The organism is Pseudomonas sp. FW507-12TSA, assembly GCF_058781435.1.
The window spans coordinates 57,672-108,075 of sequence record NZ_JBYSWT010000028.1 but is presented as its reverse complement, the minus strand read 5'-3'; the positions used below and the strand labels follow the sequence as shown (position 1 = coordinate 108,075).

Below are 50,404 nucleotides of genomic sequence, written 5' to 3'. Positions count from 1 at the left end.
CCCCTGACCAAACCCCTGGCCCCGTCCTGGGTCAACCGCTTCAAGGAACAAGCCTTGGAGCGCGGCCGACGTTATGCCCTGGAAAAACGCGTGCGTATCGTCAGCGCCGGAGACAGCGCTATCACTGCCAGCTGCGAAGGCTCCGGCGGCAATGTCTACCGCCAGACCATCACCCTGCGCGAGTCGAGCAAGGGCAACCTGCTGCTGATCGACAGCCACTGCACGTGCCCGGTACACAGCAACTGCAAGCACATCGCCGCCGTCCTCCTGCAAGTGGAGGAAACCCTGGCCTACCCGGCGGCGGCCAAGGACGCCGAGCTCCTGGAGAAACTCTCCGCCGTGCTCGACAGCCGCCGTCCACCGGCTCCACCCCAGCAACTGCTGGACGACGTGCGACCGGTGCCCCGGCTATGGCTGGCGAGCATCGAGTTCAGTGCCTTCGAGCCGCGCAACGGCAAGATGCAGCGCTACATCCAGCACCGCGCCGCGCTGTCCTTCAACTACCTGGGCGAATATGCCAGCGGCCAGAAGCACGCCGACCTGATCATCCACCAGGAACAGCAGACCCTGCGCATCAAGCGCCAGCCGGAGCTGGAGCAGGCCTGCCGCGAGCAGTTGCGCGCCCTGGGCTTCAAGATCGCCACCCGGCAAAGCAAGGCGCTTGCGGAAAGCGCCGGTGAGCTGTACGAGATGGTCAACGACAGCGCCTGGCTGACCTTCACCCTCAACGAGTTGCCCAAGCTGCGCGAACAACAGTGGGAGCTGCAGATCGACGAGGGCTTCGGCTTCGACCTGACGGCGGTGGACGACTGGTACGCCAGCGTCGATGAAGCCCCCGGGCGGGACTGGTTCGACCTGGAACTGGGGATCATCGTCAATGGCGAACGCCTGAGCCTGCTACCGATCCTGCTCAACCTGATGCGCTCGCACACCGAGATCCTCAACCCGGAGCGCCTGGCCAAGCGCCGCGACGACGAGCTGATCCTGGTGAACATCCCCAACCGCCCCAACTCCCTGCACGGCCCGCTGCAGGTGGCGCTGCCCTATGGCCGCTTGAAACCGGTACTGGCGACCCTGGGCGAGTTCTACTTGCAGGAGAACAGCGATCTGGCCCTGCGCTTGAGCAACGCCGACGCCATCCGCCTCAACCCGCTGGAGGAACTGCCGCTGCTTTGGGAGGGTGGCGAGCACATTCGCAGCTTCGCCCAGCGCTTGCGGGACATCCGCGACTATTCAGCGTCAGTCCCCGAGGGGCTCAACGCGACCCTGCGCCCCTATCAACTCGAAGGCCTGAGCTGGATGCAGTCGCTGCGCCAACTGGAAGTGGGCGGCATCCTGGCCGACGACATGGGCCTGGGCAAGACCCTGCAGACCCTGGCTCACATCCTCAGCGAGAAAAACGCCGGGCGCCTGGACCGCCCGTGCATGGTGGTGATGCCTACCAGCCTGATCCCCAACTGGCTGGACGAGGCCGCGCATTTCACGCCGCAGCTCAAGGTCCTGGCGCTGTACGGCGCCGGGCGCAAGAAGCATTTCCCCCAGTTGGCCGACTACGACCTGTTGCTGACCACCTACGCCCTGCTCCCCAAGGACATCGAGCAGTTGGCCGCGCAGCCGCTGCACGTGCTGATCCTGGATGAAGCCCAGTACATCAAGAACCCATCGAGCAAGGCCGCCCAGGCCACTCGCCAGCTCAATGCCCGGCAGCGCCTGTGCCTGTCCGGCACGCCTTTGGAGAACCACCTGGGCGAGCTCTGGTCACTGTTCCACTTCCTGCTGCCTGGCTGGCTGGGGGACGCCAAGAGCTTCAATCGCGACTACCGCGTGCCTATCGAGAAGCAAGCCAGCGAGGCGCGCCTGCAGCACCTCAACGGCCGGATCAAGCCGTTCCTCTTGCGCCGCACCAAGGAACAAGTGGCCACCGAACTGCCACCCAAGACCGAGATCATCCACTGGGTCGAGCTCAACGAAGCGCAACGCGACGTCTACGAAACCATGCGCCTGGCCATGGACAAGAAGGTTCGCGACGAGATCACCCGCAAGGGCGTGGCGCGCAGCCAGATCATCATCCTCGAGGCGCTGCTCAAGCTGCGCCAGGTGTGCTGCGACCTGCGCCTGGTCAATGACTCGCCGCCAGCCCGCGGCAGTTCGTCCGGCAAGCTCGACAGCCTGATGACCATGCTCGAGGAACTGTTCGATGAGGGCCGTCGCATCCTGCTGTTCTCGCAGTTCACCTCGATGCTGGGCCTGATCGAGATCGAGCTCAAGCGACGCAACATCACCTACGGCCTGCTCACCGGCCAGACCCGGGACCGGCGCACCCCAGTGCGGGATTTCCTGAGCGGCAAGCTGCAGATCTTCCTCATCAGCCTCAAGGCCGGCGGGGTCGGCCTGAACCTGACCGAGGCCGACACGGTGATCCACTACGACCCCTGGTGGAACCCGGCCACCGAAACCCAGGCTACCGATCGGGCCTATCGCATCGGCCAGGAAAAACCGGTGTTCGTCTACAAGCTGATCGCCCGGGGTACCGTAGAAGAGAAGATCCAGCACCTGCAGCAGGAAAAATCCGGATTGGCGGCAGGCGTACTGGATGGACGCCAGGCTGGCGACTGGAAACTGCAGGGCGAGGACATCGAGGCATTGTTCGCCCCGTTGCCGGATAACAAGACAGGCCGCTGAAGCGGCCTGTCGAGGGGTCGAGGTCAGTCGATCAACTGCGCCTCGCGCAGCGCGGCCAGTGCGATCAACCAACGAGGGTCCTGCTTGTACTCCAGGTCGGCGAAGGCCTGGCCACGCATCCGCGCGATCCGTGGCGACGGGCTGACCTTGAGGCGCTGGGCAGCGCTCAGGGCCAGCTCGGCGGCAGCACGGTCGTTGCACACCAGGCCCATGTCGCATCCGGAGCTCAGGGCCGCCTCGATCCGGCTCGCGGCGTCGCCCACCACATGGGCTCCAGCCATGGACAGGTCATCACTGAAGATCACCCCGTCGAATTGCAACTCGCCACGCAGGATGTCCTGCAGCCAGCGCCGCGAGAAGCCGGCCGGCTGGCCGTCGACCTGCGGATAGATCACATGGGCCGGCATCACCGCCGCCAACTGCTTGCTCAGGCGGGCGAATGGCAGCAAGTCCTTGGCACGGATCTCTTCCAGGCTGCGCTCGTCATTGGGGATTGCCACGTGGGAGTCCGCCTCGGCCCAGCCATGGCCGGGGAAGTGCTTGCCGGTGGCCGCCATGCCGGCGCTGTTCATGCCCCGGATGAAGGCTCCGGCCAGCAGCGCGGCGCGCTCAGGATCGCCTTCGAAGGCCCGGGTGCCCACCACAGCGCTACGCTGGTGATCGAGATCCAGCACCGGCGCGAAACTCAGATCCAGGCCAACCGCCAGGACTTCGGTGGCCATGACCCAGCCGCACTGCTCGGCCAGGTACTCGGCATTCGGGTTGTCGGCCAGGGCACGCATCGCCGGCAGGCGGACGAAGCCCTGGCGCAAGCGCTGCACCCGGCCACCTTCCTGGTCCACCGCCAGCAGGAGGTCGGGACGGATCGCCCGGATCGCCGCGCACAGCTCGCGCACCTGGCGTGGATGCTCGATATTGCGGGCAAAGATGATCAACCCACCCACCTCAGGCTGACGCAGGAGGTGGCGATCTTCGGCCGTCAGCCAGGTACCGGCGACGTCCACCATCAAGGAGCCTTGCAGGCCAGCGGTCATAGAGTTTCCTTAAACACGAATGCGCACACCATCGACGCCGGCAGCCGCGAAACACGGGCGCCCACGGCGATCGATGTCGCGAAGGGGAAGGTACGGAAGTGGAAAACGAGAATCGGCATGGGCGGCTAGCTTAGCGGATGTAAGCTGTCGCGCCCAGCCGGAGGGTCAGGCCTTGGCGGCTGCCGGGGCCGGCTTGCTGCGCGGCCTGAGCTGGGCACTGGCCATGGCTTCGTCGGTGACGCCGGTCTCGGCACGCATGCCGGCAGCCAGGAACGGCACCATCAGGCGCATCACTTGCTCGATGGAAGTGTTGACCCCGAAGTCGGTCTCGGCGATGGCCCGCAGGGCCTTGATCCCGGACATGCTGAACGCCGCCGCGCCCAGCATGAAGTGCACTCGCCAGAACAGCTCGATGGGTGGAATACGTGGTGCCGCTTCATTGACCAACAACATGTAGCGGCGGAACACCTTGCCGTACATGTCTTCCAGGTAACGCCGCAGGTGGCCCTGGCTCTGGCTGAAGGCCAAGCCCAGCAAGCGCATGAAGATCGACAGGTCGTTGCCACTGCGCGGCTGTACCACCAGGGCCTGTTCCACCAGGATTTCCAGCAGCTCTTCCAGGCTCGGCTTGCTGTCGGGCTTGGACTGGCGCCGCTCCAGCTCACGATCGAGGCTGATGCAGAACGGCCCGAGGAAGCGCGAGAACACCGCCTGGATCAGGGCCTTCTTGGAACCGAAATGGTAATTCACCGCCGCCAGGTTGACCCCGGCCTTGCTGGTGATCAGGCGCAACGAGGTTTCGGCAAAACCTTTTTCCGCGAACAACTGCTCGGCAGCATCGAGAATGCGTTCAACGGTTTCCGACTGGGCCATGGCTACTCCGCCTGACAAACACTTGTTTGAAACATACGTTTCAGGCTCTGCAATGTCAAGCCTGCCTGCCCTTGCGAAGGCCTTCCGGCGCGCTATTTAATCATACCTGCCGGCCCCTGTAGCCTGCCCGGGCCGGCAGATTCCGACACCAGGACGACAACCGTCGGGCCGGGCATGGCAAAAGGAGGATTGCCAAGCCATGCCTACTGTATATAATCCCAGCAACTGTATAAAAAGACAGAGCGATCGACATGCTAAAACTGACGCCACGCCAAGCTGAGATTCTGGCTTTTATCAAACGTTGCCTAGAAGACAACGGCTACCCGCCGACCCGCGCCGAAATCGCGCAGGAACTGGGTTTCAAATCCCCCAATGCCGCCGAGGAACACCTCAAGGCCCTGGCACGCAAGGGCGCCATCGAGATGACCCCGGGCGCCTCCCGCGGCATCCGTATCCCGGGCTTCGAAGCCAAGAGCGACGACACCCTGCCGATCATCGGCCGAGTCGCCGCTGGTGCCCCGATCCTCGCCCAGCAGCACATCGAAGAGTCCTGCAACATCAACCCGACTTTCTTCCATCCGCGCGCCGACTACCTGCTACGGGTCAACGGCATGAGCATGAAGGACATCGGCATCTTCGACGGCGACCTGCTGGCCGTGCACACCACCCGCGAAGCCCGCAACGGCCAGGTGGTCGTGGCACGCATCGGCGACGAAGTCACGGTCAAGCGTTTCAAGCGCGAAGGCAGCAAGGTCTGGCTGATCGCCGAGAACCCCGAATTCGCCCCCATCGAAGTCAACCTGAAAGATCAGGAACTGGTGATCGAAGGCTTGAGTGTCGGCGTCATTCGCCGCTGAAGGAGGCTCCATGCAGTTCCCCCATGTCCCCCAGCAAGCACAGCTTCCGCTATTCGAAGCATTCCTGGCCCAACCCCTGGCGCCGGCTCTCAAGGAAGCAGCCGAATCGCCCTGGAACAACGCACCAGAAGCTTTCAGCGAACTGTCATTACGTGGCGCCGCCGGGAACTGCCTGAACCTGTTGGCCCCCATTCTCAGGGAACTGAGCCAGGAACAGGATGCCCGCTGGCTCACCCTGATCGCCCCGCCATCCAGCGTGACCCAGGCCTGGCTGCGGGATGCCGGCCTGAATCGCGAACGCATCCTGCTACTGCACCCCCGGGGCAACCAGAGCTCGCAACAATTGGCATGCGAAGCCCTGCGCCTGGGCCGTAGCCATACAGTGGTCAGTTGGCTTAATCCACTGAGCAGCAGCGCCAGGCAACAACTGGTCAGCGCTGCACGCACCGGCGAGGCGCAAAGCCTGAATATCCGCTTGGGGTAAACAACGGAAAATAGCTGGGAACACGCTTGAATGATTCAAGGCTTCTCCAGGACGGAGAAGCCCAAACAACGCGACGAGTGGCCTGAAGAAACCGATGGACGGGCCTTAATGAAGAACCCGCGGCCCCTCTTCCTTCTCGATTTCGCCCTCGACCAAGCGACCGGCCATTTGTACGCCGACGCTCAGCATGGCCTTGGCCACTTCCACATGCTGGCCTTGCAGAAAGGCCTTGGCATCCTCGGAGAAATCCAAAGTCACCAGAGAACCCTCGTCTTCAGCCCTGCGCAGCTCGATACGGCCGTCTGGCAACTCGACAATTTCTAGAAAGGACGTTGGCATATAGATCTGTTCTCCACGAAAGGCGAGGGATTATACCAGTCATCGCCCGAACCTCGCGCGGGAATCGCTTGCGTCCGGCTGGTCGCCCCCCTCGAAGAACTCGGTACCAGCCAGTAGCGCAAGAACCTCTGGGCCCCTTCAAAAATTTGGCTTGTACTCAAAACCCGACGCGGCCTGACTGTCCGAGAATGGTGTGATCAGAGACTTGTTCAAACTCAAGCGATTGATCAGCGAACCGGGAAATAACTGAATGCTGTTGTTGAAATGCTCGACGTTCAGGTTGAACAGGGTAATGGCGGCACCAATATCGCTCTCTTGCTCGGCAACCTCACGCATCAGATTACTCAATAGCTCTACTGACTTGAGATCGGGATAAGCCTCGAAGGCGAGATTCAAGCCCCCCGACAAGGCTTTAGCGCTCTGACTCACCGACTTCAATGCGTCGCCATCGGCTGCCGATGGCAAACCGGCAATAGCAGTACGCAATTCCACTATCCGCTCCAGCAACTGGCTTTCGTATGCCTGGAAACCAGCCACTTGCGGCTCCAGCATATCCAGGACCTTGATCCGCTGCCGCTCGTATACCAATACATCCGACCAAGCTCGCTGCGCCTTGTTGTGAGCACCGACTATCTTGTTGTAATGCGTATAGGCAATAACACCCAAGACAATCGCAACGACCAATAGCAACTCCATAAACCTACTGCTCCATTTCTTCAGTGACTTTCAACGGGCGATCAAAATTATCGTCTTGCAACTCCGCCAATTCATGCACCAAGGCCAGTACCGGGAACAGGTTCGGCAACGCCAATCCCCGCTCGATGTTGTCATAGAAGCCTTGCAGGTCCTCGAACGTGCCCGGGTCGTCATAAGCCATGACCTCGGCATCATCGAAACTCAGGCACAAACGCCCTCGACTGGAAAACTCCAGGTTCACATTCTTCAATCGCCGATGAAGCCCCAGAAGAAAAACCTGCGTGGCGGGTTTCGCGAATTTCGCGCAGACCAACTCACTCTCACCATTGAGTATGAAAGCGCGGTTGAAGTCAGCGAAAGTCGTCTCGAAAGCCCCTCGCCTGGCTTTCTTCTGATCTAGCGCGTTACTGAGCACCACAACGTCTTTGATCCAAGGAAAATCGATTACCAGGCTGTATCGATCGAAGCTCTCGTAAACCCTTTCACTTTCGTTATTGGGCTGGTTCTTGATATGCGAATTCACATAGCGAAGGTGGTGGAAAACAAACGACAACTGATGGCGTGGGCCCTGATAGAGCCCCTTGGCCGAGGCCTCTATACGACGGCTGTCATTACCACGGTCATAATCAGCGAACTCTTCACTCAACTGGTTGAAACGCTCATCCGCAGAACCACCCGGGTCCTGCAGGCCATTGCTGAGTAACGAACACTTGCGGGCTATTTTCTTCGGTAGCTCATCAACGGCCGCCTTCCGGCTCATCCAGATGTACAGGCTGGCGAAGCCCAGGCATGCCGTGGCAAACCACATCAGCAGCACGCCTGCCAGGGCGGGAATCGCCGCCATGATGGCCAGCAGCAACAACACCCAGGACTGGGCATGATCGAAACGCAGCCCTCCCTTGAAGGACTTGAGCCTGTCGATAATCACCAATAAATCCGCGTTGGATCGAGCCCGCGCAACTGCCGAATCGCAATCGCCCAGCAAGCGCACCAACTCGGCATCGTGCTTTAGCAACTGCATCATTCCTCCCTGACCAGATCACCAGGACTCTTATGCCGGACATCGTCCTGCAAGGACTGATCGACCGAACCATCTTGCAGCAGCGCCAACTGGTGCACCCATTCCAGTACCGGAAACAGCCCAGGCAGTTCAACCCCCTCCTCGATCCGCTGGCGAAACACGGCAAGATCGCTCAAAGCCCCGAGATCGGCATGGGCCATGATCTCGTCGCCAAAGCTCAGGCAGAGCCGCCCCTGACTGGAAAACTCCAGGTTGACCTGATCCAGGCGACGCGCGAGCTCTAGCAAAAAAGCCAGGGTCGCGCCCGTGGCGAATCGCTCGCAACCGGCCTGATCATTGCCTCGCAGTACGAAGGTCTCATCGAAAGCGCTGCAACCGGTCTTGAACGGCTGCAACGTCTGTGGGGCCGGCAAAGGGCTGGAACGAACCGCGATGTCCATCACCCAAGGGAACTCCACTACCAGGCTATAGCGATTGAAGGTATCGAAGACCTTCCTGTAGCTGCCACCCGGCCCCCGCTGGTTGCTGGAGGTAACGTACTGCAGGTGGTGGTATTCGAACGCCAACCGGTGACAGCCCCCCTGATAGACGCCCTGGACCGAGTCGACGATGTGACGTCGCTCATTGCCTCGCTGATATTCGATGAATTCACTATTGAGCTTCTTCAGGCGCCAGTCGGCGGTACTGTCGAATTCGCTCAATTCATTGCAGAACAGTGCACATTTGCGAGCAATGCTGGCGGCCAGGTCCGTCGACGACCCAGAAAGCCCTTTACCGATGTAGTAGCTGGAAAAGACCAGGGCCAGACCCAGCCAGAACATCCCGCCCATGCCATCCATCAACCACATCGTGGCGAAGGCGGCAAAGGCCAGCACCAGAAGGATTATCGACTGCACATGATCGAACTCCAGCCCGCCGGGAAACACCTCGAGCCTGTCGAGCACCTCCAGCAAATCCGCGTTGGAGCGGGCACGGGCGACCCGCACCTGAGAGTCATTCAGCAGGCGAACCAATGCCTGGTCACGCAAGAAGAACAGCATGAATCTTCCTTGATCAAATAGTCGTACGGCGGATCAGCCGGCGTCCGGGCTCAACACTCGTTCAAGCCGTCCCGAAAACGAATAGCCAAGGCCTTGAGATTCTGCCGCCAGCTTTCCAGCTCCTCACGCCCCAGCTCTGGCGGCGCCTCTTCATCCAGGCTGACCGCCACGATCAACGGCTGGGTGACATCGCCCTTGGGCTTGTGGGGCGCCCTTGGCGGCTGGAGCAAAGCCCCATAGGCGGCCAGCAACTGCGCCAGCCAGCTTTGCGGGCTCTGCGCCAGCTCGACCAACTCCGCCAGCTCGGGAATAGCGATGTTTTCCAGCACCTCACGGTTGAGGATCTGCTCCACGCGGGAAGCACCTGCCTGGGGCAATCGGTAGAACCCGGCAATCTCGTGGCACAACCCGAGCAGCGCCCCGTACAGGTGAAACAACACCGATTCGCGACCAGCCTGGACCAGGGCCTGGGCATTCATCGCCCGCCCCTCTTGCGCCCGCGCCAAAGCCTCCAGGGCCAAACCGGCGAAATAGATTTTCTGATTGGTACGGGTATAGAGCTCATGGGCCATGTAGGCAGCCTCCACCATAAGAACAGAGCCGGATGCGGGTATCACAGTTTCAGGGATCGCTCCCGCCGGCCGCAAGCCAAAAGAAAGGCCGCATGTTCCAAGGGAACATGCGGCCTTGTCAGTCACCGCGCGGAGGTCGCCCTCCAGCGCTCACGGGACTTCAGCGCTTGTCCTCGACCTTCCAGCTGCCGCCGTCGTAGAAGGCGCGCCAACCAGTAGGCTTGCCATCGACTTCGGTCTGCACGTACTGCTCTTTGGTCTTGCGGCTGTAGCGCACCACCGCTGGACGACCTTCCGGGTCCTTTTGCGGCGCTTCGCAGAGGAAGTGATACTTCGGATCGATCTCGTCCTTGTGCGGGATCAGCTCGAGCACCAGTGGCGCGCGGGTCTCGCGGTTCTTCGGGAACTGGCTGGCGGCCAGGAACAACCCCGACGCACCGTCACGCAGGATATAGGTGTCGTTGACCTTCTCGCACTTGAGTTCGGGCATCTTCACCGGATCCATCTTCGGCGGCGCCGCATCGCCGCTCTTCAGCAGCTTGCGGGTGTTCTTGCAGGTCGGGTTGGTGCAACCGAAGAACTTGCCGAAACGACCGGTCTTGAGCTGCATCTCGCTACCGCACTTGTCGCACTCCAGGCTCGGGCCTTCATAGCCCTTGATCCGGTAGTTGCCCTCTTCGATCTCATAGCCGGCGCAATCCGGATTGTTGCCGCAGATATGCAGCTTGCGCTTTTCATCCAGCAGGTAAGCGTCCATCGCCGTACTGCAGATCGGGCAACGATGCTTGCCGCGCAGCACCAGAGATTCGGACTCACCCTCGTCGTCCGCCGCGATCTCGTCGCCCGGAACCAGGTTGACCGTGGCCTTGCAGCGCTCCTTGGGTGGCAGGCTGTAACCCGAGCAGCCCAGGAACACGCCTGTGGAGGCCGTACGGATCTGCATCGGCCGACCGCAGGTCTGGCACGGGATATCGGTCATGACCGGCTGGTTGGCGCGCATACCGCTTTCAGCGCCCTCCGCGACCTCGAGCTTGTTCTTGAAGTCGCCATAGAACTCGTCGAGGACGTTCTTCCAGTCACGCTCGCCCTGGGCCACATCGTCGAGGTTCTCTTCCATGCCGGCAGTGAAGCCGTAGTCCATGAGGTTGGAGAAGCTCTCGGAGAGGCGCTCGGTGACGATATCGCCCATCTTTTCCGAATAGAAGCGGCGGTTGTGCAGGGTCACGTAGCCGCGATCCTGGATGGTGGAGATGATCGCCGCATAGGTCGAAGGACGACCGATGCCACGCTTTTCCATCTCCTTCACCAGGCTGGCCTCGGAGTAACGCGCCGGCGGCTTGGTGAAGTGCTGGCTCGGATCCAGCTTGATCAGCTTCAGGACTTCGCCCTGGGCCATGTCGGGCAGCACATCGTCATCGCCCGGCTTGCTCACCTGGGGCATGACCCGGGTGTAACCGTCGAACTTGAGAATACGGCCCTTGGCGCGCAGCTCGAAGTCGCCGGCGGCAACGCTGACGGTAGTGGACAAGTATTGTGCCGGAGGCATCTGGCAGGCCACGAACTGGCGCCAGATCAGCTCATACAGGCGCTCGGCATCACGTTCCATGCCCGACAGCTTGCTCGGATGGGTGTGCACATCGGACGGACGAATCGCTTCGTGCGCCTCCTGGGCCCCTTCCTTGCTGCTGTAGACATTGGGCGAGGCTGGCAGGTACTTGTCACCGAATTCGCTCTCGATATAGCTACGGGCCATTGCCACGGCGTCGGCCGAGAGGTTGGTGGAGTCGGTACGCATGTAGGTGATGTAGCCCGCTTCGTACAAGCGCTGGGCCATCATCATGGTCTTCTTCACCCCGAAGCCCAGTCGATTGCTCGCCGCCTGCTGCAGGGTGGAAGTGATGAACGGGGCCGAAGGCTTGCTGCTGGTGGGCTTGTCTTCACGCTTGGCGACGCTGTAGGACGACGCCTTGAGCTTCTCTAGGGCCGCCATGGCCTGGGCTTCGTTGAGCGGCTTGAAGGCCTCGCCATTCTCGCGCGCCACTTCGAAACGCACCTTGGCGTTCTTCGCGGTACCGAGGTCGGCATGCACCTCCCAGTATTCTTCAGGGATGAACGCGCGGATCTCGCGCTCACGCTCCACTACCAACTTGACCGCCACCGACTGCACGCGACCGGCGGACAGGCCACGGGCGATCTTGGCCCACAGCAGCGGCGACACCATGTAGCCCACTACGCGGTCGAGGAAGCGCCGGGCCTGCTGGGCATTGACCCGATGGATATCCAGCTCGCCCGGCTGGGAGAAGGCGTCCTGGATCGCCTTCTTGGTGATTTCGTTGAACACCACGCGCTTGTAGCGCTCGTCGTCACCACCGATGGCCTCGCGCAGGTGCCAGGCAATGGCTTCCCCTTCGCGGTCCAAGTCCGTCGCGAGATAGATGGTGTCGGCATCCTTGGCAAGGCGGCGCAGCTCTTCGATGACCTTTTCCTTGCCAGGAAGGATTTCGTACTTGGCTTTCCAGCCGTGCTCGGGATCGACGCCCATGCGCGCCACCAGCTGCTTGCGCGCCTTTTCCTTCGGCGACAGGGCCGGAGCCTCGCCTGCGGCCTTGCCACGCTTGGCGGCTGGCTCCTTGGCGGCACTTGCCGAACCGCTGGTGGGCAGGTCTCGGATATGGCCGATACTCGACTTCACCACGTATTGGTTACCCAAGTACTTGTTGATGGTCTTGGCCTTAGCCGGGGATTCCACAATGACCAGCGATTTGCCCATGGATCGGAAAATTCCTGAATTCGAGAAGTTGAGGCGGATGGCGCCTGACGCGGCACCGCTATATATAGTGGCAACAAGGTGAGGTCAAGCGCAGGGTACTGCGCGACCTGCGCTCAAGCCGGTGAAAAAAGACTGGGTTCGGCCTGCACCAAAGCAAAGCGTGGGACCTGCTCGCCGTCAACTTCGACTGACTCCAGGAACATGCTCAAGGGACGCACCCAGAAGCCGTAATCGCCATACAGGGCTTGGTAGAACACCACTTCTTCTTCCGTTTCCGAATGCCGCGCCACGCTGAAGACGCGGTACTGCGGCCCTTTGTAATGCTGGTAGAGCCCGGGTTGTAACTGCATGCTCTGGCCCTCGTGCAAAAAAAATTAAAAATCTTCAGAAAAACAAAAACCGGGGCACAGGGCCCCGGCTTCCATCAACCCAACGCTTAAACGCGTTCGAAGACGGTCGAGATACCCTGGCCAAGGCCGATGCACATGGTAGACACACCGAAGGTGCCGCCATTCTGCTTCATGACGTTGAGCAGAGTCCCGGAGATACGCGCGCCGGAACAACCGAACGGGTGACCCAGGGCGATTGCGCCGCCGTGCAGGTTAACCTTCTCGTCCATCTTGTCGAGTACTTTCAGATCTTTCAGCACTGGCAGGGCCTGTGCGGCGAAAGCTTCGTTGAGCTCGAAGAAGTCGATATCGGCGATTCCCAGGCCCGCACGCTTCAGGGCTTTCTGCGTGGCCGGTACTGGACCATAGCCCATGATCGCCGGATCCACACCTGCGACCGCCATCGAGCGGATCACCGCCATCGGCTGGATGCCCAGGTCCTGGGCACGCTGGGCGGACATCACGATCATGCACGAAGCGCCGTCGGTGATCTGCGACGAAGTACCGGCAGTCACGGTGCCGCCCTTGGGGTTGAACGCCGGCTTCAGGGCCGCCAGGCTCTCCAGGGTGGTATCCGGACGAATGGTTTCGTCGTAGTCGAACAGCTTCAGGAAGCCATTCTCGTCGTAACCCTGCATCGGGATGATCTCGTCCTTGAACTTACCCTCCAGGGTCGCCTTGTGGGCGAGCTGGTGGGAGCGCAGGCCGAAGGCATCCTGCTGTTCGCGGGTGATGCCGTGCATCTTGCCCAGCATCTCGGCGGTCAGGCCCATCATGCCCGAGGCTTTTGCCGCGTACAGGGACAGGTGCGGGTTCGGATCCACGCCGTGCATCATGCTCACGTGGCCCATGTGCTCCACACCACCAACGACGAACACGTCGCCGTTGCCGGTCATGATCGCTTGCGCCGCGGTGTGCAGGGCGCTCATGGACGAACCGCACAGGCGGCTGACGGTCTGGCCGGCCGAGGTGTGGGGGATCTGGGTCATCAGCGATGCCATGCGGGCGATGTTCCAGCCCTGCTCCAGGGTCTGGTTGACGCAGCCCCAGATCACATCTTCGACTTCCGCCGGGTCGACCTTGGCGTTGCGCTCCAGCAGCTTGCTGATCAGGTGTGCCGACATGTCTTCGGCACGGGTGTTGCGGTGCATGCCGCCCTTGGAGCGGCCCATCGGAGTACGACCGAAGTCGACAATCACGACGTCTCTAGGATTCAAGCTCATATGTTCACTCTCGCTCTAGTGTGGGCGCTTAACCGAAGAAGCTCTGGCCGTTCTTGGCCATTTCACGCAGCTTCGCGGTCGGGTGGTACAGCGCGCCCAGATCGGCGTACTGGTCGGCCAGGGCAACGAACTGGGCGACACCGATGGAATCGATGTAGCGCAGCGCACCGCCACGGAATGGAGGGAAACCAATACCGTAGACCAGGCCCATGTCGGCTTCGGCAGCCGTCTCGACGATGCCGTCTTCCAGGCAACGAACGGTTTCCAGGCACAGCGGGATCATCATCCAGTTGATGATGTCTTCGTCGGTGACTTCACGCTGCTCGTAGACGATCGGCTTGAGCACTTCCAGCACCGACGGATCGGCGACCTTCTTCTGCTTGCCGCGCTTGTCGGTCTCGTAGGCGTAGAAACCCTTGCCGTTCTTCTGGCCCAGGCGCTTGGCCTCGTAGAGCACGTCGATAGCCGAACGGCGGTCGTCCTTCATGCGATCCGGAAAGCCTTCGGCCATCACGTCGCGACCATGGTGGCCGGTGTCGATGCCGACCACGTCCATCAGGTAGGCCGGGCCCATTGGCCAGCCGAACTTCTCCATGATCTTGTCGATGCGTACGAAGTCCACGCCAGCGCTGACCAGCTTGGCGAAACCGCCGAAGTACGGGAACAGCACGCGGTTGACCAGGAAGCCCGGGCAGTCGTTGACCACGATCGGGTTCTTGCCCATTTTCTTGGCATAGGCAACGGTGGTGGCGACGGCCAGCTCACTGGACTTCTCGCCACGGATCACTTCCACCAGCGGCATCATGTGCACGGGGTTGAAGAAGTGCATGCCGACGAAGTTTTCCGGACGCTTGAGGGCCTTGGCCAACAGGCTGATGGAAATGGTCGAGGTGTTGGACGCCAGGATCGCATCTTCCTTGACCTGGGCTTCGACTTCAGCCAGTACGGCTTGCTTGACCTTGGGGTTCTCGACCACGGCTTCGACCACCAGGTCGACGTTGTCGAAGTCACCGTAGGACAGGGTCGGACGAATGCCGTTGAGCACTTCGGCCATCTTCGCTGCGGTCATGCGGCCCTTCTCGACGCGGCCAACCAGCAGTTTCGCGGCTTCCGCCAGGCCCTGCTCGATACCGTGCTCGTTGATGTCCTTCATCAGGATCGGCGTGCCCTTGGAGGCCGACTGGTAGGCGATGCCGCCACCCATGATGCCGGCGCCAAGTACAGCGGCCTGCTTCACGTCCTGGGCGATCTCGTCGTAGGCCTTGGCCTTGCGCTTGAGCTCCTGGTCGTTCAGGAACAAGCCGATCAAGCTCTGGGCGGCCGAGGTCTTGGCCAGCTTGACGAAGCCTGCGGCTTCCACTTCCAGGGCCTTGTCGCGCCCGAAGTTGGCGGCCTTCTGGATGGTCTTGATCGCCTCGACCGGAGCCGGGTAGTTAGGACCCGCCTGGCCGGCCACGAAACCCTTGGCGGTTTCGAAGGCCATCATCTGCTCGATGGCGTTGAGCTTGATCTTCTCCAGCTTCGGCTGGCGCTTGGCCTTGTAGTCGAACTCGCCGGAAATGGCGCCCTTGAGCAGGGTCAGGGCAGCATCCTTGAGCTTCTCAGGGGCCACCACTGCATCCACAGCACCAACCTTCAGCGCGTCTTCGGCACGGTTTTCCTTGCCGGCGGCGATCCATTCGATGGCGTTGTCGGTACCGATCAGGCGCGGCAGGCGCACGGTGCCGCCGAAGCCCGGGTAGATGCCCAGCTTGACTTCCGGCAGGCCGATCTTGGCGCTGGCGGACATCACGCGGTAGTCCGCTGCCAGGCACATTTCCAGGCCGCCGCCCAGGGCGATGCCGTTGATGGCGGCAACGGTAGGCACGCCAAGGTCTTCGAAATCGCTGAAGATCTTGTTGGCTTCGAGGTTGCCTGCCACCAGCTCCGCATCCGGCAGCTTGAAGTTGTCGACAAACTCGGTGATGTCGGCGCCGACGATGAACACGTCCTTGCCACTGCTGACGATCACGCCCTTGATCGACGCATCTGCCTTGATGGTGTCAACAGCCTGACGCAATTCGTTCAGGGTTAGACGGTTGAACTTGTTGACGGACTCACCCTTGAGGTCGAAATTCAATTCGACGATGCCGCTTTCAAGAGCCTTAACCGTGATGGCTTTACCTTCGTAAATCATCAACTGATCTCCACGATATGGAAGCTGAACAGTACACGTCGGACGCTAACTTCTGGCATGGCACTGACGTCACCGTCGATGCTAACGCCAATCCGCCAGGCACACCCGCCAACGCGATAATCGGGAATCTGTATAGAGACGCCTGAGATACAAACGCTCATTTCATACGCCCGTTTGATTTGGGTACGCCACATTCACGGAAAATCCGCTAATTGTCAATCGTCCGAAATGCTGTTTGAAACGCGACTTTGCGGTCATTCCCGGGTGCTGCGGACCACCAACACGCCCCTGCATCTGCAGTCATTCATAAGATCAATATTTAGAAAAATCGCCCTAAATCTCCCGCCGGCATGACAACCCCTGGCTAAGCTTCAGAAAGAAATCCGAACAACGCCGCATGCATGGCCGCTGGAACTGCATGCCGCCTCAAACCCGAGTCCCAGGCAACAAAAAGCCACCCGAAGGTGGCTTCATGAGAGTTTCCGGCCTGCCTGGCCACCCCGCCCGATGCTGAGTCGGGCTTTTTATTGCCTGGCGCACAGGCTCGCCCAACTTGCTCGGCGCTCAAGCCAGGGCCTTGAGTACCGCGGCGATATCCTGCAACACCCGGGGCTCACCCCGCTCATTCCAGTACAGGGCGATCAGCTGCTTGTCGGCCTCCACCTTGAACACACCAGCCGGCAGGGTCCGCAGGTGCTGGAGCAGCGACTCATCGTCACATGGCTCGCGCCATTGGTTGACCCAACTTCCCGGGGCCACTTGCCAATAACTCCAGCACGCCACCGCCCCCCCACGCCGTGGGCGGTGGTATTGCGGGCACGGGTCCGGAGGCTGCTGGCCCAGCCAGTGCGGCCACTCCTGGGGCGCCAGCTGCATGGCCAGGCCCATGCGCCGAGCCTCCATGCGCACGGCGATCAACCCACTCTGGCGACGCGAAGGTCGTAGCCATGCCCAGGGACTCAAGACCACCACAAGGATTGACACCACTATCCAGACCGTCATATCTGTACTCTCGATTCTCGATGAGCGGGCCGTTGCAACCAACCCGCTTTAAACCAGCCATACTTGAAGCTATTGCAATCCTCTGGAGGAGCGCCTCATGCCCTACCACCATATTCTGGTCGCCGTAGATCTAACCGAAGAGTGCGATCCTGTTATCCACCGGGCCCGCGAACTGTCGGTGAGCAATGGCGCCAAGCTATCGCTGGTGCACATCGTGGAACCGATGGCGATGGCCTTCGGTGGCGACGTCCCCATGGATCTCTCGCAACTGCAGCAGCAACAATTCGACCAGGCCAAGGAACGCCTCGACCGCCTGATCAACAAGTACCCGGAACTGACCAAGGAATACAGCCACCTGACCTATGGCCAGCCGCGCCAGGAAATCCATCACCTGGCCAAGGAACAGGAGTGCGACCTGATCGTGGTCGGCAGCCACGGTCGCCATGGCCTGGCCCTGTTGCTCGGCTCCACCGCCAACGACGTCCTGCACGGAGCACCTTGCGACGTGCTGGCGGTGCACCTGGCCAAGCGCTGAGGCTTGCCGTTGCCGAACTGATGAAGCGACAACCGCAGCGACAAAAAGCCCGACTCTGGAGTCGGGCTTTTTGCATCAGGCACCCAGCAATCAGGCATCCAGCTCCGCCCAGCGCTCGACCATCTGGTCCAGCTCGGCGTTCAGTTGTTCCAGCTTCGCGATGACCGCAGTGGTTTCTGCCACGGGCCGCTGGTAGAAACCGGCATCGGCCATTTCCGCCTCGACGGCGGCAATCTGCTGTTCCATGGCCTCGATCTGCCCCGGCAGGGCCTCGAGTTCACGCTGCAGTTTGTAGCTGAGCTTCTTCTTCGCCGCAGGTGCAGCGGCTTCCTGTACTGGCTCCAGCGCCTGGGCCGGCACCGGCGGCACTACGGCGGAGTTCAGCTCGGCCTTGCCGGACTTGTTCTCGGTCACACCCAGCAAACGCGGCGAGCCACCCTGGCGGATCCAGTCCTCATAACCACCGACGTACTCGCGCACGCGCCCCTGACCCTCGAAGACCAAGGTGCTGGTGACCACGTTGTCGAGGAAGGCCCGGTCGTGGCTGACCATCAGTACCGTACCCTGGTAGTTCGACAGCACCTCTTCGAGCAGCTCGAGGGTTTCCACGTCCAGGTCGTTGGTCGGTTCGTCCAGCACCAGCAGGTTGGCCGGTTTGCTGAACAGCTTGGCCAGCAGCAGCCGCGCACGCTCGCCACCCGAGAGTGCCTTGACCGGCGTCCGCGCCCGCTGTGGGCTGAACAGGAAATCGCCCAGGTAGCTGAGCACATGCCGGTTCTGGCCATCGATCTCGATGAAGTCGCGACCTTCGGCGACGTTGTCGATCACGGTCTTTTCCAGGTCCAGCTGGTGGCGCAACTGGTCGAAGTAGGCCACTTCGATCCGCGTCCCCTCCTCGACCTTGCCGCTGCTGGGCACCAGGCCGCCCAGCATCAGCTTGAGCAAGGTGGTCTTGCCGGTGCCGTTGGCGCCCAGCAGGCCGATACGGTCGCCGCGCTGCAGGACCATGGAGAAATCCTTGACCAGGAACGGCCCTTCCGGGTGGGCGAAACTGACATTCTCCAGCACCATCACCTGCTTGCCGGACTTGTCCGCCGCTTCCAGCTGGATGTTGGCCTTGCCGGTGCGCTCGCGACGCTGGCTACGCTCCACGCGCAAGGCCTTGAGCGCTCGCACGCGGCCTTCGTTACGGGTGCGACGGGCCTTGATGCCCTGGCGAATCCAGACTTCTTCCTGGGCCAGGCGCTTGTCGAACAGTGCGTTGGCGGTTTCTTCCGCTGCCAGGGCCGCTTCCTTGTGGACCAGGAAGCTGGCGTAGTCGCCGTTCCAGTCGATCAGGCCGCCACGATCCAGCTCGAGAATACGAGTGGCCAGATTTTGCAGGAAGGAACGGTCGTGGGTGATGAACAGCACGGCCCCCTGGAAATCCTTCAGCGCTTCTTCCAGCCAGGCGATCGCACCGATGTCCAGGTGGTTGGTCGGCTCGTCGAGCAACAGCAGATCCGGCTCCGCCACCAGAGCCTGGGCCAGCAGGACGCGCCGGCGCCAGCCACCGGACAGCTCGGCGAGGGTCTTGTCGGCAGGCAACTGCAGGCGGCTCAGGGTGCTGTCCACCAGCTGCTGCAAGCGCCAGCCGTCACGGGCCTCGAGGTCGTGCTGGACGTGCATCAGTTTTTCCAGGTCGGCGTCGGTGACGATGTTCTGGCTCAGGTGATGGTACTGGGCCAGCAACTCGCCGACCCCAGCCAGGCCCTGGGCGACCACATCGAACACAGTGCGCTCGTCGGCCACCGGCAACTCCTGGGGCAACTCGCCGATCTTCAGGGCGGGTGCGCGCCATATTGAACCGTCGTCGGGCTTCTGGTCGCCCTTGACCAGCTTCATCATGCTGGACTTGCCAGTACCGTTGCGACCGATGATGCACACCCGCTCGCCACGGGCGATCTGCCAGGACACCTTGTCCAGCAACGGCATGGCGCCGAAAGCAAGGGACACATCGCTGAATTTGAGCAGGGTCATGTTCTTCTCCAAAAACCGGGCGCGCATTCTACCTGAGTTAGGCTCGCAGAAGGCCGGCTATTTCGCCGGTGGCGACCCTGGCGCGACATTTGTTGCCAACTGATACCAGCGGACCGGCAAAGCTTTCGCCGGTTGCTGGCAAAAGGCTAAGCTAGTGAGCAATCAGTGTTGGCCCTGTCGGCACTTGTCATGATTTCTCTGCCCGGATGTCTCATGCGCAGTCGCCTTTTCAGCCTTTTATCCTGCCTGCTTCTTTCCGCCGCTGCCGCCCAGTCCGCCCAGGCGGCAGACCTGACCCTGCAACGCCAGTACTACGACGAAGCCAAGCGCGCCCTGGCCAAGGGTGACTCCGGCCCCTACTTCCGTTACGCCGATGCGCTGCGCGACTACCCGCTCGAGCCCTACCTGGCCTACGACGAACTCACTGCCCGGCTGAAGAGCGCCAGCAACGCCGAGATCGAGAAATTCCTCGCCGAACACGGCGACCTGCCCCAGGCCAACTGGATGAAGCTGCGCTGGTTACGCTGGCTGGCCGAACGCGGCGACTGGGCGACATTCGCCAAGTACTACGACCCCAAGCTCAACTTCACCGAGCTCGACTGCCTCAACGGCCAGTACCAACTGGGCCACAACCTCAAGGCCGAGGGCTACGCCACCGCCGAAAAACTCTGGCTGAGCGGCAAATCCCAACCTGCGGCCTGCGACGGCCTGTTCGGCCAGTGGGCCGCCGAGGGCCAGCTGACCGAGCAAAAGCGCTGGCAGCGGGCCAAGCTGGCGGCCGAGGCGCGTAACTACGCCCTGGCCAACAGCCTGGTCAACAGCATGACCACCCTGGCGCCCCAGGGTCGCCTGCTAGTGGATGTGGCCCAGAAACCGGAGCTGCTAAGCCAGCCTTCGCGCTTCCAGCCCGCCAACGAGGCCATGTCCGATGTGGTCGGCCTTGGCCTGCGCCGCCTGGCCCGCCAGGACCCGGACAAGGCCATGGCCCTGCTCGACGGTTATGCCAGCAGCATGCACTTCTCCCGTGACGAAAAAGTGGCCATTGCCCGCGAGATCGGCCTGACCCTGGCCCGGCGCTTCGACAGCCGCGCCCTGGACGTGATGACCAAGTACGATCCCGAGCTGCGGGACAACACCGTGTCCGAATGGCGCCTGCGCCTGCTGTTGCGCCTGGCGCGCTGGGAAGATGCCTACCAGCTGACCCGCAAGCTGCCCCAGGAGCTGGCCAGCACCAACCGCTGGCGCTACTGGCAGGCACGCAGCCTGGAACTGGCGGAACCGAAGAACCCCCAGGCCCAGGCACTGTTCAAGGGCCTGTCCCGGGAGCGGGACTTCTATGGTTTCCTCGCCGCCGATCATGCCAAGGCGCCCTACCAGTTGAACAACCAGCCGCTGATGCTCAGCCAGGCGGTGATCAACAAGGTACGCAACACTCCAGGCGTGCGTCGCGCCCTGGAACTCCATGCCCGGGGACAGATCGTCGACGGGCGTCGCGAGTGGTACCACGTCAGCCGGCATTTCAACCGTGACGAAATGGTCGCCCAGGCCCGCTTGGCCTATGACCTGAAGTGGTACTTCCCGGCCATCCGCACCATCAGCCAGGCCCAGTACTGGGACGACCTGGACATCCGTTTCCCCATGGCCCACCGCGATACCCTGGTACGCGAAGCCAAGGTCCGTGGCCTGCATTCCAGCTGGGTGTTCGCCATCACCCGCCAGGAAAGTGCGTTCATGGACGACGCCCGCTCCGGTGTCGGTGCCAGCGGCCTGATGCAACTGATGCCCGGCACCGCCAAGGAAACCGCGCGCAAGTTCAGCATTCCCCTGGCCTCGCCGCAGCAAGTGCTGGATCCGGACAAGAACATCCAGCTGGGCGCAGCCTACCTGAGCCAGGTCCACAGCCAGTTCAACGGCAACCGGGTGCTGGCCTCAGCGGCCTACAACGCCGGCCCCGGCCGCGTGCGCCAGTGGCTCAAGGGCGCCGACCACCTGAGTTTCGACGTGTGGGTGGAAAGCATCCCCTTCGACGAAACCCGCCAGTACGTGCAGAACGTCCTGTCCTATTCGGTGATCTACGGCCAGAAGCTCAATTCACCGCAACCACTGGTGGATTGGCACGAACGCTACTTCGACGATCTCTGATCTTCCGCCCAAGAAAAAGCCCGCATGGTTGCGGGCTTTTTCGTATTTCCCCCACCCCTTCGCTGTGATCGGGTACGACGCAGCAGCAATATATGGCTGGCGAGGCCTACGCCCTCGTGCGCAGCCTCACAAGCTCGGCAGACGCGACAGGAACCTGTCGCCATCCAGCCCGATGAACTCAAGAACCATCGCTGAACTGTAGCGCCGCCAGGCGCGCATACAGCGGGCTGTCGGCGATCAATTGCTGGTGCGTACCCACCGCCACCAGCCGGCCCTGGTCCATGACCGCGATTCGATCGGCATTCTTCACCGTGGCCAGGCGATGGGCGATCACCAGGGTGGTGCGATTCTGCATCAGGCTCGGCAAGGCTTGCTGGATCAGGTGTTCGCTCTGCGCGTCCAGGGCACTGGTGGCCTCGTCCAGCAGCAGGATCGGCGCATCCACCAGCAGCGCCCGGGCGATCGCCAGGCGCTGGCGCTGGCCTCCGGACAGGCCCTGTCCACCATCGCCCAGGTGAGTCTGATAGCCCTGGGGCATCTGCTCGATGAACTCATGGGCGTAGGCGATCCGCGCGGCCTCCCGGACTTGCTCCGCAGTCGCGGCAGGATTGCCGTAGCGCAGGTTCTCCTCGATGCTGCCGAAGAACAGCGCCGGACTCTGCGACACCAGGGCGAAACAACGCCGCAGGTCCTGCGGATCGAGGCTGGCCAGGGGCACGCCATCCAGCAGGATCTGCCCTTGCTGCGGATCGTAGAAGCGCAGCAGCAAGTCATACAAGGTGGACTTGCCAGCTCCCGAGGGGCCGACCAGGGCCAGGGTCTCCCCGGCGCGGATGCTCAAGGACAAACCATCCAGAGCGTAGCGATCAGCTCGTGAGGGATAGGCAAAGCGCAGGTTCTCCAGTTGCAGCTCCCCTCTAACTCGGGCCGGCAAACGGACCAGCCCGGCGCTCGGCGCCTGGATGATGCTCCGCTCCCGCAGCAGCTCGGCAATCCGCTCCGCAGCCCCTGCCGCCCGCTGCAACTCGCCGATCACCTCGCTCAGGGTACCGAAGGCGCTACCGACGATCAGGCTGTAGAACACGAAGGCCGCCAGCTCACCGGCGGAAATTCGCCCGGCGATCACATCCATGCCGCCGACCCAGAGCATCACCCCTACGGCACCCAACACCAGGACGATCACCAGGGTGATCAGCCAGGCACGCTGGATGATGCGCTGGCGCGCGGTATGAAAAGCCTCCTCCACCGTCAGGGCGAAGCGCCGTTCGTCCTCGGCCTGGTGGTTGTAGGCCTGGACCGTCTTGATCTGCCCGAGGGTTTCTGCCACGTAGCTGCCCACATCGGCGATCCGGTCCTGGCTCAAGCGCGACAGGCTACGCACCCGGCGACCGAAAAGCAGGATCGGCACCAACACCAGCGGCAGGGCGATCACCACGATGCTGGTGAGCTTGGGATTGGTGATGAACAGCAGGACTATGCCGCCCAGCACCATCAGTGCATTACGCAGGAACAACGACAGCGAAGATCCGATCACCGACTGCAGCAGCGTGGTGTCCGCTGTCAGGCGGGACTGGATTTCCGAGCTGCGATTGTTCTCGTAGAACCCCGGGTGCAGGTAGATCAGGTGATTGAACACCTGGCGCCGGATATCCGCGACGCAGCGCTCGCCGATCCACGACACCAGGTAGAAACGCACGAAGGTACCTACAGCCAGCGCCAGTACCAGCAGCAGGAACAGGCCGATGGTCTGGTTCAGCAGGTGCGGCGACTGGGTCATGAAGCCCTGGTCCACCAACAGGCGGATGCCCTGCCCCATGGACAGGGTGATGCCCGCGGTGAGCACCAGGGCCAGCAAGGCTCCCAGCGCCTGCCAACGGTAGGGATCGATAAAGCGACTGGCCAGGCGCAAGGCCCGGCGATGACGAGAAGAGAGCATACCGTTCATCCATTGACGCGCCGGCGATCGACCCACGGCAGCGCCGGTAACGGGATGAATTCGCAGGAACTTTGGTAAATCGCAATGAGTCAGGTTGATTATGACCAGTAACGCTAGCACCTAGAGATTATCGGTCTAATCCATGACTGGCACTCCTGCGGTATTTCTGGTGGAGTGAAGTTACCGGACCTGCCCTGGCGCTGGTCTGTAACAGCCCGGTCACCCGGTCATTCTAAAGTAAGCACACAACCTGATGAGGAGACAGGCCATGTCCTTGCAACACAGCAGCAATGACAAGATTCAAGTGATCCGTACCCAGCCCAACCAGTCTCTGGGTTGTGCCATCATCGATGCCCAGGGCCGCGAAGTACCCATTACTGAAGACATGATCCAGAACGCCTGCCGCGAACTGGAAAAGCGACTGGTCAAGCCTGCTCGGCAAGATTGACACATAGCCTCACGTCCTCTTGACCCGGCCTGGTGGCCGGGTTTTTTATACCCGCGATTCAGGCCAGCGTGGCCCCCAATGCCCGGACGATCCGCTGCAGATCAGCCGACTCGCCCTGGATCCGCACCTGCAGGCCATCGATCTCCCGGCGCTGCGGGTAGTGCTTGCGCAACCCGTCGAAGGCGCTGCGCTGCTGCGCGACATCGTCGGACAAACTCCGGCGGAAATCCGCATCGTCGCGACGCGGGTCGTACACCGCCCGGCAAATCGTCGCCAGGGCCCAGGCCGGGTCGGCCTTGGCATCCAGGCAAACCTGCGCCACCCAGGGTGCTGGCAGCAGGCTCTCCAGCAGGACCTGTTCGACATGGCCGAAGTGCCGGCAGAACGCCTGGTAGATCTGCGCCGTACCACGCTGCTTGCCATCCAGGCTGTAGCCGGCGATATGCGGCGTGGCCAGCACGCACAAATCCGCCAGGGCACTGTCCACCGTCGGCTCTTGCTCCCAGACATCCAGCACCGCTTGCAGGTCCTCACGCTGCAGGAGCACTTCACGCAGGGCACTGTTGTCCACCACCGGGCCTCGTGCAGCGTTGATCAGCCAGGCACCCTGGCGCAGCCGCTCCAGGCGCTGGCGATCCAGCAGGTGCCAGGTGCGGTGTTCGCCATCACGGGTCAGCGGCGTATGCAGGCTGATGACGTCGCAACGCTCGAGCAATTGCCCCAGGCTGACGTAGTCGCCGCCCTCCAGCGCCTGGCGCTGCGGATCGCAGACCAGCACCTGCCAGCCCAGGCCACGCAACACTTCGATCAAGCGACCACCGACCTCACCTGCGCCGACCACGCCGTAGCAGCGGCGCGACAGGTCCACGCCCTCGATCTCGGCCAGGGTCAGCAGGCTGCCCAGCACGTAGTCCACCACCCCGCGGGCGTTGCAGCCCGGGGCGCTGGACCAGGCAATGCCGGCCTGCTGGAAGTAGTCCAGGTCCAGGTGGTCAGTGCCGATGGTGCAGGTTCCAACGAAGCGCACCGGGGTGCCTTCGAGCAAGGCACGGTCGACCTGGGTTACCGAGCGCACCAGCAGCACATCCGCCTGGGCCACGCAGGCGCGATCGATGGCGCGCCCGGGAAAGCGCCGGATCTCGCCGAACCCGGCAAAGAATTCATCGATCAGGGGAATGTTTTCGTCGGCAACGATCAGCATGGCAGGCTCCTCTTGGGGAGGCGCAGTTTAGGCCCAGATCACCCGGCGAACCAGCGCGGCCTGCAGGCGCGAGAGCAATCGAGGCCCGTATTACAAATCCACAACACGGGACTTATCCCAGGCATGATGGCAACGCGTAGACTGTCGCGTCCCGCGCAACACACCTATGGACGCTTCGCCCCGTGAATTCCGTGACCGACTCCGCCACCACCCTCTCCACCAGCCGCCCCGCCCGGGTTGGCCGCGAGCTGAAAGACCTGCTGGTACTGGCCCTGCCCATCATGATCGCCCAAGTGGCCACCACCGCCATGGGCTTCGTCGATGCCGTGATGGCCGGGCGAGTGAGCCCCCGCGACCTGGCGGCCGTGGCCCTGGGCAACTCGATCTGGATCCCGGTATTCCTGTTGATGACCGGCACCCTGCTGGCCACTACCCCCAAGGTCGCCCAGCGTTTCGGTGCCAACAAGCTCGAGGAGATCGGCCCACTGGTGCGCCAGGCGTTGTGGCTGGCGGTGTCGGCCGGGATCTCGGCCATGCTGATCCTCATCAGCGCCGAGCCGGTGCTGCACTTGATGAAGGTCGATCCGCAGCTGATCGAACCCTGCATGGGATACCTGCATGGCATCGCCAGCGGCCTGCCGGCGGTGGCCCTGTATTACGTGCTGCGCTGCCTGAGCGATGGCCTGGGCCGCACGATACCGAGCATGATCATCGGGCTCTGCGGCCTGGCCCTGAACATTCCCATCAACTACATCTTCATCTATGGCCACTTCGGCGTGCCGGCCATGGGTGGCGTCGGCTGCGGCTGGGCCACGGCGATCGTGATGTGGGTGATGATGCTGGGCATGGCCGGCTGGATCCGCTGGGCACCGGCCTATCGCAAGATCCAGCTGTTCAGCCGTTTCGAGTGGCCGCAATCGGCAGTGATCAAGCGCCTGCTGGGCGTAGGCCTGCCCATCGGCATCGCGGTGTTCGCCGAGTCGAGCATCTTCGCGGTGATCGCGCTGCTGATCGGCAGCCTGGGCGCCACCGTGGTGGCCGGGCACCAGATCGCCCTCAACGTCAGCGCCCTGATGTTCATGATTCCCTACTCCCTGGCCATGGCCGTGACCGTGCGCGTCGGCCAGTCCCTGGGGCGCCAGGAACCGCGCAATGCCCGCTTCAGCGCCGGGGTCGGCATGGCGACGGCGCTGGCCTATGCCTGCCTGTCGGCAAGCCTGATGTTCTTCCTGCGCGAGCCCATCGCCTCGATCTACACCACCGATCCGCTGGTGATCCAGGTGGCGTCGATGCTGATCGTGTATGCGGCGCTGTTCCAGTTCTCCGACGGCATCCAGGTGACCGCCGCCGGCGCGCTGCGTGGCTACCAGGACACCCGGGTGACGATGATCCTGACCCTGTTCGCGTATTGGGGCATCGGGTTGCCGGTGGGTTATGCCCTGGGCCTGACCGAATGGTTCGGTGCGCCCCGAGGGCCGAGCGGCCTGTGGGAAGGCCTGATCGTCGGCTTGAGCTGCGCCGCGCTGATGCTGTCGATCCGCCTGGTGCGCAGCGCACGCAAGCAGATCCGCATCAGCCGCTCGGCGAGTTAATCGAGCTTCTTGCGGATCCAGTAGAGATAGGTGCCCGCGTCTTCCTCCTGCGCCACCAGCTCATGGTCGAGGAAGACGCAGAACTTGGGGATGTCGCGGCGGGTGGACGGGTCGGTGGCGATCACCTTCAACAACCCGCCCGGCGGCAGGTCACGAATATGCTGGTGCAACATCATCACCGGCTCGGGGCAATTGAGGCCGGTGGCGTCGAGGGTACCGTCTACCGGCGTATCGATGATCTGATTCATGGTTCACTCCTGAAACTGGCCGGCATTGTCGCGCAATGCCGGCCATGTGGCGAGGGGCTCAGCGGGAACGGGCAGGCTTGGTGTCCAGGCGCCGCAGGTGGCAGGTCACCTCCTCGCGGTCGTGGTACAGCTGCTTGCAGCCGATGGCCACGCGGATGCCCCGGGCCTTGAATCCATCCTCGATCCGTTCCAGCAGGCGCTTGACCTCGGCATAGCGCTGCTTCATCGGCAACTTCAGGTTGACCACCGCCTCGCGGCAATGACCTTCACCGATCCAGGTTTCCAGCAAGGCGGCATTGCGCGCCGGCTTCTCGACGATGTCGCAGACCATCCAGTCCACCGGTTGCCGGGGCTGGTAGGTGAAGCCATCGGCCATCAGGTGCTGGACCAGGCCGGTGTCCATCAGGCTCTCGGCCATCGGCCCGTTGTCCACGGCGGTCACCAGCATGCCGCGATTGACCAGCTGCCAGGTCCAGCCGCCCGGGGCGGCTCCCAGGTCGACCCCGGTCATGTCGCTGTGCAGGCGCTCGTCCCACTGCTCGCGCGGAATGAAATGATGCCAGGCCTCTTCGAGCTTCAGGGTCGAGCGGCTAGGAGCCTCCCGGGGGAACTTCAGCCGCGGGATGCCCATGGGCCACATCGCCGAGTTGCCGGCATCGGCCAGCCCGACGAAGACTTCCCGTCCGCTCTTGAAGGTCAGCAGCAGGCGCGGCAAGCCAGCATCTTCCACCAGCTTGCCGGCGCCCTTGAGCGCCTTGCGCAGCGGACCTTCGAATTTCTTGCAGAAGTTCGACAGTTCCTTGCCGTCGTTGGTATCCACCACTTCCAGCCACAGGCTGCCGCACTGCGGGAAAGCGTCCAGGTGGGCCAGGATCACGCTGATGCGGTCGGTTTCCGGTAGCTCGACGAAAGCACCCCGCGCCCACTGCCGGGGAAAGATCAACTGGGAAAAACGCAGGCCCTGCATCAGCCGCTGCGCGCCGTCGTCCTCGGTGCAGATGAACTCGGCGCAGGCGGTGCCCGGCTTGGCCCTGGCATATCCGGCGACATTCAAATGGGCCGCATGATCAGCGATCTCCGAGCAGACCTCGCCTTCGAAACCGGGACGGCAATGGATAAACAGGGTGTTCATGGAATCTCCTGGGCTTTGGCGATCAATCGTTGCGCAAACCTGCCCGAAAGTGCCCCGGATCAACGAAACGGAGCACGCGCAAAGCCTGTCACGAAAAACGGCGCATGATAACCGAGTTAGGAACCTTGGGCTGAACCCAGCAGTCCAGTGATTAGCGATAAGACCCAAACAGAGCTAGGTTAACTCTCTGTCCGTATCACAGGCCCGTAGCCGTGCGGGCCAGAAGGAGTCGTTCAATGCCATCCCTCGATAGCCTGAAAACCCTCAAGACCCTGAAAGTCGACGACAAGACTTATCACTATTTCAGCCTGCCGGACGCAGCGCGGAGCCTGGGCGATATCGATGCCCTGCCCATGTCGCTCAAGGTCCTGCTGGAGAACCTGCTGCGCTGGGAGGACAACAAGACCGTCACCAGCGATGACCTCAAGGCCCTCGCCGCCTGGCTCAAGGAGCGCCGCTCCGACCGCGAGATCCAGTACCGCCCGGCGCGGGTGCTGATGCAAGACTTCACCGGGGTACCCGCGGTGGTCGACCTGGCCGCCATGCGCGCGGCCATGGCCAAGGCCGGTGGCGACCCGCAACGGATCAACCCGCTGTCGCCGGTGGACCTGGTGATCGACCACTCGGTGATGGTGGACAAGTTCGCCAGCAGCAGCGCCTTCGAACAGAACGTCGACATCGAGATGCAGCGCAACGGCGAACGCTACGCCTTTCTGCGCTGGGGTCAGAGCGCCTTCGACAACTTCAGCGTGGTACCGCCGGGCACCGGCATCTGCCACCAGGTCAACCTGGAATACCTGGGGCGCACCGTCTGGAGCAAGGACGAGGACGGCCGCACCTATGCCTTCCCCGACACCCTGGTGGGCACCGACTCCCACACCACCATGATCAACGGCCTGGGCGTGCTGGGCTGGGGCGTGGGCGGGATCGAGGCCGAAGCCGCGATGCTCGGCCAGCCGGTGTCGATGCTGATTCCGGAGGTCATCGGTTTCAAGCTCACCGGCAAGCTCAGGGAAGGCATCACCGCCACCGACCTGGTGCTGACCGTGACCCAGATGCTGCGCAAGAAAGGCGTGGTGGGCAAATTCGTCGAATTCTACGGTGATGGCCTGGCCGACCTGCCCCTGGCCGACCGTGCCACCATCGCCAACATGGCCCCTGAATATGGCGCCACGTGCGGGTTCTTTCCGGTGGACCAGGTGACGCTCGACTACCTGCGCCTGTCGGGCCGCCCGGCCGAACTGGTGAAACTGGTCGAGGCCTACAGCAAGGCCCAGGGCCTGTGGCGCCTGCCGGGCAAGGAACCGGTGTTCAGCGACAGCCTGGCCCTGGACATGGGCACCGTCGAAGCCAGCCTCGCCGGGCCCAAGCGGCCCCAGGACCGGGTGGCCCTGCCGGATGTGGCCCAGGCCTTCAACGACTTCCTCGACCTGCAGTTCAAGCCCACCAGCAAGGAAGAAGGCCGCCTGGAAAGCGAAGGCGGCGGTGGCGTCGCCGTGGGCAATGCCGACCTGGTCGGCGAGACCGACTACCAGCATGAAGGCCAGACCTACCGCCTGAAGAATGGCGCGGTAGTGATCGCCGCCATCACTTCCTGCACCAATACTTCCAACCCCAGCGTGATGATGGCCGCCGGGCTGGTGGCCAAGAAGGCGCTGGAAAAAGGCCTGCAGCGCAAGCCCTGGGTCAAGAGTTCCCTGGCGCCCGGCTCCAAGGTGGTGACCGACTACTACCATGCAGCGGGCCTGACCCCCTACCTCGACCAACTGGGCTTCGACCTGGTGGGTTACGGCTGCACCACCTGCATCGGCAACTCCGGACCGCTGCTGGAGCCGATCGAGAAGGCCATCCAGGGCTCCGACCTGACGGTCGCCTCGGTGCTGTCCGGCAACCGCAACTTCGAAGGCCGGGTGCATCCACTGGTGAAGACCAACTGGCTGGCCTCTCCACCCCTGGTAGTGGCCTACGCCCTGGCCGGCACGGTGCGCATCGACCTCAGCCGCGAGCCCCTGGGCCAGGGCAAGGATGGCCAGCCGGTGTACCTGAAGGACATCTGGCCCAGCAGCCAGGAAATCGCCGAGGCCGTCGCCCAGGTCAACACCCGGATGTTCCACAAGGAGTACGCCGAGGTGTTTGCCGGCGACGCCCAGTGGCAAGCCATCGAGGTACCCCAGGCCGCGACCTATGTCTGGCAGGACGACTCGACCTATATCCAGCACCCACCGTTCTTCGACGACATCGCCGGCGCCCTGCCAGAGGTCAAGGACATCGATGGCGCAAGGGTCCTGGCGCTGCTGGGGGACTCGGTGACCACCGACCATATTTCCCCTGCCGGCAACATCAAGGCCGACAGCCCCGCCGGGCGTTACCTGCGGGACAAGGGCGTGGAGCCCCGGGACTTCAACTCCTATGGCTCGCGGCGCGGCAACCATGAAGTGATGATGCGCGGCACCTTTGCCAATATCCGCATCCGCAACGAAATGCTCGGCGGCGAGGAAGGCGGCAATACGCTGTACATCCCCACCGGCGAGAAAATGGCGATCTACGACGCGGCCATGAAGTACCAGGCCACGGGCACACCGCTGGTGGTGATCGCCGGGCAGGAATACGGCACCGGCTCGAGCCGCGACTGGGCAGCCAAGGGCACCAACCTGCTGGGGGTCAAGGCGGTAATCGCCGAGAGCTTCGAGCGTATCCACCGCTCCAACCTGGTGGGCATGGGCGTGTTGCCGCTGCAGTTCAAGGCCGGCCAGGATCGCAAGAGCCTCAAGCTCAGCGGTCGCGAGACCCTGGATATCCTCGGCCTCAGCGGCACGCAACTGGCCCCGCGGATGAACCTGCAACTGGTGATCACCCGCGAGGATGGCAGCCGTGAGCAGATCGAGGTGCTGTGCCGCATCGATACCCTGAACGAAGTGGAATACTTCAAGTCCGGCGGGATCTTGCACTACGTCTTGCGCCAATTGATCGCAGCCTGATCCGTGACCGCCACAGACACCGCCTTCGGGCGGTGTTTTTCATTGGGTTAACGCACACAAATCGACTGGTTATAATGCCCGCCCGCCAAACCTGACCAATCAGTCACAACAAAGACTACAGATCAGGCGGCGAACAACGTCTGTGCAATATCCATTCTTTCGCAACAAGGATTCCCCATGACCGCTCTGCCATGGATGTACCTGGCACTCCTCTCCATTGGCTATGCGCTGGCCCTGAGCTACGGACAACTGGGGCTGCTGGCCGCCCTCTCGCTCTTGCTGTTGTTGTGCGCAGGCTTGGCCGTACGCCAGCAGCGCAGCCCCATCGGCCAATTCCTGGGCCACGGCCTGTTCGTGGTCGTCGCCCTGGCCCTGGCCATGCACTGGCTGCCCGGCTTCTACAACGGACGCGCCATCGACCCGCAACGCCTCACCGATGACGCCGTGCCGTTTTCCCTGTACCTGAACCAGGACAAGCCGCTGATCGGTTTCTGGCTGTTGCTGGTCTGCCCCTGGATCGTCGGTCGTCGCCCGCTGCGCCTGTCGCTGTACGCCGGTGCCCTGGCCCTGCTCTTGTGCGCCATCACCGCGCTGGGCGGCGCCTTGCTGCTGGGCATCATCAGTTGGGCCCCCAAATGGCCGGAACAGGCCTGGCTATGGGTACTGAACAACCTGCTGCTGGTGACATTGGTGGAAGAGGCGCTGTTCCGGGGCTATATCCAGGGAGGCCTGAGCCGGCGCCTGAAACACCTGCCCTACGGCGAGAACCTGGCCCTGCTGGCTTCGGCCCTGTTGTTCGGCCTGGCGCACCTGGGAGCCGGCTGGCAATGGACGCTGCTGGCGACCGTCGCCGGGATCGGGTACGGTCTGGCCTATCGGTTCGGGGGCCTGGGAACCGCGCTGGCCACCCACTTCGGACTGAACCTCTTGCATTTCGGGCTTTTCACCTACCCGATGCTCGCCGGATAAGTCCGGACACTGCAAAACCGCAAGCGAATTGCCCAAACCAGTACTTCAGAAGTATTGACTGCCAAGGAAGAAGGTCAATGATTAGCCCCTCGCCAACGCCGGTGGATGCCGGCGCCGCATACGACGACACAACACACTCTGCCAATGAGACCGAATGCCAATTATTGAAAAATAGTTTCAATAATAAGCTGAAGCGGCCGATCACTTATCAAAGCCTTGCGGATTGAAAAAACATGCGTAATAACCAGCCTGTCACTCAGCGCGAACGTACCTTCCCGGCTCAACAACGGTTGATTTCCACGACCGATGCCAAGGGCGTCATCACCTACTGCAACGACGCTTTCGTCGAGATCAGTGGGTTCTCCCGCGAAGAACTGGTTCGCGCGCCGCACAACCTGGTACGCCACCCGGATGTGCCACCGGCGGTATTCGCCCACATGTGGACCACCTTGAAACAAGGCCTGCCATGGATGGGTATCGTCAAGAACCGCTGCAAGACCGGCGATCACTACTGGGTCAACGCCTATGTGACCCCGGTGTTCGAAGGCAGCAAGGTGGTGGGCTACGAATCGGTACGGGTCAAGCCCACCGCCGAACAGGTGCGTCGCGCCGAGTCCCTCTACAAGCGAATCAACCAGGGCAAGTCGGCCATTCCCAAGCGCGACAAGTGGCTGCCGATACTGCAAGACTGGTTGCCGTTCATCCTGGTCAGCCAGCTGAGCTTCATGATCGGGGCCTGGCTCAACTCCCACTGGGGCTTCGTCCTGGCCGCCGCTCTCTCGGTACCGCTGGGCCTGCTGGGCCTGACCTGGCAGCAGCGTGGCCTCAAGCGGCTGCTACGCCTGGCCGAGCAGACCACCTCGGACCCGCTGATCGCGCAGATGTACACCGACAGCCGGGGCGCCCAGGCGCGCCTGGAGATGTCGATCCTCAGCCAGGAGGCACGACTCAAGACCTGCCTGACCCGCCTGCAGGACACCGCCGAGCACCTCAACGAGCAGGCCCGGCAGTCCGACACCCTGGCCCACAACAGCTCCAGCGGCCTGGAGCGCCAGCGCCAGGAGACCGAGCAGGTCGCCACCGCGGTCAACCAGATGGCGGCCACCACCCAGGAAGTGGCCAGCCACGTGCAACGCACCGCCGACGCCACCCAGGAAGCCAATCGTCTTACCGGACGCGGCCGCAACATCGCCGGGGAAACCCGTGAAGCTATCCAGCGCCTGTCGGTGGTGGTGGGCGAGACCGGCCAGACCGTGACCCAGCTGGCCAAGGACAGCGATGAAATCGGCGGCGTGGTGGACGTGATCAAGGGCATCGCCGACCAGACCAACCTGCTGGCGCTGAACGCCGCCATCGAAGCGGCCCGGGCCGGGGAGATGGGTCGCGGCTTTGCCGTGGTGGCAGACGAGGTGCGCCAGCTGGCGCAACGCACCAGCGAATCCACCGGGCAGATCCACGCCCTGATCGCCAAGCTGCAGCAAACCGCCGCCAGTGCGGTGCAGACCATGGATGCCGGCCATCGCCAGGCCGAAGAAGGCGTGGCCCGAGTGCTGGAAGCCGACCAGGCGCTGGTGGGCATCAGCGAGGCGGTAGCCAACATCACCGACATGACCACCCAGATCGCTGCCGCCACCGAAGAGCAAAGCTCGGTGGCCGAGGAGATCAGCCGCAACATCAGCACCATCGCCCAACTGGCGGACCAGACCTCCGAGCAGGCCCAGCATTCGGCCGAACTCAGCGAGGCCCTGACCCATACCGCGCACACCCAGTACTCGCTGGTGGAGCGGTTCAACCGCTGACCCAGCAAGGGGCATAAAAAACCGGAAGCAGGTGCTTCCGGTTTTTTTATGCCCGGCCAAACCTGGCGTTCAGCCTGCCGCCCGCAGGAACCCGGCGACCCTGGCCGCGGCGGACTCCAGATGCTGCTCGTGACTGTAACCCGAGGCCTTGAGAGGCTTGAGATCGTGGTCGGCCGCTACCAGCCATTCCAGCTCGATGGCCGGCGCCAGGGTATAGGCCTCCACCGCCGGGCGATTACCCAGGGCATCGCGCTCGCCCTGGACGATCAGCGTCGGCGTGGCCAGTTCGGCCAGGTGCGCTACCCGGGGCTTTTCCGGTTTGCCGGCCGCATAGAAGGGATAGCCCAGGCAAACCAGGGCATCGGCTTGCAACTCGTCGGCCAGCAAGCTGGCCATGCGCCCGCCCATGGACTTGCCGCCCACCGCCAACACCCCAGTGGCATAAGGTCGCACTTGGGCATACACCTCGCGCCAGCACTCCAGGAGCCTGGGCGCCGGGTTCGGAGGGCGCTTGCCGCCGTCCAGGCGGCGCTGGGCCATGTAGGGGAACTCGAAGCGCAAGACGTTCACCCCATGCCGGGCAAGGCGTTCAGCGATCTGTTCCATGAACCCGCTGTCCATCGGTGCGCCGGCACCGTGGGCCAGGATCAAGGTCGGCGACTTGCCCGGGGTCGCACTCGCCGCGACATCCCACGACCAGCCCCGCTCCTGCACGCACTGCGCCCATTGATCCCCGTCAATACTGGCCTTGTGCTCATTGCTCATGCTTGCCTCGCTTTTAGTCTGCCTATAACTCCAGACGAAGTGGGCGCGCCGTGCCGCGCGCAGTCGCTTTCACTTCAGCTGAACCGTGGATGGGGAACCATGAACACTTCTATCAGTACCGCCTACAACTACAAGGTGGTCCGCCAATTCGCCATTATGACGGTGGTGTGGGGCATCGTCGGCATGGGGCTCGGGGTTTTTCTCGCAGCCCAGTTGGTGTGGCCCGAACTCAACTTCGATCTGCCGTGGACCAGCTTCGGTCGCCTGCGGCCATTGCACACCAACGCGGTGATCTTCGCCTTCGGTGGCTGTGCACTGTTTGCCACGTCGTTCTATTCGGTGCAACGCACCTGCCAGACCACGTTGTTCGCGCCGAAAATCGCCGCGTTCTGCTTCTGGGGCTGGCAGTTGGTGATCCTGCTGGCGGCCATCAGCCTGCCATTGGGCTACACCAGCTCCAAGGAATACGCCGAACTGGAATGGCCGATCGATATCCTGATCACCATTGTCTGGGTGGCCTACGCCATCGTGTTCTTCGGCACCCTGGTCAAGCGCAACACCAAGCACATCTATGTGGGCAACTGGTTCTTCGGTGGCTTCATCATCACCGTGGCCATCCTGCATATCGTCAACAACCTGGAACTGCCGGTCAGCCTGACCAAGTCCTACTCGCTGTACGCCGGCGCCACCGACGCCATGGTGCAATGGTGGTACGGCCACAACGCCGTGGGCTTCTTCCTGACCGCGGGCTTCCTGGGGATGATGTACTACTTCGTGCCCAAGCAGGCCGAACGTCCGGTCTACTCCTATCGCCTGTCCATCGTGCACTTCTGGGCACTGATCACCCTGTACATCTGGGCCGGCCCGCACCACCTGCACTACACCGCGCTGCCGGACTGGGCGCAGTCCCTGGGCATGATCATGTCGCTGATCCTCCTGGCTCCAAGCTGGGGCGGCATGATCAACGGGATGATGACCCTGTCGGGCGCCTGGCATAAGCTGCGCAGCGACCCGATCCTGCGCTTCCTGGTGGTATCCCTGGCGTTCTACGGCATGTCGACCTTCGAAGGTCCGATGATGGCGATCAAGACCGTCAACGCCCTCTCCCACTACACCGACTGGACAATCGGCCACGTACACGCCGGCGCCCTGGGCTGGGTTGCGATGATCTCCATCGGTTCGCTGTACCACCTGATCCCGAAAGTCTTCGGTCGCGAGCAGATGTACAGCCTCGGCCTGATCAACACCCACTTCTGGCTGGCCACCATCGGCACTGTGCTCTACATCGCCTCGATGTGGGTCAACGGCATCGCCCAGGGCCTGATGTGGCGTGCAGTCAACGAAGACGGCACCCTCACCTACTCCTTCGTCGAAACCCTGGTGGCTAGCCACCCAGGCTTCATCGTGCGACTGGTCGGTGGGGCGATCTTCCTCAGCGGCATGTTCCTGATGGCTTACAACACCTGGCGCACCGTGCGTGCCGCGGTGCCAGCCGAAGTCAACGCTGCTGCGCAGATGGCCTGAGGAGTCCGCCATGAAACACGAAACGATTGAGAAAAACGTCGGCCTGCTCATGCTGCTGATGGTCTTCGCGGTGAGCATCGGCGGTCTGACCCAGATCGTCCCGCTGTTCTTCCAGGACGTCACCAACAAACCGGTGGAGGGCATGAAGCCCTACACCGCGCTGCAACTGGAAGGCCGCGACATCTACATCCGCGAAGGCTGCGTACAGTGTCACTCGCAGATGGTCCGTCCGTTCCGCGCCGAAACCGAACGCTATGGCCACTACTCGGTAGCCGGTGAAAGCGTCTGGGACCATCCATTCCTGTGGGGTTCCAAGCGTACCGGTCCGGACCTGGCCCGCGTTGGTGGCCGCTACTCCGACGACTGGCACCGTGCGCACCTGTACAACCCGCGCAACGTCGTGCCGGAGTCGAAGATGCCAGCCTACCCATGGCTGGTGACCGCACCGGTGGACAGTAGCCATACCGAAACCAAGCTCAAGGTCATGCGTACCCTCGGCGTGCCTTACACCGACGAAGACATCGCCGGTGCGACCGCCTCGCTCAAGGGCAAGACCGAGATCGACGCCCTGGTGGCCTACCTGCAAGTGCTTGGCACTTCGATCAAGAGCAAGAGGTGAGCCATGGGCTTTGCACTCGATAGCGGCATGATCCGCGGGCTCGGGACCCTGGTAGTGATGATCGCCTTCGTCGGCTTGTCGATCTGGGTGTTCAACACCAAGCGCAATCCCGAGTTTGCCCAGGCACGCCTGCTGCCCTTCGCCGATGACCCGGCGGCGAGCACTTCATCTGATGACGCTCAACCTCAAGAGCCTGCAACAAGGAGCATTCGGCCATGACCACCTTCTGGAGTACGTGGATCTGCGTACTGACCATCGGCAGCCTGATCGGCCTGACCTGGCTGCTGGTCGGCACCCGTCGGGGTGAAACCAAGGGCAGCGTGGACCAGACCATGGGTCACGCGTTCGATGGCATCGAGGAATACGACAACCCCCTGCCGCAATGGTGGTTCCTGCTGTTCGCCGGCACCCTGGTGTTTTCCGTTGGCTACCTGATCCTCTATCCGGGCCTGGGCAACTGGAAAGGCGTCCTGCCGGGCTATGAGGACGGCTGGACCCAGACCAAGGAATGGGAAAAGGAAATGGCCAAGGCGGACGTGAAGTTCGGTCCGATCTTCGCCAAATTCGCCGCCATGCCCGTGGAAGAAGTCGCCAAGGACCCACAAGCGTTGAAAATGGGTGGTCGCCTGTTCGCCTCCAACTGCTCGGTCTGCCACGGTTCCGACGCCAAGGGTGCCTTCGGCTTCCCGAACCTGGCCGACGACAACTGGCGCTGGGGTGGCGATGCCGAGACCATCAAGGCCACCATCATGGGCGGACGCATGGCCGCGATGCCGGCCTGGGGTGAAGTGCTCAAGGAAGACGGCGTGAAGAACGTCGCCGCCTATGTGCGTCATGAACTGGCCGGCCTGCCGCTGCCAGCCGATAACGACGCCGACCTGGTAGCCGGCCAGCAAGCCTTCAGCACCACCTGCGTGGCTTGCCACGGTGCGAATGGCAAGGGCACCGCCATCATGGGCGCGCCGGACCTGACCCAGCCAGCCGGCTTCATCTACGGCACCAGCCTGGCCCAGCTGCAACAGACCATCCGCCATGGTCGCCAGGGCCACATGCCGGCGCAGAGCGAACTGCTGGGCAACGACAAGGTGCAGCTGCTGGCTGCCTACGTGTACAGCCTGTCCCACAACAGCAGCAACAAGCCTCAAGCTGCAAGCGACAAGTAAAAGATCAACGGCAAGCTGCGAGTCCTCGCTTGCAGCTTGCCGCTTCAAACTTCCCCTCTGCTTCTTTGCGACCAAGTGTCGCACCCCTCTCCCCCGCCACGTTTGCACCCATCCGAATCAGGTCTAGGCTTACCCCGAAGTGGGCTGGCGAAGGCCGGTCGCAGGCCAAAGGTATGGGCGACGCTCGAAGCTTTCGTTCGATGACAGGCCGCAAAGGCTGGTTTATACCGGCTGTCGACTCGCTGACCGCCTGTCAGCTGTTCAAGGGGCTTCCACACACCCGGTTACAACTGACCTGACACCCCCGATTTTTTTGTCCACTGCGACAGTTTGTCAGAGGGCGTTTTTTGTCCCTACTCGGCATAGGGAAAGGCCGCAGAATCAGGCATGGAACGCATTGACGCAGGTCATGGCGCGTTGCAATGACCCCCTGCTTTCTCCATACTTGCGACCGATTTTTATCCCTAATAAAACACCCAAACCGTGGAACCTTAGAAATGAGCACAGCAATCAGTCCGACTGCTTATAACTATAAGGTAGTCCGCCAGTTCGCCATCATGACGGTGGTCTGGGGGATCCTTGGCATGGGGCTCGGTGTCTTCATCGCCTCGCAATTGGTCTGGCCGGAGTTGAACTTCGGTCTGCCATGGACGACGTTTGGACGCCTGCGCCCGCTGCACACCAACTTGGTGATCTTCGCCTTCGGTGGATGTGCATTGTTTGCCACCTCTTACTATGTCGTGCAGCGAACCTGCCAGACGCGACTGATTTCCGACAGCCTCGCGGCCTTCACCTTCTGGGGTTGGCAGGCGGTGATCGTCGGTGCCATCGTGACCCTGCCATTGGGTTACACCACCACCAAGGAATACGCCGAACTGGAATGGCCCCTGGCTATCCTCCTGGCGATCGTGTGGGTCACCTACGGCCTGGTGTTCTTCGGCACCATCACCAAGCGCAAGACCAAGCACATCTACGTGGGTAACTGGTTCTACGGCGCCTTCATCGTGGTCACGGCGATGCTGCACATCGTCAACCACGCCTCCCTGCCGGTCAGCTTCTTCAAGTCCTACTCGGCCTATGCCGGCGCCACCGACGCGATGATCCAGTGGTGGTACGGCCACAACGCCGTGGGCTTCTTCCTGACCACCGGCTTCCTGGGGATGATGTACTACTTCGTGCCCAAGCAGGCCGAGCGTCCGATCTACTCCTATCGCCTGTCCATCGTGCACTTCTGGGCGCTGATCACCCTGTACATCTGGGCCGGCCCGCACCACCTGCACTACACCGCGCTGCCGGACTGGGCCCAGTCCCTGGGCATGGCCATGTCGATCATCCTGCTGGCTCCAAGCTGGGGCGGCATGATCAACGGCATGATGACCCTGTCGGGCGCCTGGCATAAGCTGCGCACCGACCCGATCCTGCGCTTTCTGGTGGTGTCCCTGGCGTTCTACGGCATGTCGACCTTCGAAGGTCCGATGATGGCGATCAAGACCGTCAACTCGCTGTCCCACTACACCGATTGGACAATCGGCCACGTACACGCCGGTGCCCTGGGCTGGGTAGCGATGATCTCCATCGGCGCCCTGTACCACCTGATCCCGAAAGTCTTCGGTCGTCAGCAGATGCACAGCATCGGCCTGATCAACACGCACTTCTGGCTGGCTACCATCGGTACCGTTCTCTATATCGCCTCGATGTGGGTCAACGGCATCACCCAGGGCCTGATGTGGCGTGCGATCAACGACGACGGCACCCTCACCTACTCCTTCGTCGAAGCGCTGCAAGCCAGTCACCCAGGCTTCATCGTCCGCGCCCTGGGCGGTGCTTTCTTCGCCGCCGGCATGCTGATCATGGCGTACAACGTATTCCGTACCGTGCGCGCCTCGAACCCGGCGGAAGCTGAAGCCGCTGCTCAGATCGCTGTAGTTGGAGCTCACTGATGAAGCACGAAGTAGTCGAGAAGAACATTGGCCTGCTGGCCTTCTTCATGGTCATCGCCGTCAGCATCGGCGGCCTGACCCAGATCGTCCCGCTGTTCTTCCAGGACGTCACCAACAAGCCGGTGGAAGGCATGAAGCCACGCACCGCGCTGGAACTGGAAGGTCGTGACATCTACATCGCCAACGGCTGTGTCGGCTGCCACTCGCAGATGATCCGTCCGTTCCGTGCCGAAACCGAACGCTATGGCCACTACTCGGTAGCCGGTGAAAGCGTCTGGGACCATCCATTCCTGTGGGGTTCCAAGCGTACCGGTCCGGACCTGGCCCGCGTTGGCGGCCGCTACTCCGATGACTGGCAGCGTGCGCACCTGTACAACCCGCGCAACGTTGTCCCCGAGTCGAAGATGCCGGCTTATCCGTTCCTCGTAGAAAACAAGCTCGACGGCAAGGACACCGCGAAGAAAATGGAAGTCCTGCGCACGCTCGGCGTTCCCTACACCGACGAAGACATCGCCGGTGCCAAGGATGCCGTGAAGGGCAAGACCGAAATGGACGCGCTGGTGGCCTATCTGCAAGGCCTGGGCACCATCATCAAAAGCAAACGGTGATCTAGATGGATATCGGGATGATTCGTGGCCTGGGCACCCTTGTCGTGATGGTGGCCTTCGTCGGCCTGGCACTCTGGGTGTTCAGCCCCAAGCGCAAGTCCGAGTTTGACGACGCGACCTTGCTGCCGTTCGCGGATGACCCCGACGCCATCAAGCACGTCGAGCAAGCTTCTAGGAGTAACAAAGAATGACTACGTTCTGGAGTCTGTACGTCACAGTCCTCAGTCTGGGTACCATCTTCGCCCTGACCTGGCTGCTGCTGTCGACCCGCAAGGGCCAGCGCGCCGAGCAGACCGACGAGACGGTCGGCCACTCTTTCGACGGGATCGAGGAGTACGACAACCCACTGCCCAAATGGTGGTTCATGCTGTTCGTCGGCACCATCGTCTTCGCCTTGGGTTACCTGGTGCTGTACCCCGGCCTGGGCAACTGGAAAGGCGTACTGCCTGGCTACAACTACCTTGATAACGAGAAGCAGACCGCATTCGCCAACGGCCAGTCCGGCTGGACCGGCGTGCATGAGTGGGAAAAGGAAATGGCCCGCTCCGACGCCAAGTTCGGTCCGATCTTCGCCAAGTACGCAGCCATGCCGATCGAGGAAGTAGCCAAGGATCCACAAGCCCTGAAAATGGGTGGCCGCCTGTTCGCTTCCAACTGCTCGGTCTGCCACGGTTCCGATGCCAAGGGTGCCTATGGCTTCCCTAACCTGACCGACGCCGACTGGCGCTGGGGCGGCGAGCCGGAAACCATCAAGGCCACCATCATGGGCGGTCGTCACGCAGTGATGCCAGCCTGGGTGGATGTAATCAAGGAACAAGGCGTCAGCGACGTTGCCGCCTATGTCCTGACCAACCTCGATGGTCGCAAGCTGCCGGAAGGCATCAAGGCCGACCCGGCCAATGGCCAGAAGCTGTTCGCCGCCAACTGCGCGGTCTGCCACGGTCCTGAAGGCAAGGGCACCCCAGCCATGGGCGCACCCAACCTGACCCACCCGGCAGCGTTCATCTACGGTTCGAGCTTCGCCCAGCTGCAGCAGACCATTCGCCATGGTCGCCAGGGCGTGATGCCTGCCCAGGAGCAACTGCAAGGCAACGACAAGGTCCACCTGCTGGCGGCTTATGTCTACAGCCTGTCCCACGGTGACAAGCAGGCCGATGCTGAATAAGCCCATGGCCTGAAGGCAATACCCGAACGGCCCCGCCAATGCATGTTGGCGGGGCCGTTTTCATTGGGCGCCGTTCTCTGTCAAAAACGTCCTGCGTGACGCATAGAAATCTAAGGTAAGACCGACAACTGCCTAGGGATTTTTCCGACGCCATGAAAGATTCGAACGGTATGGAGTGCAAAACGGTCCATAATCCACAAGTCAATTGATTCAGGTCATTACACTATCGATTGGCTTCCCCCAACGCGACCAAAGGTCGCACCCTTGCCCCAGAGCTAGAGGCGTATCATTGCGCCACTGCAACACCCCTTTTTGACCCCGGTCGGCACGTACTGGCCGAGGCATTTTTCCACTGCCGTGGGATGCAATGATGAGCAATCAGATTCCTGTACACGACGTAACCCCGCCTGCCAAAAACGCCAGCAAAAGCGTCGACCTCTACGCCTCCAGAGAAAAAATCTACACCCGGGCCTTCACCGGCCTGTTCCGCAACCTGCGCATGGTGGGCGGTGCCGGGCTGTTCCTGCTGTACTTCGGTACCGTCTGGCTCAACTGGGGTGGCCACCAGGCCGTCTGGTGGAACCTGCCGGAACGCAAGTTCTTCATCTTCGGCGCCACCTTCTGGCCCCAGGACTTCATCCTGCTGTCGGGCATGCTGATCATCGCCGCCTTCGGCCTGTTCTTCATCACCGTCTACGCCGGCCGCGTCTGGTGCGGCTACACCTGCCCGCAGAGCGTCTGGACCTGGATCTTCATGTGGTGCGAAAAGGTCACCGAAGGCGACCGCAACCAGCGGATCAAGCTGGACAAGGCGCCCATGGGTGCCAACAAGTTCCTGCGCAAGTTCGCCAAGCACAGCCTGTGGCTGCTGATCGGTTTCGTCACCGGCATGACCTTCGTCGGCTACTTCTCGCCGATCCGTGAACTGGTCATCGACTTCTTCACCGGCCAGGCCGATGGCTGGTCTTATTTCTGGGTCGGGTTCTTCACCCTGGCCACCTACGGTAACGCCGGCTGGCTGCGTGAGCAGGTGTGCATCTACATGTGCCCCTACGCCCGCTTCCAGAGCGTGATGTTCGACAAGGACACCCTGATCGTGTCCTACGACCCACGCCGGGGCGAAGGCCGTGGGCCGCGCAAGAAAGGCGCCGACTACAAGGCCCAGGGCCTGGGCGACTGCATCGACTGCACCATGTGCGTCCAGGTCTGCCCGACCGGCATCGATATCCGCGACGGCCTGCAGATCGAATGCATCGGTTGTGCCGCCTGCATCGATGCCTGCGACAGCATCATGGACAAGATGGACTACCCTCGCGGCCTCATCAGCTACACCACCGAACACAACCTTTCGGGCCAGAAAACCCATAAACTGCGTCCGCGCCTGATCGGCTACGCCCTGGTGCTCCTGGCCATGATCAGCCTGCTGGTCACCGCGTTCCTGATGCGCTCGCTGGTGGGCTTCGACGTCAGCAAGGACCGGGTGCTGTACCGCGAGAACGCCGAAGGCCGGATCGAGAACGTCTACAGCCTGAAGATCATGAACAAGGACCAGCGCGACCACACCTACGTCCTGGACGCCACTGGCCTGCCGGACCTCAAGCTGCAGAGCAAGCGCGAAATCCATGTGGTGGCTGGCGACATCGTCAGCATGCCCGCGGAGCTGTCGATCGCTCCGGAACAACTGCCATCGACCACCAACGAGGTGAAGTTCATCCTCAAGGACATCGATGACGAAAGCGTCCAGGTCGAAGCCAAGAGCCGATTCATCGGCCCACAAATTCGTTAAGAGAAATGAGCATGCCTACAGCCGTCGCCACAAACCCTTGGTACAAGCACCTCTGGCCCTGGATCATCATCGGCATCCTCGCCTGCTCGGTAGCCCTGACCCTGTCCATGGTGACCATTGCGGTGAACAACCCGGACAACCTGGTCAACGACAACTACTACGAGGCCGGCAAAGGCATCAACCGCTCCCTGGACCGCGAGCTGCTGGCACAAACGCTGAAAATGCGCGCCAGCGTGCATCTCGACGACCTGACCGGCGAAGTCGAACTGCGCTTGAGCGGCGACAGCCAGCCCAAGAGCCTTGAGCTGAACCTGATCTCGCCGACCCAGCCAGAAAAGGATCGCAAGATCGTCCTGACCCGCAGCGAAACCGAACACGGTCGCTACATCGGCCAGGTGAACGACAAGGTCGAGGGCCGGCGCTTCGTCGAGCTGCTTGGGGTCGAGGGCGACAAGACCTGGCGCATGTTCGAGGAAGAACAGGTCAGCCATGACAAGGACCTGCTGTTGGGCGACGAGCCGCTGCAAGGCGCCGAAGACCTGAACTGATCGACTCCCGCCGCACATCGCCGGCCTGCCGCCTCCCTGCCCCCAGGCAGGAGTCGACTGGCCGGCGATGAGTTTTTCCCAGAGCCAAAAGACTGCCGATGACCACGCCACTGCCTTGCTACCACTGTGCCCTGCCGGTTCCTCCCGGAAGCCGGTTCACCGCCGTCGTGCTCGGCGAATCCAGGGAGTTCTGCTGCCCGGGCTGCCAGGCGGTCGCGGAGGCGATAGTCGCCGGCGGCCTGGAGCACTACTACAGCCACCGCAGTGAAGCATCCGCCAACCCCGAGGCCTTGCCGGTACAACTGGTGGACGAACTGGCGCTGTACGATCGCGCCGATGTGCAACAGCCCTTCGTCCGCCATGAGGGCGAACTGGCGCAGACCACCCTGCTCATGGAAGGCATCAGTTGCGCCGCCTGCGGCTGGTTGATCGAGAAGCACCTGCGCAGCCTGCCGGCAGTGGCCGAAGCCCGGCTCAACCTGTCCAATCATCGCCTGCACGTGAGCTGGGCCGACAGCGAGCTGCCCTTGAGCCAGTTGCTCGCGCAGCTGCGCCAGATCGGCTACGCCGCCCATCCCTACCAGCCGGACAAAGCCAGCGAGCAGCTGGCTGGCGAGAACCGCCTGGCTCTACGCCAACTGGGCGTGGCCGGCCTGCTGTGGTTCCAGGCAATGATGGCGACCATGGCCACCTGGCCGGAATTCAACATCGACCTGAGCCCGGAGCTGCACACCATCCTGCGCTGGGTCGCGCTGTTCCTCACCACTCCTATCGTCTTCTATAGCTGTGCGCCGTTCTTCAAGGGTGCGATGCGTGACCTGCGCACTCGCCACCTGACCATGGACGTCTCGGTTTCCCTGGCCATCGGCGGGGCCTACCTGGCGGGCATCTGGACCTCCATCAGCGGAGTCGGCGAGCTGTATTTCGACGCAGTGGGCATGTTCGCCCTGTTCCTCCTCGCCGGCCGCTACCTGGAGCGCCGGGCCCGGGAACGGACCGCGGCGGCCACTGCGCAACTGGTCAACCTGCTACCGGCCTCCTGCCTGCGCCTGGACGCAAACGGCCAGAGCGAACGCATCCTGCTCAGCGAATTGCGCCTGGGCGACCAAGTGCTGGTGCATCCCGGCGCGGTGTTGCCGGCAGACGGCAAGATCCTCGACGGCCAGTCGAGCGTCGACGAATCGCTGCTCACCGGCGAATACCTGCCACAACCCCGGGGCCTGGGCGATACCGTCACCGCCGGAACCTTGAACGTCGAGGGGGCATTGACCGTGGAGGTCCAGGCCCTGGGCCAGGACACTCGCCTGTCGGCCATCGTTCGCCTGCTGGACCGGGCCCAGGCCGAAAAGCCCCGCCTGGCCGAAGTGGCCGATCGCGCCGCCCAGTGGTTTCTGCTGCTGTCGCTGATAGCCGCAGCCGCCATCGGTTTGCTTTGGTGGCAACTGGACGCGCCACGGGCCTTCTGGATCGTCCTGGCGATGCTGGTCGCCACTTGCCCCTGCGCGCTGTCCCTGGCCACACCGACGGCCCTCACCGCCGCCACTGGCACCCTGCACAAGCTTGGCCTGCTGCTGACCCGTGGCCATGTCCTCGAAGGCCTGAACCAGATCGATACGGTGATCTTCGACAAGACCGGCACCCTGACCGAAGGCCGCCTGGCCCTGCGCGCCATCCGCCCGCTTGGCAGCCTGTCCGGCGATGCTTGCCTGAGCCTGGCCGCGGCCCTGGAAAACCGTTCCGAACATCCGATCGCCAGGGCGTTCGGCCGGGCACCGGTGGCCGCCGAGGATGTCACCAGCAGCCCGGGGCTGGGCCTGGAAGGATCGGTCCAGGGCCAGCGCCTGCGTATCGGCCAGCCAGCGTTCGTCTGCCAGCTCAGCGGTTGCGCGGTACCGCAAATGCCCGATGAAGCCGGCCAGTGGTTGCTGCTCGGCGATACCCAGGGTGCCCTCGCCTGGCTGGTGCTCGACGACCGCCTGCGCAGCGATGCCCCGGCCCTGCTGGCAGCCTGCAAGGCCCGTGGCTGGCACACCTTGCTGCTGTCCGGGGACAGCTCGCCGATGGTCGCCAGCGTCGCCGCGCAATTGCAGATCGACGAAGCCCGCGGCGGCCTGCGCCCTGACGACAAGCTGCAAGTGTTGCAACAGTTGCACCAGCAGGGCCGCAAGGTGCTGATGCTCGGCGACGGGGTCAATGACGTGCCGGTGCTGGCCGCCGCCGACATCAGCGTGGCCATGGGCTCGGCCACCGACCTGGCCAAGACCAGCGCCGATGCGGTGCTGCTGTCCAATCGCCTGGAAGCCCTGGTACAGGCCTTCAGCCTGGCTCGCCGGACTCGCCGGGTGATCATCGAGAACCTGCTGTGGGCGGGGCTGTACAATGGCCTGATGCTGCCGTTCGCCGCCCTTGGCTGGATCACTCCGGTGTGGGCCGCGGTCGGCATGTCCATCAGTTCCCTGACCGTGGTGCTCAACGCCCTGCGCCTGACCCGCATGCCGCGGCTGGCCGACAGCGCCGAAGCCCCCGCAACCCGCCCGCTGCCGGCCTGAGCCGCCGGGCCTGGAGTCCAGATGCCAGCTCTTTACGTGATGATCCCGGCCGCCCTGCTGATCGTGGCCATCGCCATCTACATCTTCTTCTGGGCCGTCGACAGCGGCCAGTACGACGACCTCGACGGCCCGGCCCACAGCATCCTGTTCGACGACCAGGATCCAAGCCACACCGCCGCGGTGGATGCCGCCAAGGGCCAACCGGCCGCCGAGCAGGATCCAGCCAAGAAATCGGAACCGCCCCATGCTTGAGCTGGCCCCGCTGCTGGTTTCCGCAGTGATCCTCGGCCTCCTCGGCGGCGGCCACTGCCTGGGCATGTGCGGAGGCCTGATGGGCGCACTGACGCTGGCCATCCCCCAGGAACAACGTGGGCGGCGCCTGCGCCTGCTATTGGCCTACAACCTGGGGCGCATCCTCAGCTACGCCCTGGCCGGCCTGCTGCTGGGCCTGGCGGGCTGGGCGGTGGCCAACAGCCCCGTGGCCCTGTTCATGCGCACCCTGGCCGGGCTGCTGCTGATCGCCATGGGCCTGTACCTGGCCGGCTGGTGGAGCGGCCTGACCCGTATCGAAGCCCTGGGCAAGGGCTTGTGGCGACATATCCAGCCCCTGGCCAGTCGCCTGCTGCCGGTGTCCAGCCTGCCGCGGGCCCTGGTACTCGGCGCACTCTGGGGCTGGCTGCCCTGCGGCCTGGTATATAGCACCCTGCTGTGGTCGGCGAGCCAGGGCAATGCCCTGGACAGCGCACTGCTGATGCTGGCCTTCGGCCTGGGCACCTGGCCGGTACTGCTGGCCACCGGCCTGGCGGCGGAACGGGTCACGGCCCTGCTGCGCCGTCGCAGCGTGCGCCTGGCTGGCGGCCTGCTGGTCATGCTGTTCGGCATCTGGACCCTGCCAGGTCCGCACCAGCACTGGTTGATGGGCCACTGAAATCTTCGCGGAGCACTACCCCAGCCGCCTGGGAACACCCTTGATACAAATCAAGATGGCTTCAGCCCCTACCCCCTAGACTCGCGAGCATTGCCAGCCTATCCGGGGGAATTCCCGCATGCTCGACGCCATTCGTTGGGACACAGATCTGATCCGCCGCTACGACCTGGCGGGCCCACGCTACACCTCGTACCCGACCGCTGTGCAATTCAACAGCCAGGTCGGTGCCTTCGACCTGCTGCACGCACTGCGCGACAGCCGCAAGGCCCAGCGCCCGCTGTCGCTGTACGTGCACATCCCGTTCTGCGCCAACATCTGCTACTACTGCGCCTGCAACAAGGTCATCACCAAGGACCGCAGCCGCGCGCTGCCCTACCTGCAGCGGCTGGAGCAGGAGATGCAATTGATCGCCTGCCACCTGGCCCCGAACCAGCGGGTCGAGCAACTGCACTTCGGTGGCGGCACCCCGACCTTTCTCAACCATGACGAGTTGCGCCAGCTGATGGCCTTGCTGCGCAAGCACTTCAACCTGCTCGATGATGATTCCGGCGACTACGGTATCGAGATCGACCCCAGGGAGGCCGATTGGTCGACCATGGGCCTGCTGCGGGAGCTGGGGTTCAACCGGGTCAGTATCGGCCTGCAGGACCTGGACCCGGCCGTGCAACGTGCGGTCAACCGCTTGCAGAGCCTGGAGGAAACCCGCGCGGTGATCGAGGCGGCCCGGACCCTGCAGTTCCGCTCCATCAACATCGACTTGATCTATGGCCTGCCCAAGCAGACGCCGGAGAACTTCGCCCGGACCGTGGACGAGGTCATCAGCCTGCAACCGGATCGGCTCTCGGTATTCAACTACGCTCACCTGCCCGAGCGCTTCATGCCACAGCGCCGGATCAACAGCAGCGAACTGCCGGCCCCCGCGGAAAAACTGCAGATGCTGCAACGCAGCATCGAACAACTGACCGCCGCCGGGTACCGCTACATCGGCATGGATCATTTCGCCCTGCCCGACGACGAGCTGGCCATTGCCCAGGAAGAGTCGACCCTGCAACGCAACTTCCAGGGCTATACCACCCACGGCCATTGCGACCTGATCGGCCTGGGGGTTTCGGCCATCAGCCAGATCGGCGACCTGTACTGCCAGAACAGCAGTGACCTGGCCCACTATCAAAATACTTTGGCGGGGGCACAACTAGCGACAAGTCGCGGCTTGGTTTGCAATGCCGATGACCGTCTGCGCCGTGAAATAATTCAACAACTGATATGCAACTTTAGTCTCAAGTTCGAAAACATCGAACAGGCATTCAATATCGACTTCCGCGGTTATTTCCATGAACTATGGGCAAACTTGCAGGAGATGGCAGACGATGGCCTGATCGAACTAAACGACCAAGGCATTACGGTATTGCCGGCAGGTCGCCTGCTGGTACGTTCGGTATGCATGGTGTTCGACGCTTACCTGGGCCAACAAAACCGCCAGCGGTTTTCCCGGGTAATTTAAGACGGGGACGAAAACTTGCCGGACATCGACACCAAGACATGATCGAAGCCCGGCTCGCTTTCGTAGCGTCACTAGGATTTCATCAGCAACGCAGCGGCCTTCATCACTTGCTCTGGGGTCAGGCTTTCCTGCCTCATCGCCTTGACCAGGGAGGTATTGGCAGACAGCAAGCCACTGTTCAGAGTCGCCAGGTCCGCTTGCAGGCCACCGACCTTGATCCTGGCTTCTTCGGGGCTCAAACGCTTGTCGGCCATGACCGCCTGTAGCTCGGCCATCTTCTCTGAAATCTGTTGTTGCAATTTCCTGATCATCTTGAGGATTTGCTGAATAGTCTGGGGCAAGCCACTTTCCTCGATGTCGCTGTCGTCCCCGGCAGCCTTGGAGGATTTCTTCAGCCCGGCTCCGGACAGCGACACTTTGACGCCCTCCCCAGGTAACGGCTCGGCAACTAACGGAGAAACCCTTAGTTCTTCACCATCAACGCTTTTCGAGGACTCAGAAAACAGCTGCAAGTTATTGCTGCCATTAGTAATACCGCCAACGGACGACATAACCGCGCCTCTCCAAGTTGCTTTCGTTTACAGGCTATCGACCCATTAAAGGATTGCTTTACGACTGATCGTCAACACGGCACGGACTGGCCGGAACCTCCTCCCGTGAGTTACCCTTACGGCTTATGTGTGCTTTCCCACAAGGATTCTAGAATGTCCGAGCCAGTTAAACTGCGCGCTCATAACCAGGCCCATTGCAAGGACTGCAGCCTGGCCCCTCTCTGCCTGCCACTTTCTCTGAATCTGGAAGACATGGACGCGCTGGACGAAATCGTCAAACGTGGCCGCCCATTGAAAAAAGGCGAATTCCTGTTCCGTCAGGGTGATGGCTTCGACTCGGTCTATGCCGTCCGCTCGGGCGCCCTGAAAACCTTCAGCCTCAGCGACAGCGGCGAAGAACAGATCACCGGCTTCCACCTCCCCAGCGAGCTGGTAGGGTTGTCCGGCATGGATACCGAGAGCCATCCGGTTTCGGCACAGGCCCTGGAAACCACCTCGGTCTGCGAGATCCCCTTCGAGCGCCTGGATGAGCTGGCATTGCAGCTGCCCCAGCTGCGTCGCCAGTTGATGCGGGTCATGAGCCGCGAGATCCGCGATGAC

General features: G+C 62.5%; 44 protein-coding genes (1 of these 44 running past the window's edge). 25 read left to right on the top strand and 19 right to left on the bottom strand.

Features of this window, described 5'->3' with window-relative positions; all coding sequences use genetic code 11:
* The first annotated feature begins 3 nt into the window (after nt 1-3).
* Nucleotides 4-2,682 carry a DEAD/DEAH box helicase gene (locus AC3WK8_RS24055; protein WP_103326018.1) on the top strand — a complete coding sequence of 893 codons (2,679 nt, stop codon included), beginning with the start codon at nt 4-6 and terminating at the stop codon, nt 2,680-2,682.
* A 23-nt stretch (nt 2,683-2,705) separates the two neighbouring features.
* On the opposite strand, the gene nagZ is transcribed toward AC3WK8_RS24055, so the two are convergent.
* Entirely contained in the window at nt 2,706-3,704 is a 999-nt protein-coding gene (gene nagZ / locus AC3WK8_RS24050) for a beta-N-acetylhexosaminidase (protein WP_178088052.1), read from the bottom strand.
* A 177-nt stretch (nt 3,705-3,881) separates the two neighbouring features.
* Complete coding sequence (locus tag AC3WK8_RS24045; protein ID WP_022643354.1) at nt 3,882-4,589, bottom strand: TetR/AcrR family transcriptional regulator; 708 nt, start codon at nt 4,587-4,589, stop codon at nt 3,882-3,884.
* Nucleotides 4,590-4,840: 251 nt separating this feature from the next.
* On the opposite strand from AC3WK8_RS24045, the gene lexA reads away from it, so the two are divergent.
* Both lexA and sulA read left to right on the top strand, forming a co-directional pair.
* Nucleotides 4,841-5,446 (top strand): transcriptional repressor LexA, encoded by a 606-nt coding sequence (gene lexA, locus AC3WK8_RS24040; protein ID WP_085597098.1) that lies wholly within the window; start codon nt 4,841-4,843, stop codon nt 5,444-5,446.
* Nucleotides 5,447-5,456: 10 nt separating this feature from the next.
* Nucleotides 5,457-5,930: an SOS-induced cell division inhibitor SulA gene (sulA, locus tag AC3WK8_RS24035; RefSeq protein ID WP_085597099.1), complete on the top strand. Its 474-nt coding sequence runs from the start codon at nt 5,457-5,459 to the stop codon at nt 5,928-5,930.
* Nucleotides 5,931-6,035: 105 nt separating this feature from the next.
* On the opposite strand, the gene AC3WK8_RS24030 is transcribed toward sulA, so the two are convergent.
* The 10 genes from AC3WK8_RS24030 to AC3WK8_RS23985 form a co-directional block, all read right to left on the bottom strand.
* Entirely contained in the window at nt 6,036-6,269 is a 234-nt protein-coding gene (locus tag AC3WK8_RS24030) for a hypothetical protein (protein WP_083457029.1), read from the bottom strand.
* 138 nt (nt 6,270-6,407) lie between these two features.
* Nucleotides 6,408-6,965: a LemA family protein gene (locus AC3WK8_RS24025; RefSeq protein WP_103326016.1), complete on the bottom strand. Its 558-nt coding sequence runs from the start codon at nt 6,963-6,965 to the stop codon at nt 6,408-6,410.
* Between the two features lie 4 nt (nt 6,966-6,969).
* Nucleotides 6,970-7,986, bottom strand: coding sequence for a hypothetical protein (locus tag AC3WK8_RS24020; RefSeq protein ID WP_103326015.1), 1,017 nt, complete (start codon nt 7,984-7,986; stop codon nt 6,970-6,972).
* Nucleotides 7,986-9,026, bottom strand: a complete 1,041-nt coding sequence (locus AC3WK8_RS24015) for a hypothetical protein (protein WP_256592354.1) — start codon at nt 9,024-9,026, stop codon at nt 7,986-7,988. Before AC3WK8_RS24015 ends, AC3WK8_RS24020 begins: the two co-directional genes overlap by 1 nt.
* A gap of 50 nt (nt 9,027-9,076) precedes the next feature.
* Nucleotides 9,077-9,598: a DUF6586 family protein gene (locus AC3WK8_RS24010; RefSeq protein ID WP_053138660.1), complete on the bottom strand. Its 522-nt coding sequence runs from the start codon at nt 9,596-9,598 to the stop codon at nt 9,077-9,079.
* Nucleotides 9,599-9,758: 160 nt separating this feature from the next.
* The gene (gene topA / locus AC3WK8_RS24005) at nt 9,759-12,368 is read right to left on the bottom strand and encodes a type I DNA topoisomerase (protein ID WP_053138616.1); all 2,610 of its coding nucleotides are present in this window, start codon (nt 12,366-12,368) and stop codon (nt 9,759-9,761) included.
* Between the two features lie 113 nt (nt 12,369-12,481).
* A complete protein-coding gene (locus AC3WK8_RS24000) occupies nt 12,482-12,718 on the bottom strand; it encodes a DUF1653 domain-containing protein (protein WP_019093731.1) in 237 nt (78 codons plus the stop codon).
* 86 nt (nt 12,719-12,804) lie between these two features.
* Nucleotides 12,805-13,980: an acetyl-CoA C-acyltransferase FadA gene (gene fadA, locus AC3WK8_RS23995; protein WP_031321318.1), complete on the bottom strand. Its 1,176-nt coding sequence runs from the start codon at nt 13,978-13,980 to the stop codon at nt 12,805-12,807.
* A gap of 28 nt (nt 13,981-14,008) precedes the next feature.
* Entirely contained in the window at nt 14,009-16,156 is a 2,148-nt protein-coding gene (gene fadB, locus AC3WK8_RS23990) for a fatty acid oxidation complex subunit alpha FadB (protein ID WP_103326014.1), read from the bottom strand.
* 564 nt (nt 16,157-16,720) lie between these two features.
* Nucleotides 16,721-17,158, bottom strand: a complete 438-nt coding sequence (locus AC3WK8_RS23985) for a hypothetical protein (RefSeq protein ID WP_031321315.1) — start codon at nt 17,156-17,158, stop codon at nt 16,721-16,723.
* Between the two features lie 97 nt (nt 17,159-17,255).
* On the opposite strand from AC3WK8_RS23985, the gene AC3WK8_RS23980 reads away from it, so the two are divergent.
* Complete coding sequence (locus AC3WK8_RS23980) at nt 17,256-17,693, top strand: universal stress protein (RefSeq protein WP_022643343.1); 438 nt, start codon at nt 17,256-17,258, stop codon at nt 17,691-17,693.
* Nucleotides 17,694-17,783: 90 nt separating this feature from the next.
* Here AC3WK8_RS23980 and AC3WK8_RS23975 read toward each other — a convergent pair whose 3' ends face one another.
* Entirely contained in the window at nt 17,784-19,712 is a 1,929-nt protein-coding gene (locus tag AC3WK8_RS23975; RefSeq protein ID WP_022643342.1) for an ATP-binding cassette domain-containing protein, read from the bottom strand.
* 213 nt (nt 19,713-19,925) lie between these two features.
* Between AC3WK8_RS23975 and AC3WK8_RS23970 the strand changes: the two genes are divergently transcribed.
* A complete protein-coding gene (locus AC3WK8_RS23970; protein WP_022643341.1) occupies nt 19,926-21,854 on the top strand; it encodes a transglycosylase SLT domain-containing protein in 1,929 nt (642 codons plus the stop codon).
* A 178-nt stretch (nt 21,855-22,032) separates the two neighbouring features.
* Here the strand turns inward: AC3WK8_RS23970 and AC3WK8_RS23965 are convergent, their stop codons facing one another.
* Complete coding sequence (locus tag AC3WK8_RS23965; protein ID WP_178088050.1) at nt 22,033-23,799, bottom strand: ABC transporter transmembrane domain-containing protein; 1,767 nt, start codon at nt 23,797-23,799, stop codon at nt 22,033-22,035.
* A 259-nt stretch (nt 23,800-24,058) separates the two neighbouring features.
* Between AC3WK8_RS23965 and AC3WK8_RS23960 the strand changes: the two genes are divergently transcribed.
* Nucleotides 24,059-24,238, top strand: coding sequence for a PA1571 family protein (locus AC3WK8_RS23960; protein ID WP_011060254.1), 180 nt, complete (start codon nt 24,059-24,061; stop codon nt 24,236-24,238).
* Nucleotides 24,239-24,296: 58 nt separating this feature from the next.
* On the opposite strand, the gene pdxB is transcribed toward AC3WK8_RS23960, so the two are convergent.
* The gene (gene pdxB, locus AC3WK8_RS23955; RefSeq protein ID WP_103326012.1) at nt 24,297-25,439 is read right to left on the bottom strand and encodes a 4-phosphoerythronate dehydrogenase PdxB; all 1,143 of its coding nucleotides are present in this window, start codon (nt 25,437-25,439) and stop codon (nt 24,297-24,299) included.
* A 182-nt stretch (nt 25,440-25,621) separates the two neighbouring features.
* Between pdxB and AC3WK8_RS23950 the strand changes: the two genes are divergently transcribed.
* Entirely contained in the window at nt 25,622-27,031 is a 1,410-nt protein-coding gene (locus tag AC3WK8_RS23950) for an MATE family efflux transporter (RefSeq protein ID WP_103326011.1), read from the top strand.
* On the opposite strand, the gene tusA is transcribed toward AC3WK8_RS23950, so the two are convergent.
* Together tusA and rlmM are read right to left on the bottom strand one after the other, a co-directional pair.
* Entirely contained in the window at nt 27,028-27,279 is a 252-nt protein-coding gene (gene tusA, locus AC3WK8_RS23945) for a sulfurtransferase TusA (RefSeq protein ID WP_085597109.1), read from the bottom strand. The two genes, AC3WK8_RS23950 and tusA, sit on opposite strands and share 4 nt — an antisense overlap.
* Before the next feature lie 58 nt (nt 27,280-27,337).
* The gene (gene rlmM / locus AC3WK8_RS23940; protein ID WP_085597110.1) at nt 27,338-28,411 is read right to left on the bottom strand and encodes a 23S rRNA (cytidine(2498)-2'-O)-methyltransferase RlmM; all 1,074 of its coding nucleotides are present in this window, start codon (nt 28,409-28,411) and stop codon (nt 27,338-27,340) included.
* Between the two features lie 236 nt (nt 28,412-28,647).
* Between rlmM and acnA the strand changes: the two genes are divergently transcribed.
* The 3 genes from acnA to AC3WK8_RS23925 all read left to right on the top strand — a co-directional run bounded on the left by acnA (nt 28,648) and on the right by AC3WK8_RS23925 (nt 34,157).
* Entirely contained in the window at nt 28,648-31,389 is a 2,742-nt protein-coding gene (gene acnA, locus AC3WK8_RS23935) for an aconitate hydratase AcnA (RefSeq protein ID WP_085597111.1), read from the top strand.
* Between the two features lie 177 nt (nt 31,390-31,566).
* A complete protein-coding gene (locus AC3WK8_RS23930; RefSeq protein ID WP_103326010.1) occupies nt 31,567-32,358 on the top strand; it encodes a CPBP family intramembrane glutamic endopeptidase in 792 nt (263 codons plus the stop codon).
* A gap of 233 nt (nt 32,359-32,591) precedes the next feature.
* Entirely contained in the window at nt 32,592-34,157 is a 1,566-nt protein-coding gene (locus tag AC3WK8_RS23925; protein ID WP_022643334.1) for a methyl-accepting chemotaxis protein, read from the top strand.
* A 69-nt stretch (nt 34,158-34,226) separates the two neighbouring features.
* Here the strand turns inward: AC3WK8_RS23925 and AC3WK8_RS23920 are convergent, their stop codons facing one another.
* Nucleotides 34,227-34,922: an alpha/beta family hydrolase gene (locus AC3WK8_RS23920; protein ID WP_085597113.1), complete on the bottom strand. Its 696-nt coding sequence runs from the start codon at nt 34,920-34,922 to the stop codon at nt 34,227-34,229.
* A 99-nt stretch (nt 34,923-35,021) separates the two neighbouring features.
* Here AC3WK8_RS23920 and ccoN (AC3WK8_RS23915) point away from each other — a divergent pair, with 99 nt between their 5' ends.
* The 14 genes from ccoN (AC3WK8_RS23915) to hemN all read left to right on the top strand — a co-directional run bounded on the left by ccoN (AC3WK8_RS23915) (nt 35,022) and on the right by hemN (nt 49,253).
* Nucleotides 35,022-36,446, top strand: a complete 1,425-nt coding sequence (ccoN, locus tag AC3WK8_RS23915; RefSeq protein WP_022643332.1) for a cytochrome-c oxidase, cbb3-type subunit I — start codon at nt 35,022-35,024, stop codon at nt 36,444-36,446.
* A gap of 10 nt (nt 36,447-36,456) precedes the next feature.
* Nucleotides 36,457-37,065: a cytochrome-c oxidase, cbb3-type subunit II gene (ccoO, locus tag AC3WK8_RS23910; protein ID WP_022643331.1), complete on the top strand. Its 609-nt coding sequence runs from the start codon at nt 36,457-36,459 to the stop codon at nt 37,063-37,065.
* 3 nt (nt 37,066-37,068) lie between these two features.
* A complete protein-coding gene (locus tag AC3WK8_RS23905) occupies nt 37,069-37,284 on the top strand; it encodes a cbb3-type cytochrome oxidase subunit 3 (RefSeq protein WP_022643330.1) in 216 nt (71 codons plus the stop codon).
* On the top strand, nt 37,281-38,228 hold the full coding sequence (ccoP, locus tag AC3WK8_RS23900) for a cytochrome-c oxidase, cbb3-type subunit III (RefSeq protein ID WP_053135997.1): 948 nt from the start codon (nt 37,281-37,283) through the stop codon (nt 38,226-38,228). The genes AC3WK8_RS23905 and ccoP (AC3WK8_RS23900) overlap by 4 nt, the downstream gene beginning before the upstream one ends.
* Nucleotides 38,229-38,725: 497 nt before the next feature.
* Nucleotides 38,726-40,168 carry a cytochrome-c oxidase, cbb3-type subunit I gene (gene ccoN / locus AC3WK8_RS23895; protein ID WP_022643328.1) on the top strand — a complete coding sequence of 481 codons (1,443 nt, stop codon included), beginning with the start codon at nt 38,726-38,728 and terminating at the stop codon, nt 40,166-40,168.
* A complete protein-coding gene (ccoO, locus tag AC3WK8_RS23890) occupies nt 40,168-40,776 on the top strand; it encodes a cytochrome-c oxidase, cbb3-type subunit II (RefSeq protein ID WP_022643327.1) in 609 nt (202 codons plus the stop codon). The genes ccoN (AC3WK8_RS23895) and ccoO (AC3WK8_RS23890) overlap by 1 nt, the downstream gene beginning before the upstream one ends.
* 5 nt (nt 40,777-40,781) lie before the next feature.
* Nucleotides 40,782-40,967, top strand: a complete 186-nt coding sequence (locus AC3WK8_RS23885; protein WP_031321312.1) for a cbb3-type cytochrome oxidase subunit 3 — start codon at nt 40,782-40,784, stop codon at nt 40,965-40,967.
* Nucleotides 40,964-41,941: a cytochrome-c oxidase, cbb3-type subunit III gene (gene ccoP, locus AC3WK8_RS23880; protein WP_022643325.1), complete on the top strand. Its 978-nt coding sequence runs from the start codon at nt 40,964-40,966 to the stop codon at nt 41,939-41,941. Before AC3WK8_RS23885 ends, ccoP (AC3WK8_RS23880) begins: the two co-directional genes overlap by 4 nt.
* A 370-nt stretch (nt 41,942-42,311) precedes the next feature.
* Nucleotides 42,312-43,727 carry a cytochrome c oxidase accessory protein CcoG gene (gene ccoG, locus AC3WK8_RS23875; protein WP_022643324.1) on the top strand — a complete coding sequence of 472 codons (1,416 nt, stop codon included), beginning with the start codon at nt 42,312-42,314 and terminating at the stop codon, nt 43,725-43,727.
* A gap of 11 nt (nt 43,728-43,738) precedes the next feature.
* A complete protein-coding gene (locus tag AC3WK8_RS23870; protein WP_031321311.1) occupies nt 43,739-44,275 on the top strand; it encodes a FixH family protein in 537 nt (178 codons plus the stop codon).
* Nucleotides 44,276-44,373: 98 nt separating this feature from the next.
* A complete protein-coding gene (locus tag AC3WK8_RS23865) occupies nt 44,374-46,824 on the top strand; it encodes a heavy metal translocating P-type ATPase (protein WP_103326009.1) in 2,451 nt (816 codons plus the stop codon).
* A 21-nt stretch (nt 46,825-46,845) separates the two neighbouring features.
* Nucleotides 46,846-47,076 carry a cbb3-type cytochrome oxidase assembly protein CcoS gene (gene ccoS, locus AC3WK8_RS23860; RefSeq protein WP_031321309.1) on the top strand — a complete coding sequence of 77 codons (231 nt, stop codon included), beginning with the start codon at nt 46,846-46,848 and terminating at the stop codon, nt 47,074-47,076.
* On the top strand, nt 47,069-47,752 hold the full coding sequence (locus AC3WK8_RS23855; protein WP_022643320.1) for a sulfite exporter TauE/SafE family protein: 684 nt from the start codon (nt 47,069-47,071) through the stop codon (nt 47,750-47,752). Before ccoS ends, AC3WK8_RS23855 begins: the two co-directional genes overlap by 8 nt.
* A gap of 118 nt (nt 47,753-47,870) precedes the next feature.
* On the top strand, nt 47,871-49,253 hold the full coding sequence (gene hemN / locus AC3WK8_RS23850; RefSeq protein WP_053135988.1) for an oxygen-independent coproporphyrinogen III oxidase: 1,383 nt from the start codon (nt 47,871-47,873) through the stop codon (nt 49,251-49,253).
* A gap of 71 nt (nt 49,254-49,324) precedes the next feature.
* Here the strand turns inward: hemN and AC3WK8_RS23845 are convergent, their stop codons facing one another.
* Nucleotides 49,325-49,804, bottom strand: a complete 480-nt coding sequence (locus AC3WK8_RS23845; RefSeq protein WP_103326008.1) for a hypothetical protein — start codon at nt 49,802-49,804, stop codon at nt 49,325-49,327.
* Between the two features lie 153 nt (nt 49,805-49,957).
* Here AC3WK8_RS23845 and fnr point away from each other — a divergent pair, with 153 nt between their 5' ends.
* On the top strand, nt 49,958-50,404 hold the 5' portion of the coding sequence (gene fnr / locus AC3WK8_RS23840; RefSeq protein WP_022643317.1) for a fumarate/nitrate reduction transcriptional regulator Fnr. It continues 288 nt past the right edge of the window; only the first 447 of its 735 coding nucleotides appear in the window; its start codon is at nt 49,958-49,960; its stop codon lies beyond the right edge, outside the window.

Excerpts from the sequence above, each read along its gene's own strand:
- ccoO (WP_022643331.1), top strand. The coding sequence starts at position 36,457 with ATGAAACACGAAACGATTGAGAAAAACGTCGGCCTGCTCATGCTGCTG.
- AC3WK8_RS23885 (WP_031321312.1), top strand. The coding sequence starts at position 40,782 with ATGGATATCGGGATGATTCGTGGCCTGGGCACCCTTGTCGTGATGGTG.
- AC3WK8_RS24045 (WP_022643354.1), bottom strand. The coding sequence starts at position 4,589 with ATGGCCCAGTCGGAAACCGTTGAACGCATTCTCGATGCTGCCGAGCAG.
- topA (WP_053138616.1), bottom strand. The coding sequence starts at position 12,368 with ATGGGCAAATCGCTGGTCATTGTGGAATCCCCGGCTAAGGCCAAGACC.
- AC3WK8_RS23985 (WP_031321315.1), bottom strand. The coding sequence starts at position 17,158 with ATGACGGTCTGGATAGTGGTGTCAATCCTTGTGGTGGTCTTGAGTCCC.
- tusA (WP_085597109.1), bottom strand. The coding sequence starts at position 27,279 with ATGAATCAGATCATCGATACGCCGGTAGACGGTACCCTCGACGCCACC.
- pdxB (WP_103326012.1), bottom strand. The coding sequence starts at position 25,439 with ATGCTGATCGTTGCCGACGAAAACATTCCCCTGATCGATGAATTCTTT.
- ccoN (WP_022643328.1), top strand. The coding sequence starts at position 38,726 with ATGAGCACAGCAATCAGTCCGACTGCTTATAACTATAAGGTAGTCCGC.
- ccoG (WP_022643324.1), top strand. The coding sequence starts at position 42,312 with ATGAGCAATCAGATTCCTGTACACGACGTAACCCCGCCTGCCAAAAAC.
- AC3WK8_RS23855 (WP_022643320.1), top strand. The coding sequence starts at position 47,069 with ATGCTTGAGCTGGCCCCGCTGCTGGTTTCCGCAGTGATCCTCGGCCTC.
- AC3WK8_RS24010 (WP_053138660.1), bottom strand. The coding sequence starts at position 9,598 with ATGGCCCATGAGCTCTATACCCGTACCAATCAGAAAATCTATTTCGCC.
- ccoP (WP_022643325.1), top strand. The coding sequence starts at position 40,964 with ATGACTACGTTCTGGAGTCTGTACGTCACAGTCCTCAGTCTGGGTACC.
- sulA (WP_085597099.1), top strand. The coding sequence starts at position 5,457 with ATGCAGTTCCCCCATGTCCCCCAGCAAGCACAGCTTCCGCTATTCGAA.
- lexA (WP_085597098.1), top strand. The coding sequence starts at position 4,841 with ATGCTAAAACTGACGCCACGCCAAGCTGAGATTCTGGCTTTTATCAAA.
- AC3WK8_RS23980 (WP_022643343.1), top strand. The coding sequence starts at position 17,256 with ATGCCCTACCACCATATTCTGGTCGCCGTAGATCTAACCGAAGAGTGC.
- AC3WK8_RS23865 (WP_103326009.1), top strand. The coding sequence starts at position 44,374 with ATGACCACGCCACTGCCTTGCTACCACTGTGCCCTGCCGGTTCCTCCC.
- AC3WK8_RS23920 (WP_085597113.1), bottom strand. The coding sequence starts at position 34,922 with ATGAGCAATGAGCACAAGGCCAGTATTGACGGGGATCAATGGGCGCAG.
- AC3WK8_RS23965 (WP_178088050.1), bottom strand. The coding sequence starts at position 23,799 with ATGAACGGTATGCTCTCTTCTCGTCATCGCCGGGCCTTGCGCCTGGCC.
- AC3WK8_RS23845 (WP_103326008.1), bottom strand. The coding sequence starts at position 49,804 with ATGTCGTCCGTTGGCGGTATTACTAATGGCAGCAATAACTTGCAGCTG.
- rlmM (WP_085597110.1), bottom strand. The coding sequence starts at position 28,411 with ATGAACACCCTGTTTATCCATTGCCGTCCCGGTTTCGAAGGCGAGGTC.
- AC3WK8_RS23905 (WP_022643330.1), top strand. The coding sequence starts at position 37,069 with ATGGGCTTTGCACTCGATAGCGGCATGATCCGCGGGCTCGGGACCCTG.
- hemN (WP_053135988.1), top strand. The coding sequence starts at position 47,871 with ATGCTCGACGCCATTCGTTGGGACACAGATCTGATCCGCCGCTACGAC.
- AC3WK8_RS23975 (WP_022643342.1), bottom strand. The coding sequence starts at position 19,712 with ATGACCCTGCTCAAATTCAGCGATGTGTCCCTTGCTTTCGGCGCCATG.
- AC3WK8_RS24000 (WP_019093731.1), bottom strand. The coding sequence starts at position 12,718 with ATGCAGTTACAACCCGGGCTCTACCAGCATTACAAAGGGCCGCAGTAC.
- AC3WK8_RS23930 (WP_103326010.1), top strand. The coding sequence starts at position 31,567 with ATGACCGCTCTGCCATGGATGTACCTGGCACTCCTCTCCATTGGCTAT.
- ccoS (WP_031321309.1), top strand. The coding sequence starts at position 46,846 with ATGCCAGCTCTTTACGTGATGATCCCGGCCGCCCTGCTGATCGTGGCC.
- fadA (WP_031321318.1), bottom strand. The coding sequence starts at position 13,980 with ATGAGCTTGAATCCTAGAGACGTCGTGATTGTCGACTTCGGTCGTACT.
- AC3WK8_RS23970 (WP_022643341.1), top strand. The coding sequence starts at position 19,926 with ATGCGCAGTCGCCTTTTCAGCCTTTTATCCTGCCTGCTTCTTTCCGCC.
- AC3WK8_RS23870 (WP_031321311.1), top strand. The coding sequence starts at position 43,739 with ATGCCTACAGCCGTCGCCACAAACCCTTGGTACAAGCACCTCTGGCCC.
- AC3WK8_RS24020 (WP_103326015.1), bottom strand. The coding sequence starts at position 7,986 with ATGCAGTTGCTAAAGCACGATGCCGAGTTGGTGCGCTTGCTGGGCGAT.
- fadB (WP_103326014.1), bottom strand. The coding sequence starts at position 16,156 with ATGATTTACGAAGGTAAAGCCATCACGGTTAAGGCTCTTGAAAGCGGC.
- AC3WK8_RS24030 (WP_083457029.1), bottom strand. The coding sequence starts at position 6,269 with ATGCCAACGTCCTTTCTAGAAATTGTCGAGTTGCCAGACGGCCGTATC.
- acnA (WP_085597111.1), top strand. The coding sequence starts at position 28,648 with ATGCCATCCCTCGATAGCCTGAAAACCCTCAAGACCCTGAAAGTCGAC.
- AC3WK8_RS24015 (WP_256592354.1), bottom strand. The coding sequence starts at position 9,026 with ATGCTGTTCTTCTTGCGTGACCAGGCATTGGTTCGCCTGCTGAATGAC.
- ccoO (WP_022643327.1), top strand. The coding sequence starts at position 40,168 with ATGAAGCACGAAGTAGTCGAGAAGAACATTGGCCTGCTGGCCTTCTTC.
- ccoP (WP_053135997.1), top strand. The coding sequence starts at position 37,281 with ATGACCACCTTCTGGAGTACGTGGATCTGCGTACTGACCATCGGCAGC.
- ccoN (WP_022643332.1), top strand. The coding sequence starts at position 35,022 with ATGAACACTTCTATCAGTACCGCCTACAACTACAAGGTGGTCCGCCAA.
- AC3WK8_RS23960 (WP_011060254.1), top strand. The coding sequence starts at position 24,059 with ATGTCCTTGCAACACAGCAGCAATGACAAGATTCAAGTGATCCGTACC.
- AC3WK8_RS24025 (WP_103326016.1), bottom strand. The coding sequence starts at position 6,965 with ATGGAGTTGCTATTGGTCGTTGCGATTGTCTTGGGTGTTATTGCCTAT.
- AC3WK8_RS23925 (WP_022643334.1), top strand. The coding sequence starts at position 32,592 with ATGCGTAATAACCAGCCTGTCACTCAGCGCGAACGTACCTTCCCGGCT.